Consider the following 49,647-nt stretch of genomic DNA (forward strand, 5'->3'; position numbering starts at 1 on the left):
AAAAGATTGGCTCTTTAAAAGATTGAGAAAAATTATTTTTATCCTGAATGAAATCAAATGTTTTTTTTAGGAGCCACTTTATGTTGCTCCACTTTTTGATTTGAAGAAATTATACTCATCTTTATATCGATATTTAATAGCATTGCCGTCTCACCAGCCAGTAGGTTAGCAGGTTAATATTCAGCCATTTCATCATCAACATAACAATACAACCACCTTTCACCCGGTTCAGAAGAAATAACAACCGGATGCATTTCGGCTTTGCAATGATGAGACATGTGCTGCTCCGGGGATGAATCGCAACACAAAGTATGCCCACAGGTTTGACAAGTTCGAAGATGAACCCATGTTGTGCCCTGCTTTATGCATTCCTCGCAAACTCGTTTTTTGGCTAATTTTAATTCTTTTATCGCTCCGATATGGATACAAACACTCTTGCTTTCCATAATTATAATTTTGATAAATATTGATGAACTTGTGTAACTGCCATTGCCCCCTCGCCTACTGCTGATGCTACTCTTTTAACGGAATTAAATCTTACATCACCCGCTGCAAAAGAACCCGGCACACTGGTTTCTAAATGATATGGAGGTCGGTCTACTTCCCAACACATTTTATATTGATCCAGGCTAACCAAATCATTCCCGGTATAAAGATAACCGTTTCTATCTCTGCAGATGGCAGTTTCTGAGGCCCAGTCGGTATTGGGTTTTCCACCAATGCAGATAAACAATTTCGAGGTTTCATGCCAGTTTTCAGTACCTGTTTCGCTGTTTACAATTTTGATCCGTTGTAAATAGTCATCGCCCTGAAGTGCGGTAACCTCCGAATAATACAACACATGAATATTTTTAATATTGGCAATCCTGGTAATCAGGTACTGTGAAAGTGTTTCAGAAAGATTTCCTTTTCTGATGACCATAAAAACCTGCTTGGCAAAGCCAGAAAAGTATGTAGCGGCTTGTCCTGCAGCATTACCGCCACCAACAATATACAAATCCTTATCCTGACAGAAAGCAGCCTCGCTTGCACCTGCGCCATAGTAAACGCCTTTATGAAAAAATTGGATTTCATCGGGAAGATTTAGTCTTGCATATTCTACCCCAGTGGCACAAATATTTGTTTTGGCCACTAGTTTTTCGCCAGATGCAAAATCAACATGAATTTTATTATCGTAAAAAGTTCCCTTAATCCCCTCTTTTAAAAGCAAAATCTCGACACCAAACTTTAAAGCCTGTTGCCTGGCTCTTTCGGCCAGATTAGCACCAGAAATACCTTCGGGAAAGCCCAAATAATTTTCAATTAAAGAACTGGTACCTGCTTGTCCGCCAATTGCCTCACGCTCAATTAAAATAGTTTTCAAACCCTCAGATGCGGCATAGACAGCAGCACTTAAACCCGCCGGACCAGCTCCATAGATTGAAAGATCATATTCGGTATACTTAGGTTGAGTAATCCACCCTAAATTACAGGCAATTTGCGCTAAACTTGGATTAATAATTACTTTTCCATCCGGAAACTCGACAACGGGATGTTTATCCTGATTGTTAAAAGATGTGATGCCCTGGCCCAAGCCAAGGTTATCAAAAGAAATATCAATCCACTCGAAATCGACAACGCTACGTTTTAAAAAATCTCTTATCGGATAAATTTCGGGTGAATCTGGTTTGCCGTAAAGTTTAAGCTTGTTCATATCTAATTTCTTAATCAATTATTACTCTTCGTAAAGTTAATGGCGACCATCCGTCATGATTAATTCAGCAACAATAGCACCTCGACACAACGCATTGTATTCCAATATATTAAACTAAAATTAAGAAAAATACAATTACTTTATTTCGCTAATTTACGAGCAGATAAACCCGAGGATTACTGCAGACTAAAATATGTGCCTTTTAGCCAAGCCTAATTTTTTAATTTTCGAATTAAGGGTTGTAGCCGGAACGCCCAGCAGCTTCGCGGCCCCATTCGGACCAGAAATTTTTCCATTGCATGACTCTAAAACTGAAAAAACATGGTCACGTTCATTTTCGAAAAGAGTTTTAACAGCCGCTATCGTTGTTGGAGCCGCCGCCTTTGAACTGCCCGGAATTTCAACTTCTTTGATGATGTTGCCAGTTGTGATTACGATTTGCCTTTCGATTAAATGTTCTAATTCTCTTACATTTCCTGGCCAACTGTAACCTAACATAGAGGCAATTGCTTTTTTAGAAAAACCTTGCAACTTTCGGTTTAATTTCTGAGCAAACTTGTTTAGAAAATGCTGTGCCAATACCGGGATATCGGTTTTTCTGCTTCTTAGCGGAGGCAATAATACCGGAAAAACATTCAATCTGTAAAATAGATCCTGCCTAAATCTTCCGGCATTTACTTCTTCTAAAAGGTTACGGTTTGTGGCAGAAATTATCCTGACATCAACCGGAATAGTTGTTTTTCCACCAACACGTTCCAATTCTTTTTCTTGTAAAACCCTTAATAATTTAACCTGTAAATCTAATGATAGCTCCCCTATCTCATCTAAAAAAATGGTGCCTTTATGGGCTTGTTCAAATTTACCAATACGCCTTTCTGTAGCTCCGGTAAAACTTCCTCTTTCGTGACCAAAAAGCTCAGATTCAATTAAATTTGGCGGAATAGCAGCGCAGTTAACTTTGATCATTGTTTTTTGCTTTCTGCCCGATGCATCATGAACTGCTTTAGCAATAAGTTCTTTTCCCGTTCCTGTTTCACCTAAAATTAACACGGTTGTTTCTGATGATGAAATCCGATCGAGCAATTTAAAAACCTGCTGCATTTCTGCACTGTTGCCAACAATAACGGGGTGCGTGTAAAGTTGATCTGTCTCCTCTATTTCGTGAATCGCATAGGCAGAAAGCTGTCCTGTTTGGATAGCCAGTTCCGTTTGCTGATGCCTGATTTTTTCTTCGGCAAGCAAATGTTCGATTGGCCAACTTATGATGTTTGATACGGCCTTTAAAACTTTTGCTTTTTCATTACTTATTTCTAAAGATTGTTTAAACCCAATTAAAACCTGACCTAAAAGCTTTTTCCGATTGGTTAAGGGAATGGCTAAAATGTATTTTATCCCAATTTCATTCCATAAATCAAGGTGCTCTTTTTTTGCTATCTGCTCCCCTATTACACTTAAATCCAAAAGCTGAAAACCATCTTTTACCGAAGTAAAATCGATTAAAAAATCCTGATGTGGTTTAATTAAAAGTTTGCAATAATCGGCATTAAAATCATCGCAAAAATAGCGCTCAATAAAATTTACGATTTCATCATGCGCTGTAATACCTGATAAATCATTCAAAAGCTGATAAAGTGAATTGGAAATTTCCGAATCACCACCCGATTTTACTTTAGATAATTTTTGCTGATTTCCTGGAGTTTCTCTTTCTTCCATTACCTGGAGTAAACCAGCAAGAAATTCGGCGATATTACAACAAAAGGTTAAACCATCTGCACTCAATTCGCGGTTGTGGTTATGGAGCTCAAAAGTTCCGAATGTCCGCCCGTTGCTCTCCAATGGAATATAACAGTGAAAATGATATTCTGTTGGATGATTAGTGAGGCAGTGATTTTCGCCAAAATCTTCTACCCAGTTTTGCCTGGATTTAAGGATGGGAAAATCAAATTCAGCAATTTCTTTGGTCATGAGCGAAAGACTTACCGGATCAGAAACGGTTTCTGTACAGGAAATCTCTCCTGAACTTACTTCAGCAAGATAAGCTCGTGTGATGTAGTTCATTTCTTCATTATAAAGAACTAGTGCGCCACAATCAATTGAAAATAATGGATGAAGTTTAGAAAATATGCCTTGAAATAATTCTGACAAACTAAAACATTTTTCATTTTCAGCATGTATGGAAGCTAAATCTTCAAAATAAGATCCAGGAATTTCTTTTTTATCAAGCGTTTCAAAACGTTTTATATTCGAATCTAAATCTGTCTGGTTTTCTCTCATCTTTGCTTAAATAGATTTTATTTCAATTGAAACAAATGGGTGATTAAATTTTAATTATTAACCCCAATCAATTATTTATTCTAAGCATCTTATTCAGATAATTTGAAACAACAAAAAGCAGATATTTTTGGGATAAATATTCTTAAGCGCTCTACCCGCGAATCCAAAGAACATGCCAGATTCAATAAAACGGCCTTAAAGCATTTAACAGCTATATTGAGCTTTTTTCCGTTAGCGATATTTCGCTAAATAGCGATTATTTAAAACGAAATACCGTAGCGATAACAAATAAATGAAGATCAACTTGCGAAATTCTTCTGCACACAGCCTTTTGAAATTTCGTAAGTTGATAAATTATTTTACACAAAAAAGCCCTGAGTCAGTTGTGCTAACCCAGGGCGAAATATTAATTAATCAAATTATTCTTTAGGATTTTCTTGCAACCACTTCAATAAAATTTTCACCGTATCAGTAAAGAAAAGACGGTAAGTATCTTCTGTTACAAAGCCGATATGTGGGGTAGCCAAAACATTTTTTAATGTTCTAAATGGATGATTTGCATGGAGTGGCTCCTTGTCGAAAACATCTAAAGCTGCGCCAGCAATTTTATGTTGTTGCAAAGCATTTATAAGTGCTTTTTCATCAACCAAAGGACCACGGGATGTATTAATCAAATAGGCTGTAGATTTCATTAACGCCAGATCTGCCTCATCCACTATTCCCTTACTCCTATCACTTAAAACCAAGTGAACGGTTAAATAATCAGCCTCCTGAAAAAGGGTTTTCTTATCTACATACCTGGCTCCACCGGCTAAGGCTTTTTCTGGTGTGAGGTTTTCACTCCAAGCAATCACATCCATATCAAATGCCTTGGCTACAGCTGCAACCTGCGACCCTAAATTCCCGAGGCCTAATATGCCGAGTGTTTTACCTTTTAAATCGTTCCCCACCATGTGCTGCCATCCGCCAGCTCGTAAAATGGCATTCTCTTGCGGAATGTGTTTAGCCAGCGCCATTAATAATGCCCAGGTAAGTTCTAAAGCACCGTGCCCCAGGTAACCCGTGTTTTGCACTTCTATTCCTAATTTTTGAGCGCCCTCTACATCGATAGATCGGTTTCTGGCTCCGGTAGAAACCACCAGCTTCAGGTGAGGGAGATTTTTTAATATACTGGCTGTTAGTGGCGTTCTTTCCCGCATCACACAAATAATATCAAAAGGCATTAAACGCGTGATGATTTCATTTTCCTCATGAAGATGATTATCGAAGATTTCGATATCGGCAAGTTCTTTTATTGCACTCCAATCTGCAAAAGATTTAGCTACATCCTGATAATCATCAAGTATGGCAATTTTATATCGTGACATATTTATAATTTTTTAAGACCTTCTTTCATCAAAAACCTGAAATTCTGCTATAGCGGGTATATCCTTTGAATGTTCGATTCGGATACGAACCTTACTCGTCCAAACGCGGTTAAACCTATGAATTTTTATTTTATCAGTGTTTGTGCCATTCACAATTTTCTTCCATTCTATGCCATTCCAATATTCGAGTACATAACCATCGATATTCGGTTTTTGTTCGGCAACAACAATCATGTTAATACCTTTTTCATTTTTAAAATCAATTTCGTACCAGGCTTTTTTAACCTCTTTATTAGAACGCCAGGAAGATTTGTAATTATCATCATTTGCAAAATCCATAATATCCATATCATCGCTCCAGGTCGAATTTGCTGCTTGTTTTAAACCCAGATTGCTGGAAATAATCGGAAGTTCGAGCGGTGGTAATGGAGTGGTAGCACCCTCATTCTTCCATAACCTGCCTACTTCTTTTAACGATTCGATAGCATTATCATCAATTAAACCATCCCTGTTTGGGGAAACATTTAAAATAAAGTTACAGCTTGCCGTATTTAACGGCTTAATTAAATTATATACAATTTCTTGTGGCTTTCTAACCGGAACGGTAGGAAAATCTGTTTTCCAAAACCACGAAGTGTTAATCGGCAAACAAGCTAAAGATGGCATTACTTTACTTTCCTTATCCATCCGTTGACCAGCACCCATTTCATAGGTTTTGATATCAGTGTAATAAAGTCCCTCTGCAGGATATTTAGCTCCATTTAAATCCATTACCAAACAATCGGGCTGTAAGGTTTTAATCAAGGTATAAATATCTTCGAATGGCACATCATCATAAGAAATCCTAGACCATGGCGCATCCCAGCCATCAATAATCAGCGCCTCAATTTTACCATATTTAGTTAACAGCTCTGTAATTTGCTGCTTAATCATATCAATGTGTTTTGGCGTAATCTGGTTTGGCCTAAGCTTGTGGTGCGTATCCAATATCGAATAATAAAGCATCACTTTTAATCCGTTTGCTCTAAAAGCATCTGTAAATTGCTTCACTACATCCTTGCCATAAGGACTATTCATGACGTTGTAATCTGTACTTTTTGTATCCCAGATACAAAAACCGCTATGGTGTTTTGTGGTTAAACAGCCATAACTCATATTAGCCGATTTTGCAGCTTTGGCCCATTGGTTTGCATCTAACTTTTTAGGATTAAATAATTTTGGAGAGGCATCAGGGTCGGGCCAGTCGGCATTGGCATAAGTTGGAATATTATAGTGGATAAACATTCCAAAACGCAAATCAACAAACTGTTGCTGAAGTACATTTAACTTTTTAGCTGCTTCTGAGTTTTTAAACTGTGCCATCGCCCCGATAGTAGAAAACAGCATTAAAATAGCTAATAAAACGTTTTTCTGTATAGATCTAAGTTTCATATTTGGTTGGTTGATTTATAGTTTTATGTAATTAGTGGTGCTGTAAAATTAATTTTCCTGGAAGAGATTGCCCAGTAAATCCAAAGTAAAACGCAGATTAAAAGTGCTGCATCCGGATAGAAAAAAGAACTGACAAAGGCAATAAGATAGGTTGGGAAACCATATAAATAATTATTCCGGAGTTGTTTAATAGCCTGTTCGCTGATTCCTGGCCGCAACAAACCTTTATCTTTCGTAGCTTGTTGCCATAATAAATTGAAGGCAATGTTAACCAAAACAAACATTCCCGTGTAAATGGTTACCGAAAATTGTTTAGCATCGCTGAGGTAAAATCTAGCCAGCAATGCACTCGGATAGGAAACAAGCGAAACCAGGAAAAGGATAAACCCGTTGGCAAACATTAATCCTGTGTTTCGCTTGTAAATTTGTTTAAATACTTTGTGGTGGTTAACCCAGATGATGAAAATGCTAAAAAATGAGATGATAAAGGCGATATATGCCGGCCATTGACTAATTAAAGCCTTAATAAGTGCGGCAGGGTTTGAGCCCGCATTAAATTCAGGTACATGAAGTTCGAGTACTAGTAAAGTAACAGCAATAGCAAAAACACCATCACTAAAAGCCTCAATCCTGGCTGTTTCCTTTTCCATTTCTAGTGTTTTTTATTAGAAGCTGTCTAAAATCAGAATTTATCAACTTACAAAATTTCAAAAGCCTGAGCGATGAAGAATTCGCAAGTTTTTATGACAGTACCATAAAACTTGCGAAGTATTTCCCCCCAGCAAAAGCCACCAAAACTTCGCAAGTTGATCATCATTTTTATGAAATTCAGACAGTTTCTTAATCGTTAAAAATTAATTTATTTACTTGTGCTATTTCTGCTCTGCTGATGGTATGGCCCATGTTTTCATAAATAATTTCTGTAACGTTTGCCCCCATTTCTTCCAGCAAAGCGGTACTTTCTTTAACACGGCTTACCGGCACATGAAAATCTGGGTTACTGCTCCCAATAAAAATCGGTGTCCCGTCAAAATTACCATGATAATTTCGATGATCTACGTGATCACCAATTACGCCTCCCGTAAAAGCCACCACACCGCCGTAGCGTGCAGCCTGCGATGCTGCAAATTCTAAGGCCAGGCAAGCGCCCTGAGAAAAGCCTAAAAAGTAAATTTGTTCTTTAGTAAAACCTTCCTTTTCCAAATCCAGAACCAAATCGTTTATCAATTTTAAAGCATTAGATAACGATGGTTCATTTTCTGTTCTTGGCGATAAAAAAGATTGTGGGTACCAGCTATTTCCTGGTGCTTGCGGTGCTACCAATGCGAACGAATCGACATTTAAATCGGCTGAAAGTGATAATATATCCTCTGCAGAACCACCACGACCATGAATCATGACCAGAACTTTTTCTGCAACAGCCAGGCTTTTGCCTGATTTTATTATTTCCTGCATTTTCTTATTTTTTAATTTTCGTTACTTTTATTCCAGATATCCTGGTAGAGCTCTTCGTGCCTTTTAAATTGCACATGTACATACGGGCACATTGGAATAACCATTAATTCATTTTTCCGGGTGTAGGCTACCATCGCATCTAACAGCATTTTAGCATAACCTTTACCTTCCTTTTCAGGTTCTATCTCGGTATGGTAAACTGTTAAATCTTTCCCCTGGATATCGAAAATCATTTCACCAACTTTTCCATCTTCGTCATAGAGATCAAATGAACTTGGTTCACCTTCCTGAATGTTTAATTTTACTTTTGCCATAATTGATTAGCTTAATTTTGGAAGTAATTTATGTAAATCTTCGCGTAAATGCTCATGTTGATGCGGCAACATTAAGTGCGTACCTAACTCATTTAAAGGTTCATCTACAGTAAAGCCCGGGTTTTCTGTAGCGATTTCGAAAAGTACGCCGCCTGGTTCGCGGAAATACAATGAATAGAAATAATCTCTGTCAATTTTAGGCGTAATGTTGAGGTTTTTACTTAAAATTTTCTCCCTGAATTCCATTTGAATGGCTTCATCTTTAACCCTGAAAGCCACATGGTGATTAGTTCCCGCAGCATTTCTACCACGAATACCAGCTGGGGTTTCCAACAAATCTACAATCGATGCATTTTCTACAGCATCGGTAATAAACCGGTAACGATTTCCTTCTTGCGCAAGTAAACGATAACCAAAAATATCGGTTAAAACTTTAGCCGTCTCATCTATTTTCTGAAGGGTTAAAGTGGTACTGTGGAAACCTTTTGTTGCCGTGTTGTTCTTAATTTCATCCGTTTCCCAAGGCTTGCGAAGATCTTCCTCTCTTGGTACAATTAAACTCAATGATAAGCCATCCGGATCTTTAAATGCCAGAAATTGCTCACCGAAACGTTCTGCTATATCTTTGGTTTTAATGTTGGCTTGCCCTAATCTATCGAGCCAGAAGTCTAAACTTCCCTGCGGAACGGCGTAGCCGATTTCAGTGGCCATTCCAACACCTTCCGTACCTTGCCCAATGCCATCCCAAGGGAAGAAAGTCAAAATCGTTCCAGCTGAGCCAGTTTCATCACCATAATATAAGTGATAGGTTTCCGGATCATCAAAGTTTACGGTTTTTTTAACCAGGCGTAAACCCATAGTTTTGGTATAAAAATCGAAATTTTGCTGCGCATTTCCTGCAATTGCGGTAATGTGGTGCAGACCTAAAATAGTATCGTTCATATCGTTTAAATTTTATTTGAGTTTATTTATTGTATTACTAACTTAATTTCTCAATAGATTTTTGTGCCAATTCATTGTGTTTTTTGAAACGAACGTGAAGTATAAGCCCGTTATCATTCCACATTTTTATCTGGCCGTTTAACTGCTCGGTTAAACCCGTCATTAAACTCATCCCCAATGATTCGGTGTTTTCAGGTTCGAAACCATCTGGCAAACCTATTCCATTATCTGCTATTTTTAGCTCACACATTTCATCTTCAGCCATTAAAAATGAAATATGAACGGTACCTTTTCTATCATGCGGGAATGCATATTTTATGGTATTACTTATCGCCTCGTTTAAAATTAAACCTAGCGGAACGGCCTGAGCAACATCAAGTTTAATGGATTCGGTTTCGAGTGTGAATTGTACTTTCCTATCGGCGCTAAAACACTCTATCATGTAATCTACCAGCTCTTTAATATACCATTTCATATCTATTTCTGCCAGATTATCCGATTGATAAAGCCGCTGATGAATGAGCGACATGGCGTGCATGCGGTTCTGACTATTCCTAATGGCTACCAATGCATCATCATTATCCAAATATGCCGATTGAGTGTTCAGCAAGCTGATTACGATTTGTAAATTATTTTTAACCCGATGATGTATTTCCCGAAGGAGCCACTCCTTTTCGCCTAAAATTTTCTTAAGTAAATCATTTTGGGCATTTATTTCCTTCTGCTTTTGCTCCAAAATTAAATTACTTTGTTTTTTTAAGCGGTATCGGTTATAAATCAAACCGGCAAAAATAATCGCGACCAAGAGTCCTGCGATAAAAATGTACAGAACATGCCCCTCACGCTCAATCCGAACCTTTTGCAACTGATTATTTTGGCTTAATAAAGCAATGTCTTTATCTTTTTTTTCGGTTTGATACTCGATTTCCAGACCCGAAATCTGTTTATTTTTATCGTTAAAGAAAATAGAATCTCCCAATCGCTTATATTCTTTATAATGCGCAATATCCGACCATGGTTTATTCAGTGCAGAATCTACCACAAACCACAACCTATGTACCTGGGAGAGTACAATGACATTGCTTTGGGTAGCGGCTTGCTTTTCATGTGCTTTTAAATACTCATCAGCCTCTCCAAACTTCTTCTCATAAATTAGCTTTCTGATGATACTTCTATAAAGCAAAGTTTGATTGGGATTATCTTCAGGCAGTTCTTTATGAAATTTTAACAGAACCTTAAAATATGGCTCCGCTTTCGCGTATTGATGGATATCATAGTAACTGTTAAACAAAATATATGGAATCCGAAGTTTCATAGATATATCCGTTGACGGGTATTTCTTCACCATTTCCTTAAGCGTTTCAATGCCCTCTTCAATTTTTTTCATCCTGATTAAAACAGTGGCAATGTTTGTAATAATCGTTTGCAAATAACCGGCATCATGATAAACTTCGGCAATTCGCCTCGCCTCTGTCCAATATTCCAGGGCTTTCTTATCATTTCGTAAATAGAAATAAATTAACCCGAGGTGATTACAGATCGAACTTTTTTGCAAACTCGTATCGCCCAGTTTATCTGCAGTTTTTTCTGCAAGCAAACCGTATTTTAATGCATTAGAAAAACTACCAGCATCCGTATTAGCGATACACATATTATTGTATATCCCCTGTAATTCTTTAAAATTGATGGATTTATATACAGAAAGTGATGAATCCATCAGCTTTAGTGCATCTTCAGATTGACCTTTTAAAGTGTAATAATCGCCAAGGTTTTTAAGCGAATTTCCCTCTTCCAATTTGTTGCCGGATTGACGATATAGTTTTAAAGATTTCCGGTTGAATGCTATCTTTTTATCTAAATCTTTCCCCTCGTTACCATAAAGTTGGCCCATCGCCGAAAATGCTTCTGCCAGTTGGTCTTTTAAATCTTTCTTCGTTGAGTATTGAATAGCCTGTTCATATGTTTTTTCTGCAGAAATTTTGTCTCCCGATTCCCGGGCAATATTTCCTTTTAACACCAAAACGCTGGCAACAGTTTTTGGATAATGTATTTGATTAGCCAAAGCCAGTGCTTTATTTTGGTATTGAGTTGCCTTTGCTAAATCAGCTTTTAATTCGCCGGGTAAATTGAGGTAATAAGTTCCAATGCTTACCAATAGATCAGCTTTATTTTCACCATCATCCAGCTGGGCCAGTCTGGTAAGTGCATTTTCAAATACTACTTTGGTTCTAATCTCCTGGCCTTTTAACAGGCCAGGGATGATTAAAATCAGCAGTACAAAAAACAGATATCTCATCGGCTTTACTACAGCAACAATATGGAAAACATTATTAGTCATCAGGCCACTTTAGTTTCACTTGTATTTGCACGGGTGGTGTAATAGCAGATCACCATGACAATACCTGGCAAAAAGATTCCTACTAAACCAAATAGTTTACCCACAAATGCCCCCAGCAAACAACCTACTAAAAATCCGCCCAGCGTAATTAAACCTCTGGATACGCCTGTAAGAAAATCGGCATTTCTAAACCCGGAGTTGCAATATGACCTGATATCCAACGCAAACTGAGTTACGTTACCGGTCATCATGGTTGTCGGGCCAAAAGTATCTTTAGCGAAGAGTTTGCCAAAAGCATTTTGTAAGCCCATTGCAACTACCACAATCATGGTAACTAAATACATGGGCCAGGTAACTTCTCCATTATCTATGTAGCCCAGCGAATAAGCGATAATACCACCGATGATGAGTATAATTCCTTCGCACAAAAGCAGCAGATGCCTGTTCGGAAATTTTGCAGCTATCCAGCCACCAAGCATTACAGCGACCATAAATATGGGGAAGGTGAGCAGCTTAATCCACGCATCACCATCAGCGCCTTTTATCATTTGATAGGCAAATACGATAAAGTTACCTGTTACGTGTGCCGAAAATATTTTATCGGCAGCAACGAAAGTAATGCTATCACAATAACCCGCTATAATGGTTAATACTAAGGTTACGAACCAGATATTATGCTGTTTTTCTTCCATTTTTTTATGCTTTAAGATAAGTGTGCTCTTAACATCCACGCCATGGTTTCATGCGTTTCCATTAAACCTGTAATGTAATCGCTTGTTCCGGCATCTTTCAGCGGACCTGCATAATTGTTTATGTTTTCCCTTAAGTGAATAAGTATGCTTTCGTGGTCTTCAAGCAACATTTTGATGTAAGTCGGTGCATCATTTTTACCACGGTCATCTTCAGTTAAGTGCGTTAACGCTAAAAACTGTTTAAGCGATGCAGGTGCATAATGCCCCAATTTCCGAATCCGTTCTGCAACCTCATCTACAATATTTTCTAACTGCGTATATTGTTCTTCGAAAAACTTGTGTTTGTTGTAAAAGTCTGGCCCCTCAACGTTCCAGTGTGCTTTACGTGTTTTGGTGTATAAAACGTATTCATCTGCAAGAATTTTGCTTAACGAATGTGCAACCGCTGCAAGGTTGTCTGGGCTGATTCCAATTTTTGCTTCCATGATTTTGGTATATAATTGATGTGATTAATTAAAAAGAGATTGTAATAAATAGTGGTCTATTGAAAAAGTACCTGGCCCTATTGCCCATAAAAAGAGCATGGCCAAAGTGTACATATAAGGCACATCTTTTACTTCGATAGCGTCTTTTCTGTGCACTACAAAGTATCCTATAGCGGTTACCCCAATAGATGGTAAAAGGAAAAGGCGGGTTCCAAAACCTATTGCAACCAGAAAAGGTACAACGGTATCAGAAAATGTCGCCACCAATCCATTCAGTTTATCGGGTAAACCTAACGGATTAGGTACATGTTCTTTCTCTCCATTTTGCACACGAAATTTTTTCATCCCGTGTACCCTGAAAAGTTCTAGCATGAGCAAAATCCTGAAGATTAAAACGGCTATGTTGTTAAATTCCGAACCTAAATCGGAATAAAGCAGGTATTTGATTAAATTTTCCATTATTAAAAAGCAAAACATGAACAGCCTAATGCCCCCCAAAAGGCAGTGTAATTATTTACCGGGAGATTACTTGTTCTCACTGCATCATGATTGTGCGCATGAACATCGCAACTACCTACACAAGCGTGAACCGTAGCAAGAACTGCACTGGAACCGTTTACGCCTTTGGCGTTTCCTTGCTGAATGGCCTTATGATGATCTGCAACATAATAGCCATTGTAACTATTGGTTGGTGACCAGTCTGGCAGAATCGGGATTTTTGGTGGTGAAAACGAAGAAAAATCGCCTTTGGCATAAACAATTTTGCCATCAACAATGGTCAAATCAGATTCGATTCCCTTTATATCTTCATCGGGTACTTCAAAGTAATCGCGGTTAAGTACCGCTAAATCGGCGAGCATACCCACTTCAATATCGCCTTTCTTTTGCTGTTCATTTGAAAACCAGGCACTGCCACGGGTATAAAGTTCCAACGCCGTTTCCCTGGTTAAAACGGTATCTTCATTGTATATTTTTAATCCGCCAACAGTTTTGCCTGCCGTTAACCAAAACATGGATACCCAGGGATTGTAACTGCTCACACGGGTGGCATCAGAACCGCCACCAACGGGAACTTCCATTTCCAGCATTTTCTTTACAGGAGGCGTTTGTAAAGCTGCTTTTTCGCCATAACGCGCTGTAAAATATTCACCCTGATAGGCCATTCTGCTTTGAATTGCTATTCCACCACCCAATGCTTTTACACGTTCTATGTTTCTCTCATCGATGGTTTCAGCGTGGTCGAAAATCCATGGTAAACCTGCAAAAGGGATCTCACGATTTACTTTTTCGAAAACATTTAAAAACCTGCTGATGCTTTCGTTATAAGTAGCATGCAATCTAAACGGCCATCTTTTCTCTACCAGTAAACGAACAACACGTTCTAATTCAGCTTCCATATTTTCGGGCAAATCTGGTCTTGGCTGAAGAAAATCTTCAAAGTCTGCTGCCGAGAAAACCAACATTTCACCTGCGCCATTGTGGCGATACATATCATCACCCTGATAAAGATTTACCGAATTTGTCCAGTTATCTAAATCTTCAAACTCTTGTTTTGGGCGCTGGGTAAATAAGTTATAGGCAATTCTAACGGTTAACTGTTTTTGCTCATTCAGTTCATTTACCACCTTATAATCATCGGGAAAATTTTGAAAGCCTCCACCTGCATCGATCACACTGGTGATGCCAAAACGGTTAAGTTCGGTCATAAAATGCCGGGTAGAATTTACCTGATGCTCGTAAGAAAGTTTTGGCCCTTTTGCCAGAGTGGAGTACAAAATCATGGCGTTCGGACTCGCAATAATTAACCCTGTAGGTTCGCCATTTGCATCTCTCTGTATTTCGCCACCCGGAGGCGCAGGTGTGTTTTTTGTATACCCAACTGCTCTTAAAGCCGCACGGTTCATAAAAGCACGATCGTACAAATGCAAAATAAAAACCGGTGTCTCTGGCGAAACGGCATTGATTTCATCCAAAGTTGGCATTCGTCTTTCGGCGAATTGAAATTCAGACCAGCCACCCACTACACGTACCCATTGTGGCGATGGTGTTTTGTCTACTTGCTCTTTGAGCATCCGCATGGCATCTGCAAGAGATGGAACTCCATCCCAGCGCAGCTCTAAATTAAAGTTTAAACCACCGCGAATTAAATGGATGTGAGAATCATTAATTCCGGGTACAACGCGTTTTTTATCAAGGTTAACCAACTTTGTAGATGAACCCGAAAAGTTCATTACATCGCTGTCATTACCCATGGCGATAAACTTCCCGTCTTTGATGGCAACAGCAGTTATTTCTGCTTTGTGTTTGGCAATGGTATGAATTTTACCATTGAATAAAATAATATCTGCAGTCATAATTTTTTCTTTTTTATTGAAATCTATAGGAGATATTAATTTTTAACCGCAGAAATTGCCTCTTGAATGCCTTCTCCTGCGGTTGTAAAAAATGCCGGGCCAGCCAACAGTATTACTTTAGAAACTGGCTTAAAAGTTGACATATTTTTATCCTTCAACCAGGTTTGAGCACGATAAGCCTCGAAAATTCCTTTTACCACATTACCGGCAACAAGCGCGGTTGGCGAATCAATTCCAGCATCTTTTAAATCGCTTGCAAAAGCGAAATTGCTTACGCCAAGTTTAAGTGCCTCTCTCATGGCTACGCTTCCTACCCCGGTCATTAAATCTGCGGTGAATTTATTTCTATCGCCTAAGCCAATTAAAAGTAATTTCTTGCCGCCAATAGTTCCTTTCGGTGGAGAAATTAAAATGGTTTCGTAAGTATGACCAAGAAATTTTCCGCTTTTGCGCATTTCAGTTACCAAACCTTTCATATCCTGATCTAAATGAACCAAGCCATTTAATGCTGGTGGAAGTGCTGGAGGAGAAACGAAGATATCGCCTTCGGTATATTCAAATACGCAGGCAACCTGTAAATCGCTCACTTGTGCCGATGGCCCCTGAACAACACCTTCGATGGCTACACCATCAACCGTTCCCCAAATTTTGGCTGTTCCAATTGCGGTAGTTTGTTGGGCGAGTGCAGGAGTTCCTGTAATCAATACAGAAAATATGATCATGGCTGCCCATACATTTCTGGTGGTTGATTTTGATGATTTAATGCTGCTATTTTTCATGTTTTTATGTTTAATTCGTTAAAATTTGAATGAAATTTGAGTGTTAAAAAACTTTGAGTTTGCGAATTCAGGAACCAGGTCTTTTATAAAACTTCCAACCCTGAAATACTGCCCGCCGCAACTAATTGATAGGCTATCATTAAACTGATAATCAGCACTTAACAGGTAAGTTGTTCCAATAAAACGATGGTTAGAAAAAGAACCAGCCGTGTTAAAGTTTCCGCTTGGGCGATAAATACCATCATTAAGTGAATACCTCCAGTTAAAAACCACATCGCCTTGAACCGTTAATTGATCTGTTATGGTTAAGGTTAAGTACGGATGTAAATCAATCAGATTTGACGGGCCAATGAGCGGATTAAATCCAAAGTATCCACCTTTAGGATATAATGGATTAAAGGTTTGTAGATTTCCATCGCCTGCTTTTTTATCGCCAGAAATGTAATCGTTACGCAGATTAATGGAAGGTTTAAACTTCGTTTGTTCAAACAGATACCCAAACTCTATTGCGGTTGTCCAGGCGTTGATATGACCATTTCCAAATTTTCCAAACTGATAAGCGGCTTCTAAATTGTAGATAAAACCGCCACCACTTTTCCAGTATCGGGTGGCTAGCGTATGTCTTATTTCCTTCGCTATCCCCTCTTCAAATTCGGCATTGTCTCGTCTGGTTCCTAAATAGTAAAAATCGAAGTTGCCGCCTTTTTCTATATTGAAATTGGAATATGCACCCCAGAGATTGGCCTGATGACTGGGTTTATTATCAAATACGCCAAAATTAACTTCATCTGCCTGAAGGGCAAAAGCATCAATAGTGAACTTAGGTGATGCGTACATCACTTTTGCCCCTGTAAAATACTGGCGAACCGTTGTCCCCTCTCTCACCGAAATTAATCTACCTGAGCCATAATTTATTTCCTGTCGGCCAACCAGAACAGCCAATTTGTTACCTGAACTATTGAGTATGCGGTATTCTGCAAATAAATTTTGTAAGGCCAACTGATCTTCATCCACTGGCGATGGCCCATACTTGCTGCCATTTTCCAGGGCACTGTTCATCTGCGCAAAAAACCTCAGGCGTTTGCTCACATTTAAATCGGCGTAGAGCGAATACCTTTGCAAAAAAGATGAATTAAAACCCTGATCTTTAATCCAGTCTTCATTAATTTTCCCTCCAAATTCTTCCCTGATTTCGCCGCCGAAAGTCACATAAACCTTCTTATCGGCAGAAAGAGGCAGGAATTTTAGACTGTTGTAAAAATTTCTGCTCGAATCTTTCAGGCTACTGTAATCCTCATCGTAACGCATTAACTTAATGCTTTGCCCAAATGCATCTGTACTTAAATTACAGATGCAAAAGGCAAATATTATGGTCCAACGGGGATAATTAATGCTCATTTTATTTAGCAATGAGGATTAATGTTTAATCATTTTATGTGCATATTGAATACCGATACCATAACCAGCGCCGTATTTTTTCATCAAATCAGTTACAGGAACATAAGTTTCTGTTCTTGCCCAATCTCTCTGAAGTTCTAAAATATATTGTACTGCAGTTACTGGCTTTACACCTGCATGAACCATCCGTTGCACTGCACGTTCATGTGCCTCATTGCTTACATCGCCGCAAGCATCGGTAATTACAAAAACATCATAACCTTCTGCCATTGCAGATAATGCCGGGCCAACTATACAAACACCTGTCCATAGGCCAGCAAGAACAATTTTCTTTTTTCCTGCACCAGTGATTGCCCGATAAGCAGGTTCATCTTCCCAGGTATTCATCGAAGTTCTATCAATATAATTTGAAGTGGCCTGCGGATAAAATTCTTCGATTTCGGGAAAAACCGGACCAGCGAAAGATTCTTCGGCAACAGTGGTTACGATTGTTGGAACATTAAAAATTTTAGATGCGCCAGAAACAATTGCTACATTAGTACGAAGTTCCGTAATAGAAATGCTTTTCGTGGCGAAAGCCATTTGACCTTCAAAATCGATCAATACTAATACATGGTTTTCCGGAGATAATAAATCTGGAGATGGTTTCATAATTATAATATTTTTGTTTCTATGCTTTATCCAACAAGCATACCACCACACAAAAACCTATAAATCAAACAATTAAATCAAAATCACAAAATCAGTTATCACCATATATCGTTGATTTACGAATTGGGTATAGCAAGAAATATGTCATATTAGAATTTAAGTCTATTTAAGTTTAGGTGATAAGGTTACTCAGGTGGTAAAAAATATCGAATTGATGTTTTTTAGATTATGCTTAAATAAATTCAGTAAAAATGATTTAATTTTAGCGAAATATACTCAACAATTTAAATACAAACTATAACATATAAATACCTAAATATCAATAAATAATAAAATTTACTAACGAAATTTCGTTACACATTTATATCATTTAAAATTATAAACGCTACTTTAGCTAAATGGAAAGCAGAGGCAGTACATTTGATGCAAATATTGAAGTTAATCCTACCAAAGAAATTGAGCTTGAAGAGAAAAATGCGTTCTTAAAAAAGAAAATAGCGCAAAAAGAAAGAGAAAATGCCGTACTTCTTTCGCTCAGCAATTCAATTGCCTCCATAAGAAACAAGCTTGATTTATTCGAGGTAATTGACCAGAAGCTTAAAAAGTTGTTCAATTTCGATGATTTCGTGATTTGTTTAATTAATGAGGATCAGCAAACCCATAGCGCTTTTATTTATAACCTGAAAGAAGATTTCCTGCAAACGGCTGGTATTGCACCAGAATCATCAAAAAAATATACATTGGATGATGGCATGTGCAAGGCGATGATTGCATCAGATAAACCAATCGTTTTTAATGTAGAAGAAGTTTTAGCCTGGGAAAATGCACCTGCATGGCTTGGCTTTTGGCATAACAAGGGCATAAAGGAAATGATTGGTTTAAAAATGATAGACAGAAATGGCTGCATTGGATTCTTTTATTTATACACTAAAATCACAAATTCTATTTCGAATATTTATTTTGATTTACTCTATGGAATTTCCTTGCAAATTTCCATTGCAATCTCCAATATTCTGGCTAATGAAAAAATTGAGCAGCAGCTTAAAGAAATTAACGAATACAAGGAAAAATTAGAGGGCGAAAAAATTTACCTCAAAGAAGAAATAGACAATAAATACAATCACGCTGAAATTATTGGTCAAAGTAATTCGTTAAAAGAAGTTTTTCATTTGATTAATCAGGTTGCAGCCACAGATAGTACCGTACTTATTTTAGGAGAAACCGGAACAGGCAAAGAACTTGTTGCCAGGGCAATACACAATGCCTCACCAAGATCTAAAGCCTTAATGGTAAAAATTAACTGTGCGGCTTTGCCTGCGAGTTTAGCCGAAAGCGAGCTATTTGGGCACGAAAAGGGAAGTTTTACAGGCGCAACTGAACGCCGCTTAGGTAAATTTGAACTTGCACATAACGGCACGCTTTTCCTCGATGAAATTGGTGAACTTTCTTTAGATATTCAGGTAAAGCTCCTTAGAGCCTTGCAGGAAAAAGAAATTGAGCGCATTGGCGGTAAGACAGTAATTAAAACGAACGTTAGAATTATAGCGGCTACTAACCGAAATCTGGCAAGCGAAGTAGAAAAAGGAAATTTTAGAAGTGATCTTTATTACAGGCTAAATGTATTCCCGATTTCCATTCCCCGTTTAAGAGATCGTTTGGAAGATATTCCTTATTTAGCCGCTCATTTTATAGAAAGAATTGCAAAAAAAACAGGCCGAAATGTAAACGCTATCTCTAAAAGTGCATTGAATAAATTAATGGCTTATCCATGGCCGGGAAATATCAGAGAACTGGAACATTTAATCGAACGGAGCATATTATTGGCTCAGGGCGATATTTTAAAAGAAATCCATCTTCCAAAAATTGATATAGCCGAGGTAACAAGCCACGGTACGGAGCAAAAAATCAAAACCATTTTTGAAAACGAACGCGATCATATTCTTTCGATATTAAAACGCTGCAATGGTAAAATATCAGGCCCTGGTGGAGCCGCAGAGATCTTAAATATCCCTGCAACCACGCTCAATTCGAAAATTAAAAAATTTAAAATCAAAAGAGCGCACGTGCTAAATAAGTGAGGCAAATTTAATATGATCTTAAACAGATTGCTTATAAAAACCTTCAGGATAAAAGAAATCAATCGGACACCGAATTGGCTTGTTTTGCTTTTAATTTTCAGTTTGATTCTCATCAATAGTGAAAGCAGTTCAGCTAATGATCAGCTGGAAGGCAGAGATTCCCTTCAAAAGCTAAATACGCTCCTGTTAAAATCAAAACCCGACACCAATCGGATTAAATATCTAATTAGTCTAGCCAGTCATTTTATCAACCAAAAAGAAAATAAATATGGTGATTTAGCCAAGGCATCTGGTTATTTAGAAAATGCTTTAACCTTAAGCAATCAGATTAATTCGGCAAACTGGCAATACCAAACACAGCTCATGTATGCCCGTTTTTACAACAAGCAACATTTAAGGATGAGGCAAAGTTACGCTTATGAAAAGGCGATTTCTATTGCTCAAAAAACAGGAAACAAACATTTAGAAGCCAATGCCTGGTATTTGTACTTTAGAAAAATCCCTGATACCGTATCTGATTACAGGAATAAAACCTTTTACATCAGGGCTGAAAAGGCACATGCATTATATAAAGAAGTTGGAAACTCTTTTGAAGAAAAATACAGAGAGGCCACTTTATTAAAAACCATGGCCGATTTCCATTTGGAAGAAGAGAAATTTGATCTGGCCATACAAGAACTTTTTGCGGTAATTGCACTTGATAAAAAGCATAAACTTCCGGATTTACCCATGGCTTATGATTTACTATCTGCCGTTTACGAACGAAAGGGCGAATTAAGTAAGGCTTTAAACTACGCACTACTCAGCGTAAAAACTTCTCAAATCAACCATGAAGAATTACTCGATACCTACTTAAATCGTGTTGGCGCTGCTTATGAAGCAATGGGTAAACCAAAACAAAGCATCGCCTGGTATAGTAAAACCCTTAATGGGATGGATAAAAAAAATCCATTTAGATTTATCACGGCGTATGATGTAACTAGCCAAATGATAAAATTGGGAGAGGCTAAAAAGGCACTTTCGGTACTCAATAAAATTTGGGCTGAAGTTCCAGATAAAAACAGTGAGCATGTATATTTTATCTTCTTAGGCTTTGGCGAATGCTACACTGCCTTAAAAAAATATGACTTAGCCAAAAAGAACTTCGACATTCTGCTTGCTGATTCCACACAGAAATCCATTTCTAATCCATTTCGAACCTCTATTTTTTTCTCCATCAGCGAGTTTTATTTTGCGCAGCATAAATATGCACTCGCATTAAAGTTCGCTAAAAAAGCAAAAGCAAACCAAATTAGCATGACTTTGCCCAGGCAAATTCGGCTAAATGAAATTCTTTACAAAATAGATCTGGCCACCAATCGTCCGGCAGAAGCAGTTATTCGTTTGCAAACTTTCCATAAGCTAAGGGACTCTATGCTTAGCCAAGAGAATTTGAATACCATTGAGCGACTGCAAATCGAGTTTCAGGCCGCCCAAAAGGAAAATGACAACGAAATTTTAAGGAAGAAATCACAGCTACAAAGCCAGGAACTTAATCGTATTCAATTAATTAAAAATGCAACTATTGGCGGATTAGCATTTTTAACCCTCATTATTATTTTAATTTATGGAAGATCGAGGTTAAAGAAAAAATTGCATGATACGCTGGTTAAGAAAAAAGCCGACATCGATCTCGCTTACGCTAAACTGGAAATCAATGTGCAACAGAAAAATAAATTAATCCAGGAAAAGGAAAGTTTAATCAAAGAAGTTCACCATCGGGTTAAAAACAATCTACAGTTAACCATGAGTTTGCTAAACAGCCAAAGTTATTATCTGGAAGATTTAGCAGCCATAGAGGCGATAAAAGAAAGTCAGCACAGGTTAAAAAGTATCGCTTTAATTCACCAAAAGCTTTACCAGACAGAAAATCTGGCCACAATTAATTTCCATCCATATATTTTCGAATTGATAGAATACTTAAAAGAAAGTCTCAATGATGATAAGAAGATAAATTTCGAACTGGATATTCTCAACTTAGAATTGGATATTGCTAAAGCGGTACCACTTGGCCTGATCATTAATGAGGCGATTACCAATATTTTTAAATATTCATTCCCGAATGCACAAAAGGGAAAGGTACAAATTAGCCTGAAAGAACAACAAGAGCAACAATATCTCTTACTCATAAAAGATAACGGTGTTGGGTTTCCGCCAGATTTCGATTATAAAATGAGCAATACCTTAGGGCTTACACTAATGAAAGGTTTAAGCTCGCAAATCGATGGTATTTTTTCAATGGAAAGCAATAATGGTGTTACCGTAAGTCTACTCTTTGCCAATACAGATGAAAACCCAACAACGCCCCATGAATAAGATGACGAAAGAAAGAATTCTAATCGTTGAAGATGAGTTTATAGTGGCTCATGATTTACAAATGATTTTAAAGCGGGCAGGTTATGATGTTGTAGGCATTGCCGATTCGGTAAAAAGTGCACAAGCGATACTCGAAAATAACACGGTCGATTTAGTGCTTTTAGATATTTATTTGAAAGGAAAACTCACCGGAATTGATTTGGCGCACCACTTAATGAAAAGTCAGATTCCATTTATTTACATTTCTGCAAATTCTAACGAAAAGGTATTGGAAGCTGCAAAATCTACCTGTCCGTATGGTTTTATCGTTAAACCTTACAGGGACAAAGATGTACTGATGAGTATTGATATTGCCAGGTATCGCAATGAAAACAGCAATAACATGAAAATGAGCAGCGAGCTGTTTATGCAAGATTTTATTGTAAATATTTCAATGAAATCTTTAACCTGGCAAAAGAAAATACTTTCCATTGCAAGTGCTTTTCAACCCTATATTCCATTTGATTTTATTGCACTCTCTGGTATTGATCAAGATAGAAAACGTTACAGTGAAATTGGCATTAACAGAAAAAACTTCGATAAATATGAATTACTTACCGTTAGTGAATTATTGGATATTTCCTCGTTGAGTAGAAAAGAATATAATGCCATTAACCAACTGGTGCCAGAAACTACAAATGATGCCATTTACACTGGCGATGCTTTTGACGCAGTAAAAAAAGCTGCACCATTGAAGGATTTGATCGCTAATACTTACCACCTTTATTCCAATTTAGTTAAAACATTTTTACTGGAAAACGGCGATCAGATTAGTTTTTCTTTTTATAGCAGAACTGAAAATATTTATCAAAAGCCACACATGGAGCTGCTTAATTTCTTATCTGGCACACTGGAAAAAAAGCTCGTGCACATTGTTGAGCTCGAAAAAGCCGGAACAGCGGTAGTAGCAGAAAAAACGGCTACACCGGATGCTCATCTGATAAACCAGAATGATTTTAAAAATATTATTGGTAAAAGCACATCGCTTTTAAGCGTTTTAGATAAGATAAAAATTGTTGCTCCAACAGATACTTCCGTTTTAATTACGGGAGAAAGCGGAACGGGAAAAGAAGAAATTGCAAAAAGCCTGCATCGTTTATCACACCGAAATTTAAAGCCAATTGTTGCTGTAAACTGTGCCGCTTTACCAGCTGATTTGATTGAATCTATTTTATTTGGTCATGAAAAAGGCGCTTTCACAGGTGCCATCAATACCCGGATCGGAAAATTTGAAGAAGCCAATGGCGGAACTATATTTCTTGATGAAATTGGCGAAATGCCATTCGATTTGCAATCAAAATTACTTAGGGTTTTACAGGAAAAAGAAATTGAACGGATAGGTGGCAAAAAACCAATTGCTATAGATTTGAGGATTATTGCAGCGACAAACCTCCATTTAGAAACAGAAATTGCCCGGGGCCGTTTCCGGTTAGATCTTTTTTATCGGCTAAATGTTTTTCCAATTCACGTTCCTCCACTATGGCAAAGAAAAGTAGATATACCACTTTTAGCAGAACATTTTGTTCGGAAACACGCAAGTGCAATAGGCAAAGAGATAACAGAAATACCAGAAGATTTTATTAATAAACTAATGCAGTACAATTGGCCAGGCAATATTCGAGAGCTTGAACATGTGATTTTAAGAAGTATCTTACTTTCATCAAACGAAAAACTTGATTCCAGCCATTTAGAATTCGGGGATAAAAATGAGGAAACAGCATCACCAATCGGCATCAAAACCATCGTCGACAATGAACGCGACCATATCATAAGGGTTTTGGAATTGTGCAAAGGCAAAGTTGCAGGTTTGGATGGCGCCGCCGAATTATTAGGAATACCAGCCACAACCTTGAATTCGAAAATTAAAAAATTAGGAATAAAAAGGCTGTAAAACAGCTAATCATATTTAGTAAATTAACGATATATCACCAATTGCGAAACAAGCCTAAATCGTAATAAACTGAAATACAAAAGTTTATGTTATGGTATTTTTATTGAGTTAATGGTAAAGAGTGATCTGGCTAAGCGCTATTAATTGATGCAAGAATAAAAAATGAAACAGAAAATTTTAATTGTTGAGGACGAGTTTATTGTAGCTAATGACCATAGAATTATGCTGGAAAAGGCTGGTTACAAAGTATGCGGAATTGCACCTTCAGTTGTAAAGGCTTTAGAACTAATTGAAACCAAAGGGCCAACATGGATTTTACTGGATATATTTTTGCAAGGCGATAAAACCGGGATAGATTTAGCAGGACAGCTTACCGAAATGGGAATTCCATTTATTTACATTTCTGCAAATACGAATCAAGGAATTTTGGAGGCAGCAAAAGCTACTTTACCCTACGGCTTTTTAGTTAAGCCTTTCAGGGAAAAAGATTTAATGGTAATGCTTGATATTGCCCGATACAGACATGAGCAAAACTTAAAATACAACCAACATGCTGAACCATCTCTACATAAACAGATTGAGCATATTGTAGAGAAAAATGAATCAAATACAGAAAAATTTAAGCAAATAAGTGCTGCATTTCATCCCGTTGTTCCCTTTGATTTCTTGTGGATAACCAAATCAAATCCACGTACAAGCATTAAGGATATTCAGATCAATAGATTACCAGATGGAAATTTTAGTATTTTAAACCATGATGCCCTACTGAAAGAAACCGGAATTTCGCCCCGGGATTTTAAGTCATGGAATACCACTGCTATATTACATAATGGTAAATTTATTTTTAATAGTTACGATTTCCGCAAATTAAGGATGGAAAACCTGTGGATTCAGTCAATTTCCAATTATTACAAATTAGAATCGGCTATAGTAACTGAAATAGAGCGGGATGGAGAAACATTTCAAATTGTATTTTTCAATCATTTATCAGACTTATATACCAAAGTTCATACTGGAATTCTGAATCAGTTTAAGAAAAGTTTCGAACTGATTTTAGATAAAGTATTGTATATTAAAGATTTGTATATAGAAAAACCAGCTCCAATTGCCATAGAAAAATCCATTATAAATCAACCCGGGCAAGAAATTAAACAAGATTTTAATGGAATAATTGGAGACAGCTCGTTGTTACATGCAGCGTTTAAAAAACTTCAGCTAGTTGCACCTGATGATACATCGGTACTTATTTTAGGGGAAAGTGGAACCGGAAAAGAAAAAATTGCGCATACCATTCATAACTTATCACCACGAAAAAACAAGCCATTAGTTACTGTAAATTGTGCGGCCTTACCGCTAACCTTAATCGAATCTGAACTATTCGGGCATGAGAAAGGATCTTTTACCGGAGCCAATGAAAAGCGCATCGGAAAATTTGAGCAGGCAGATGGTGGCTCTATATTTTTAGATGAAATTGGCGAACTTCCGTTAGAGGCACAAGTTAAATTACTTCGCGTACTGCAAGAGAAAGAAATTGAACGTTTGGGTGGAAATTATACAAAGAAAATAAACGTTAGAATTATCACTGCAACCAACAGAAACCTGGAAAAAGAAGTTGCCGAAGGTAGATTCCGTTTAGATTTATACTATCGGTTAAATGTTTTTCCAATAGAATTACCCGCGCTAAGGCAACGAAAAGAAGACATTCCACTTTTGGCAGAACATTTTATTCATAAATATGGTAAAAAATCTTCGTCTACCGTTACTGAAATTTCTGCCGGTGCTTTAGCCGAGTTGCAACAATACGATTGGCCCGGAAATATCAGAGAACTTGAGCATTTAATTGAAAGAACAATGTTATTAACAGAAGGCGATACGATAACGGAAATTAGTTTACCAAATTCATCAGTTAAGACTGCGCTATCGGCTGATGATTCTCTTCAAATCAAAACGATGGAAGAAATGGAACGAGCGCATATTTTAAGTATTTTAAAAATCTGCAAAGGTAAAATTTTTGGCCCGGGAGGTGCTGCCGAAATTCTGAATATCCCATCAACGACGTTAAATTCAAAAATCAAAAAACTAGGTATAAAGTTTGAATTTGTTAAGTAGCAGCGAATAATTCCTCAAATAATACGCCTGTTATCCTATTTACGCATCGGCAGATAAAAGGAAGATGTAAAATGGAGCACGCAATCATAAATAAGCGTTGATATGTAAAATGGAATGAAAACCATCAAGTTGCCTCTCATCCTGTCGGATGATGTCATCACCAAACGAAATACATATTAGCAATAAATTAAAACTGGCGATATAGCGTAACCATACGTTATCAGCGATAGACCATTCCTCCTATCGGTTGCTGTCATCACCAAACGAAGTACAACAATAAACCAACTTGTGAAACCTATTGGTAAATTAACGAAATACAGAGAAAAAACACAAAGCCAAATCAAACATAAAAGACTAATTATCAGTAATTTAAATAATAGGCACGTAAATTGAATTTTATTTAAACGATTGCTGAACTGCTTACTGTGCGTTTATCAAATAAGATTTATAATAAATTATTTAATCAAAAATTAAAATTATGGCAACTATTAAAGTAAAAGACGGAACTGAAATTTATTACAAAGATTGGGGAACCGGACAACCAATTGTTTTTCATCATGGTTGGCCATTATCTAGCGATGATTGGGATACTCAAATGATGTTTTTCTTAAAACAAGGTTACAGAGTTATTGCACACGATCGCCGTGGTCATGGAAGATCAAGCCAGGCCTCTGAAGGACATAATATGGATACTTATGTAGCTGATGTGGCTGAACTAACGGAAGCGTTAGACCTTAAAAACGCTATACACATTGGTCACTCAACCGGTGGTGGTGAAGTGATTCGATATGTTGCAAAACATGGTGAACGTGTGGCTAAAGCCGTTTTAATCAGTGCTGTTACGCCTATCATGATTCAAAATGAAAACAATCCAGAGGGTGTTCCATTATCAGTATTTGATGAAATTCGTCAGGGAACCGGATTTACCAGAGCACAATATTTCTATGATTTTCCAGTAGCTTTTTATGGATGGAACCGTGAAGGCAAAACAGTTCAGGAAGGCATTAAGCACAATTGGTGGCGTCAAGGCATGATGGGTTCTGTATTGGCACATTATGAAGGCATTAAAGCTTTTTCTGAAACCGATTTAACAGAAGACCTTAAAAGCGTAACCGTTCCGGTATTGGTTTTACATGGCGAAGACGATCAAATTGTTCCATTTCAGCAAGCACCAAAAGCCGCTGCACTTTTGAAAAATGGAAAATTAATTTCTTATCCAGGTTTTCCGCACGGAATGCCTACTACTGAAGCTGAAACGATTAACAAAGATTTGTTAGACTTTATAAAAGCCTAAATCACAAAATTTACTAAAGAGGCTGTATCATAATTAATAATTTATACTAAGATCTGTTATATTAAGCTTGTCGAAACACCATTAAGAACATTTTTTAAAAGTCCTTCGACAGGCTCAGGATGACATTTCGAATTTTATGATACAGCCTCTTTTTTCGATATTGATATTTAATATCTGTATTTATCTTTTAGTTAAAATAAGGCTACAGATTTCTTTATAGACATTCTACTTCTTTCCAATAGACTAACCAGTAAAAGATCATTAACTATTTTAATACCAAGACCGATCGCCCTTGTGATAAGGCACACACCCATCATAACGCGTAGGCACCGAAACAAATCTAAGCGCTTCAGTAGCCCCAATTTCTGAATTAAAATAAGCCCAGATAATGAGCTGTTTTAAACCTGTAAAATAATGATTTGGCAATGGAACATAATCTTTATTGCTTTTTCTTCCATCATTATCTTTTACATGCTTCTCCTGCTGATAATGGTAAGCCTCCTGATCTAAAACCGTTAAAAATTTATCCCGTTCCGTTTTAGTAGCACTTTGAAATGGCTTTTTCAGGCTTTTCAACACCTCCGCATTGATCTGCTTTAAGCTCTCCATAAATGTGATTTGCTCTTCCTTCCTGTAACAATCAGAAGTGATCACATTTATTAATGCACCAACATTTGCAGCCCGAGCACCTTTAGATTTTGCAGTTGTAGGTAAAATTGTTTCGCCAAGCTCATTAAGGAATTTTATCTGATCAAGCGATAATATTCCAACCGCTTTAGGATCTGGATTGGTAAAGCTACTCAATAACAAATCTCCCCCTACCAGTGTTCCGCCAGTTAATATGGCAATTGATTTTAATAAATCTCTTCTATCCATTGGATTTTAATTACAGATTTCCATTTTTCAGTTCACGAACAGCAAAATCGGCAGCTCTGGCGGTAAGCGCCATGTAGGTTAATGATGGATTCTGGCAGGCAGAAGAGGTCATACAGGCACCATCGGTTACAAATACGTTTTTGCAATCCCAAACCTGGTTATTGCCATTTAGTACCGAAGTTTTTTCTGACCGCCCCATTCTCGCCGTACCCATTTCGTGTATACCGTGCCCCATGGCATGGCCACTATCCCAACTGCTGATGTTCTTTATACCAGCAGCTTCGAACATTGCTTTTATTTCTATTAAAATATCTTTACGCATTTTGATCTCGTTCTCCTGCAGTTCTGCATCCATATTTAAAACTGGTAAACCCCACTTATCCTTTGCGTTAAGATCTAATGATATTTTATTCCGGTGATCTGGTAAAATCTCTCCGAAACCGGTAGCGCCGATAGACCAGCCGCCGGGTTCAGTCATTGCTTCTTTAAAAGCTCCGCCAATTCCTAACTCTGGTATATTACTACTCCATCCAGACCTGCTTGCACTTCCCTGAAAGCCAAAACCTCTGAGATAATCACGCTTATCATTACCTAAATTAACAAAGCGTGGTATATAAAAACCATTAGCCCGGTTTCCATAGTAATATTGATCTTCATAACCCTCAATAGTTCCAGAACAGCCCAGATTGTAATGATGATCCATTACATTATGACCAAGTTCACCACTACTACTACCCAAGCCTCCAGGCCAGATATCTTTCGCAGAATTAAGCAATACCCAGGCACTGTTCAATGCTGAAGCACAGAGAAACACTATTTTAGCGTTAAACTCATAAGTTTGATTGGTTTCTGCATCCAGAACCTCCACGCCTTTTGCTTTCCTGGTATCTTTATCGTATAGAATTTGAGTAACGATGGAAAACGGCCTTACGGTTAAATTGCCAGTTTGCAAAGCAGCAGGCAGCGTTGAAGATTGCGTACTAAAATAGCCACCAAAAATACAACCTTCCCAACAACGATTTCTAAACTGGCATTTTGTTCTGCCTGGAATGGCTGCAGTAAGGTTTGCGGTGCGACCGATAATTAAATGCCTTTCATTCTTATAATGTGCTTTTATTCTGGCTGCTACATCTTTTTCTACACAGTTCAAATCCATTGGAGGCAAAAATATGCCATCGGGTAAATGAGCGATACCATCTTTAGAACCGCTAATTCCGGCAAATTTTTCAACATAATCATACCATGGAGAAATATCCTGATAACGAATAGGCCAATCAACGGCTATCCCATCTTTTTCATTTGCTGCAAAATCTAGATCACTTAAGCGATAACTCTGGCGGCCCCATAAGATTGAACGCCCACCCATTTGGTAACTACGCCACCAGGTAAAGGGCTTGGTTTCTACATAAGGACTGTCTTTTTCATTCGCCCAATAATCCATCACAGGCTCGTGGGCAGCCCATCCCCGATGAATTACCGGATAGTTTTTACGTTGTTCCTGGGTTGTTTTCCCGCGATGTGGAAATAAAAAAGGATCACCTTGAGCAGACTTATAGTCTTTGATATGTTCGAAATTTCTGCCGCGTTCCAAAAGCAACACTTTCAGGCCCTTTTCCGTCAGCTCCTTTGCAGCCCAACCACCACTAATTCCGGAGCCGACAACTATAGCATCATAAACAGTTTTGTTAGTCATGTAGATATTTGGTTATCTAACAAATATAATAGTGTTCCATGAGAAAACAGCTGAAATTTAAAAAACTTCCAATCGCTTATAATTGTAGCAAGGCCACCTCAACTTCGTAAGTCGACTAACTTGCGAAATCTCAAAGGCCGGAGCGTAGAAAGACTTCGACAGTTTTAATATGCTTCTAAATTCGTTATTAGACTAACGAAGTTTCCCTATCGCACAGGCCGCATAAACTTCGTAAGTCGACTAACTTGCGAAGTCTCAAAGGCCGGAGCGTAGAAAGACTTCGACAGTTTTAATACGCATCTAAATTTGTTATTAGACTGACGAAGTTTCCCTATCGCACAGGCCGCATAAACTTCGTAAGTCGACTAACTTGCGAAGTCTCAAAGGCTAAAGCGCAGAAAGAATTCGACAGTTTTAATACGCATCTAAATGTTATTAGACTGACGAAGTTTCCCTATCGCACAGGCCGCATAAACTTCGTAAGTCGACTAACTTGCGAAGTCTCAAAAGCCGAAGCGTAGAAAGAATTCGACAGTTTTAATACGCATCTAAATTCGTTATTAGACTTACGAAGTTTCCCTATCGCACAGGCCGCATAAACTTCGTAAGTCGACTAACTTGCGAAGTCTCAAAGGCTAAAGCGCAGAAAGACTTCGACAGTTTTAATAAGCATCTAAATTCGTTATTAGACTGACGAAGTTTCCCTATCGCACAGGCCGCATAAACTTCGTAAGTCGACTAACTTGCGAAGTCTCAAAGGCCGGAGCGTAGAAAGACTTCGACAGTTTTAATACGCATCTAAATTCGTTATTAGACTTACGAAGTTTCCCTATCGCACAGGCCGCATAAACTTCGTAAGTCGACCAGCAAAATCTAGTCGTAGTGTCTCGCTGCAAATCAACGCCTATAGCGATCGCATTATGATTGCTTCATACCTTGCAAAGACGCAGATAGTGCGTAAATTAATAAATTATAGGATATAGGAATGGCGATCGCTGTGGCCCATACACAAGGCCAAACCACTGTTTCTTCGTTCAGCTCTTAGACCGGCATGGTCAATTTTTCGGGATGGCACTGTCCAAGCCTGCCAACTGACTTTAACAGAAAAACGGCGCAGCCCTCATGAATGCAGATAAAAACATAAAAAATATATGAATAATTGCGAGCCGGCACTTTTGTGTTTTCACTTGTATTTATTGTTTTTGGTGTTCAAGCTAGCTTCGCTGGTCTTTTGGTGCCAAAAGAAAATAGGCCCGGCCGGCCAGGACGAGATAATTCTTTTAATTATGAAGAGTAAAAAACATCGTAATCGTAGCGCCTCACTACCACTCAATGAATATGGCGATCGCTTTAAGATTGCTTCTTGGCTCGCAAAGATTATAGGATATAGGAATGACGATCGCTGTGGCCCCCATACAAGGCCAAACCACTGTTTCTTCGTTCAGCTCTAAGACCGGCATGGTCAATTTTTCGGGATGGCACTGTCCAAGCCTGCCTACTGACTTTAACAGAAAAATTGCGAGCCGGCACTTTTGTTTCTTTTGGTGCCAAAAGAAAATAAGCCCGTCCGGCCAGGACGAGATAATATAAACATAGATAGCCATTGCTTTAAGATTGCTTTGTACCTCGCAAAGACGAATACATAAAAGCCCCCCATTCCATAAAAATTTAAAGAGATTTAACATTTTGATCATATTAGTTCTTCAGATAACTTATATATTCACAAATATGTATTGGTATGAAGATGAGATTAAGCGTTTAGAACAAATCCCCCTCTGGAAGAGAAATAAGTATGTCACCATATTTTATGGAAGTTCATCCATTCGGCTATGGCAAAGTCTTGAGGAAGATTTCCCTAACCGCAATACGGTGAATCTTGGTTTCGGCGGATCAACCCTGGCAGCATGTGTCTGGTTTTTTGAAAGAATAATGATAGATTACGATCCCAAGGTACTTATTTTTTACGCTGGCGACAATGACCTAGGCGATGGTCGAAATCCAGAGGAGGTTTTTCTTTTTTTTCTTCAATTGATGGTCAAAGTGGAAGAACGTTTCGGTAATATCCCTTGCTATTTCATATCCCTCAAACCCAGCCCTTCCAGATGGCAAATGGCCGAGCAATTTAAGTACACGAATAATCTCATTAAAAGTGAAATAATCAGAAAAAGTGAAAATTGGAAGTTTATTGATGTTTTTGAACCAATGCTCAATAAATCCGGAACTCCGGATCCCATTTTCTACGACAAAGATGGGCTCCATTTAAGTAAAACCGGATATCGTTTATGGACAGAAATTATCAAACAAAATTTAGGATAATCATTACTTCCACTTAACTGTGTGGTAACGTCACAATTATATCTTTATATAAAACTTAAGATGAAAAGAGAATACCATAAATGGTTTAGTAATCATCTCGGCAGGGATATGGAACTGCTAGTCTTTGGACACCAGGGTAGAGCAGTATTGCTGTTCCCAACCCGCATGGCTCGCTTTTATGATTACGAGAACTGGGGAATTGTTAATGCCTTATCACCACAGATAGAACAGGGAGAAATTCAACTTTTTTGTTTAGACAGCATAGATCAAGAAAGTTTCTACAATGATAGCGTTTTCCCATCTGTTCGAATAGCAAGACATTTACAATATGAAAGATATATTATTAACGAGGTCTTGCCACTTGTGAATCTTAAAAACAGTAATGATTATATAGAGACAGCTGGATTTAGCATGGGCGCATTCCATGCCATAAATCTTGCCATGAGACATCCACAGTTTTTTAAGAAAACGGTTGGGATAAGCGGTAGATATGACCTTACCCAATGCCAACCTCCATTTCATGATCTGCTGAATGGTTTTAGAGATGATCTCGTTTATTATAACATGCCTGAACAATACCTCACCAACCTTAATGATGCCAACGTGATCAACCAAATTAAAAATATGGAGATTATTATTGCGGTAGGCGAAACAGATCCCTTTTTAGAAAGCAACAAATACATCAGCAAGGTGTTATCAGAAAAAGGCATTGCAAATAACTTTTATACCTGGGATAGCGATGCTCATCGACCACATTATTGGCGTAAAATGGCTCCACTATACATCTAATTCATTTTTTTGAATCTTCCGATTGTTTGTTAAAAAAACAAATAAAATGGCAGCTGAACCACTAATGATCCAGGCAGGGGTTTTGAAAGGTGATAACATTTATAGAAAAGCCTGGCAACAGTTGCTAAAATTAGGCGCCTTTAAATAAAGTTAACATATAGTTTATAGTGCCCTTGTAACTTTGGCGTAGTTATGAAGTTGTCGTCAGATAAAAGTTTAATGGAGTTGGTTAAAGCTGGTAATCATATGGCATACACCAAAATAGTTAACCATTATTGGGAAGATCTTTACCGACATATCTGGATCAGGATAAAAGATGATGAAATAGCGAAGGATTTTGTTCAGGATATATTTCTTGGTCTGTGGAAAAATAAAGAAACCATTACAACAGATCGCGAGCAAAGCCTCGCTCCCTACCTCTTCACCGCCGCGAAATACCTCATCATCAATCATTTTTCCAGACCAGGTATTGCTATTGCAAGCGAAGAGGCGCTCACCTATGCCTTGAATGTCCCTTCAGGTATAAGTACAGATAGCAATTTGATGACTAATGAGCTTCAACAACTCTTGGATAAAGAAGTAAACAGCCTTCCTGAGCGGTTGCAGGTTCCTTACCGCTTAAGTAGAGAGCAGGAACTCTCCATTAGAGAAATTGCACAAAAATTATCGATCTCGGAGCAGACGGTAAAAAACAATATCAGCTCGGCCTTGATTACCATCAGATTCAAACTCGGTAAATACCATACCGATCATACAGTTCCGTTTATTATTGCTGTAGCTACTATTTTGCACAACAAATAAATTGATGTTTCGATAACATTAACTTAAAGTACCTACTCCCTATTACTGTGATATCTATAGTAACGATGTCACAAACGAGCAAACAAAAAGCACTTAAAAAAATCCTAAAAGCGTCCTTACAGGGCAAGCTAAACGAGGCTGAACAAAAAGCAGTTGATTCGTGGTACGATCAACTTGATAAAAATACATCATCCATCCCCTTGCTTGATGATCCGGATCAGCGAGCGTTTCTCGAAAAAAGCATCAAAAATCATCTTAACGAGGAAGTTATTGATAAACTGGGAAAAAGAAAAACAAATCTTCAGGACAATTACATTAAATACGCCGCAATATTTTTCTTTTGCCTGAGCATAGGAATGCTTGGTTATCCTTATCTGAATAAAGACAAAAAAAAGTCAACATCGGCCATAATCTTCACCTCTGCTCCTCTGGCTGCAAAACTGGTGACATTAAAAGATGGATCAAAGATTTTGCTCAATGTAAGTAGCCAACTAACTATTGAAAAAGATTTTGGGGCAAAAGATCGCCGTGTCAGCTTAATTGGCGAAGCTTTTTTTGAGATCGCAAAAGATAAAAAAAGACCATTTATTATCCGCTCGGGCCAGGTTAATACCAGCGTACTTGGCACTTCCTTTAACATCAATGCTTATCCAGACCGAGACAAGATCAAAATTGGGGTGGTTTCGGGTAAGGTTAGTGTATCAAGCGTCATAAACGGATCTACACTTGCCAGGGAAATGACCAGGGGCACCACATTAAGTTATTATACCAAAACCAAAGAAACAGTACTCAAAACGGAGGCTATGCCGTTGATTTCTGCATGGAAAGACAACAGACTTTATATAGATAACGCCACGATAATTGAAATCAGCAATCAGCTGGAGCGATATTATCACATTAAAGTTGTAATGCATAACCAAGTGCATAATGGGAAACGCTATACCATACGTTTTGACAAAGACCCTGCGAACAGGGTAATGGAAATACTATCTATGTTAACGAAGAGAAAATTTATTTACCAAACCAATCAAATCACAATTAAATAAATGATGATGTAGACTGATCAAAACAAAAAAAGCCGAAAATGCGCTAACATTTACGGCCAATTTGAGCATTGCAGCAATGCTCATGATTTCCAATGAAATGCTTAATAACATTAAAAACTTATTCAAATATGCAAAAATATTATCCGGGTTCCAAAAACCCGACATGGTCACTTTTTTCCCTAAAAATGAAGCTAACAATCGTATTGCTTTTTCTTTCTAATGCATTGCTATACGCGAACACCACCGCAGGGCAATCCATGAACGAGGTCAAAATTGATCTCTCTGCGAAAGACATCTCCTTTAGAAAAGTGCTCGATCTGATTGAGCAAAAATCGAAATTCGTTATTGGTTATGAAATCTCCAGTGCGCTAAATGCCAAAACTTTTACTATCGATGTAAAAGGTCAAAGTGTTTCACAGGTGCTTACATCGCTGATGAAAAACAGCAATGTAGAAATCCGCCAGATCAGTGATAAATATATCCTGATCAATACCAGAAAAGTATCGCCGCCAATGATCGTTTCAGGACAAATTACGGATAAGCGTACGGGCGAAACCTTACCAGGCATCAGCATCCGGGTACAAGGCAGCAATACAGCCACCCAAACTGACAGTAAGGGAAGTTACCGCCTTTCTATCCCGACAGACCAGCAAGATGTTGTGATCGAAGTAAGATCAATTGGTTATAAAACCAAAACATTTGCTGTGGCAAAAAACACCACAAACTTAACGGTAAATGTACAGCTGGAAGAAGATCTTTTAGGCCTGGATGAGGTAGTGGTTACCGGCCAGGGGATTGATGTGAGTAAAAGAAGATTATCATCCAATGTGGTGAGTATTTCTGAAAAAGATATCCGTGATATACCTGCTTCCAGAATAGATCAGTTATTACAATCAAAACTCCCGAATGCACAGATCCGGTTAACAGGCGGACAGGCGGGCGCAACCTCGATCATTAGATCAAGGGGCGTTAATTCTGCATTCATCAGCTCTACGCCAATTATCTATGTAGATGGAGTTCGGATGGATAACCTGAACACCAGGGCAGCTTTGGGAGGCGGAAGTGCTCAAGGTGCGGCCATTAGTTCCATTTCAGATATTCCAATGGATAATATCGAAAAAATAGAATTTGTAAATGGTGGTGCGGCAACAACGTTATATGGTTCTGATGCCGCTAATGGCGTTATTCAGATCATCACTAAAAAAGGTGGTGCAGATAAAACAGATATCACTTTGGAAACTCAAATTGGTGTGGAAACGCCAACAAGTGATTACCTGCACTTTAAGCGAAGCAAAGATCTTTTGTTTCAGAATGGGCTTTATCAAAAACATAATCTGGCGCTGAATGGTGGCAATGGTAAATTTGGCTATAGCTTCTCCGGAGGTTATCAAAATAGCACGGGAACACAAATCTATGATCAGAATAGTAATCAGCGTATTGATTTAAGAACCGGACTCAGGGCCTCATTGGGTGAAAAAGTAAGCTATGAAAGTTCTTTCAGTTTCATCAATAATAAATACAAAAGAAGCCGAAACGGTAATCAGGGTGGTTATACCGGCCTTTGGTTTGCCGAGAGTGGTGCATCCTCCATTACCGGGCCAAGGTTCAAAAGTGATTTGGATGCCATGACAGATACCGAATATGCAGCTATTAAGGCATTTGTAGATCAGGCAGAAGCACTTCAGGACAACGGGATTACGATCAACAGATTCCAAACCTCACAAGTATTTAAATATCAGCCTTTAAAAAACCTGACTTTAAAAGCTACAGGTGGAGTTGATTACAGGGCGCAAAGACAGCAGATCATCACCACGAATAAATATTTATCACACACCACCAATACCGCCATCACCGACCAGGGAAGCATTGATAACTTCGACCGTAATTATTTCGGCTTAACCTTCGAACTCAATGGTCAGTATGAGGCTAAAGTGGGTGATTTCTCCTTTATTACTACCGCCGGCGGACAGTTTTTCAGAAATGAAGATCACCAGATACAATATACCGGAACCAACATCAGGGATGGCGCACAAACCATTAGTATTGCCGCTACCAGAACCGGTGATGAATATTACTCTGCAGTAACCAGCTACGGTATTTATTTACAGGAAAATGCAGGATACAAAAATAAATTATTCCTGGATTTAGGCCTTCGTGGAGATGGGAACTCTGCATTTGGTAAAAATATTGGCATACAATATTATCCAAAAGTGGGATTATCTTATATTCCAAGTGCAGAACCCTTTTTCCAATCAGTTTCAAAGGTTATTTCTTCCGCAAAAATCCGTGGTAATTATGGTATAGCAGGAAATTTCCCTACTCCATTTGCAAACGAGCGTACAATTGCCTTTGTAGGTTTTAATGGTGCGCAGGCAGCTTCTTTTGGTCAGCCTGGAAATGCAGACTTAAAGCCTGAAAAAACAACTACTATCGAGGCTGGTGCCGATCTTGGATTCTTAAACGACAGAATTATTATCTCGGCAGGTTTCTATCACTCCATTACCAACGATGCCCTCTTTGTTGTACCACCGGCACCTTCAACAGGCGAAACCAGTCAGTTGCAAAATGTTGGAAAGATTTTAAACCGTGGCTTAGAATTTAACATGGTACTTACTCCGATCAAAACGACTAATACCAGTTTAAGATTTAATCTGTCGGTAAACACATTATACAACAAAGTACTTAGCGCTGGCGGTGCCGCACCATTTAACATTAATGGATTTAGCGCCCGAACCGTTCAAACGGTTGTTCAGGAAGGATTGCCTATCGGATTTATCAGAGGTAATTATGGTGTATTTAATGAGCAAGGACTTTTGGTAAGCACTACCGCACAGGAAAACCTGGGTACTACTGTTCCCAATCTATTTGGAAGCATGGGAATGAACTTTCAATATAAAGCCTTTAACTTTTTCGCAAATGCCGACTATCAAAAAGGTGCAAATGCAGTATCGTTCGATAGACAGTTCAGGTTCAATTACGGCGCTTCAACTGAGGGAATACCACAGGCAGAAATTGATAAGAGTGGCAGAACAAGGTGGTTAGATGTGACCAATATGTTCGTAGAAAAAACAGATTTTATCAAAATCAGAACCATTGGGGTAGGTTATAACTTTAAACCTACAATATGGAAAGGGGCTGTAAAAACCATTAACGTTGGTTTCTCTGTAGTTAATCCATTTAATTTTGCCACCTCTAGTTTCGATCCTGAAGCAACCATCAGCGGAAGTTCTCAGGGACAAAATGGCGCTACCACTGGTGGGATCTCCTACTCCACCTATTCGGCACCAAGACAATTTGTTGGCTCACTTAGAATAAACTTTTAATGTTAAGAGATATGAAAACCTATATTAAAAATATTTTTATTGCTTTAATGCTATCCATCGCCTTATTGGGATGTGAGAAGGATAACCCAAATATTACAGACGAAGTCTATTTAACCACAACTAATGTAACTACAACCTGGCTTACCGGACTTAGAAGACAAATGGCATTGGTGATGAACCAGACAATTACCAATACAGAATTAGTCTCTGATAATTATTTTAACAACAGAACTTTAAGCAACAAGGTTTTTGATATTCCACAAATCGATAATTTTGATCTTGATGTAAACACCATTCAATCATCAATACAAAGATTACGTGAGCTTTCAGAATACGGCCTTTCAACAGTTGTTGCTGCTGATGCTACGACCACTAATAATCAAAAAGCAGAAATGCACTTTATAAATGCTTATGCGCATATCCTTAGCGGTGAACTTTTTGTCGGCCTTCCCGGAGCTGCAAAAGGTGTAGTACTTTCCCCGGCTCAGCATTATGCCATTGCATTAACGGAATTAGATCTGGCGCTTTCAATGCAAGCCGATGTAAATGAAAAACTGGCTTACACTTTATTAAAAGCACGAATTTATTACAATTTAGGAGATGCTACCCAGGCAAGAACATTTGCAACGGCCGCAATGGCAAATCCAATGCTTTTAAAACAACAAGCATTCGATGGTCAGAACGGAGCGGCTAATACCTTCCAAACCTATCTCTTCTCTTCTACCACCAATGAGTTTGCTCCACTTCCTCGCCTGGATTTTCTCGACCCCAAGTATTATAACACGGGTACAATTGCGCTGGATCAAAAACCGATCAGTTATATTAAATCAGAAGAAGCTTACCTGATTGTTGCTGAGGTTCAGGCCTCTCAAAATGATTTCACAGGTGCACAAACTACCTTGAAAAATCTATTAACTGATGTGATTGCAAAACGCCCCATAGTATCGTTAAACGATTCAAAGGAAACCCGAAACGGAGGTAATCGAAATGATTATCCTTTAACCGCTGCTAAGGTAAAGTTTGATGAAAGTGATACGGAGCGCACAGGATATGTTTTAAATAGAAAAACCGGGAACATTAATGTTTCAACCATTTCCGGCACATTGGTAAACATCAACGATATTAATAATGCCACTACTCAAAATGCCTTATTATACTTGATTTACAGACTTAGACAGGAAATTTTTGTTGCCGAAGGCCGAAGAATGACCGACCTGGGCATTAAATATCCGGTATCTCAAACCGAGCAGTTGAATAATTCAAATGTTAAACCGACAGATTTGATTGCACAAATCCCTTCATTTATCCCATTAAATAGAGGAATGGATGACTTCAGTAACAATTTGGCAACTGGCGTTGTGACAATGAAGTATGATATGAACAAGGTACTTGTTGCCAACAAAACAGCTAAAGAAATTTTTCCATTTATTAACTAATGATCAAGATGAAATTCAATTTTTTAAAAAGATATATCGGGCTGGCCATAATCGCGACAGCAACTATCCAGGCAAATGCCCAAACAACTAAACACGTGATACTAGTGAGTATAGATGGTTTTCGCCCAGATTTTTACATGGATAAAAGCTGGCCTGCTCCTAACCTTCAACAATTGATGGAGAAGGGATCATACGCAAAAGGTGTACGTTGCATTTTTCCAAGTGTAACTTATCCATCGCATACTACATTGATTACCGGTACGTTTCCGGCAAAACACGGCATCACCTACAACACCATGCCGGATGAAAATAACAAGTATGTATGGACAACCGACAGCAAAAAAATAAAAGCAGAAACCTTATGGCAGGCCGCCAGAAAAAAGGGACTAAAATCAGCCTCTATCTCCTGGCCAATTTCAGTAGGTGCAGAAATTGACTATAATTTACCAGAAATATGGTCTGCCACTAATATGGCCGACCGTAAAAGTGCAATATCAGAATTTGCCACGCCAAAGGGATTATTAGAAGAAATGGAGAAGTTTGCGATTGGCGATGTTGAAATGGAAGCACTAAACCTCAGCTCATTAGCAATGGATGAGAACAATAGCCGAATGGCCGCCTATATATTCCGCAAATACAAACCCGCTTTACTGAGTATTCATATTGCTGGTGTAGATGGTGCTGAGCACAAAGAAGGCAGATCAGGAGCGGGCGTAAATAAAGCAGTAGCCGCAGCAGATCATGCAGTAATGAATATTTTGGATGCTGTAGAAAGATCAGGTTTAAAAGATAGTACAACAATCATTATCACAGGAGACCACGGCTTTGTTGACTTAGAAAAAACACTATCACCTAATATCTGGCTTACCGAAATTGGTATTGATAGTAAAGTTGGAAAAGATGAGCCGGTGGCCAAATTTCAAACTGCAGGAGGTTCAGCGTTTTTTCATCTTAAAGATTTAAATGATCAATCAACACTAGCCAAAGTTCGCAAGAAACTGGCATCGCTACCCGATCAATATAAAAAAATGTTCAGGATAGTGGAGCGTGATGAACTGGATAAAATTGGTGCCGATCCTCACGCCAGCTTTGCATTAGCCGCAACTAAGGGCGTATACATACAAGATGGAGCAACAGGAGCTATCAGTACACCTAGAAAAGGTGGCGCTCACGGATATTTTCCAGATAGCCCAGAAATACGTACGGGTTTTATCATCATTGGTGCAGGTGTAAAAAATGGGATCGTGTTGGAATCCATTGGCCTTGAAGATGTAGCACCAACAGTAGCTAAACTTCTTGGTTTTTCCCTCACCAATCCTGATGGGAAAGCGGTATCTGAAATTCTAAAATAGTAAAGCCTTTGCAAGTATCAAAAGCCCCGGTTATAATGATTGGGGCTTTTGATTTTTCAAAATAAGTTCGCCAGAATATTACTCCATAGCATAACATTGTATTAATACGGTATTAACATTTTCTTCCATACTTTGAGCAGATAATAACCAGTTGGAAACGCTTACCAAAATTGAACAGGAAAAAGATTTGGAGCAAGGCTACACTAATGTAGAATTGCTTTATAAAAGATGGGCTTCTATATTAAAAAACTATGCAAATTATCTCCTCAATGATGATGAAACCTCATCCAGCATCGTAAATGACGTATTTATAAAAATTTGGAACACCAGTCATGAAATTGATAATGATAAAGCTTATCTTTTCAAATCAGTTAAAAATGCCGCCCTTAATTACTTAGGTAGCCAGCGTAAAAAAACAGTAAGTTACTTTGATACGCATGAACTCACCACAATTTCTGATACTTCTCAACCACATGATTTTTTAGCGGAAGAATCAGATCAATTGATTTATCTGCAAAAATTAATTTCAAAACTCCCTCAAAAAAGGCAGCTTGTTTTTAGAATGCATCGCATAGAAGGGTTCAACTACAGCGAAATAGCAGAGCTGCTGCAAATTTCACCTCGAACGGTAGAAGATCATCTGGCTAAAAGCATGAAATTCATTCACGAAAACTGTGCGCAATTTTTTAATCAACACTTAACAGAAGCTTAACTTCGGCAGCCCGTATTTTCTGCTTTCAGATCTGTCTTTACCCATGAAGACTACATCTACATGAAAGACGAAATTTGGAACCATATTGTTAAACGGCTTAGCCATACAGAAACCAGCACATCGAAAAAAGAATTGGATTTATGGCTTGCTGAGGATAGTGACAATAAAAGAAAGTATCAGGAAAGTGCCATGCTTTGGCATCTTACCGGAAAGTTGAAATCAGAAGAAACTTTTGAAATCCCTGACCTGAAGGCTGATTCAATATCGGCCAATTCCCGGCCAAAACAACAGTACTACTGGGCTTATGGAATGGCCGCAGCCTGCATAGCTGCACTGTTTATTTTTGGGCTCAACTTTATCAACAATAATAAGCAAAAACGCGTAACCGAGTGGACCATACAAACTGCCTCGCCCGGCAAAATATTATCTGTAACCCTTCCAGACCGCTCAACAGTAATGCTCAATTCAGGTAGCAGCATTCGATACCAAAAAGATTTTCTAAAAAACAATAATCGCCTGGTTCAACTTTCTGGCGAAGCTTTTTTTGATGTTAGGCATCAGCGTAAACAACCGTTTGTGGTAGAAAGTGGCAAGATAAAAACAGTAGTTTATGGTACCAGCTTTAACATAAGGGCTTACAAAAGCGAAAGCCATATTCAGGTTTCAGTAACATCAGGTAAAGTTGGCGTTTTAAAAAATGAGGATAAATCTAAGCCCATTTTCTTATTGCCTCACAACAGTTTAACTTTTGATACGCTTGCCAAAACTTTTTCTAAAGTGCTTACCAGCATGGCTACTGCCGAAGATTGGCGAAACGGTTCATTAATTTTTGAGCAAACCCCAATTATGGAAGTACTGGCCACTTTATCAAGACGGTTTAATGTGGAGTTCGATACCACAGCCTACAAACATCCTTCCTGTAAACTTACTGCCAGATTTGAGCACAAAGATTTGGCAGCAATATTAAAAACAATACAAACCGTGATGAACATAGAGATAAAAAAAATCGATCAAACTATTTATTTAAAAGGAGGAAACGCATGTAAGGAAAACTAAAAAGCCGATCCCAAATCGGAAACGGCCTTAATAGGATTAATCGTTAGCTGCGAACTTTCGATTGATCTGTAAATATGAATAAACACGAACATTTAAACACACCCAAATTTATGAAAAATTTTAATGGGGCTAACCGCCTTGTGAAAATAATTATGCGAGTAAGCCTGATTTATGCCATCACCTCTATCCTGTTTATCAACCTCTTGCAAGCAACTGAGGCAAGCGGACAAACCGGTTTAGACACCAAAATTAGTTTAAACCTTAAAAACGTTCCACTAAAGGAGGTATTGAAACAAATTGAACAAAAAACCGGAGTTGGTTTCGTTTACACCAACATCGAAAACACCAGCAAAAAAGTTTCTGTCAGCGATTTTGCTAAAACCGCAAGAACAATTTTAATACCTCTTTTGCATCAAAATCAACTGATGATAATTGAGCAAAACGGAATGATTATCATCAAAAACAAACCCATACCAGTTAAACAAGCCAAACCAGGATCGATTATTGGTTACGTTAAAGACAAGGAAAACAACAAAACACTGCCTTATGCAACCGTAATTTTAAAAGGCGCCAACCGTAAATTTATTACAGATGTAAATGGTTATTTCATTATTGATAATGTTCCGGTAGGTAAAGTTGTACTTGTGGTTAACTACATTGGTTACAACAGCAGCGAGTACACCGTTAATATTGAAGATGGTAAAACTACCAATGTAGATTTTAAAATTTCGGGCCTAAATAACGATATGAAAGGCATTACCGTTAACGGCATCAGACGTGGTGAGGCGGTGGCATTAAGCAATATGCGCAATGCGGATAATATCAAATATGTACTTTCAGAAGAGCAGATTGAACGTTTTCCTGATGCTACCGTTGGCGAGGCCATGCAACGTGTACCGGGTATTGCCATGGATTACAGCTACGGACTTCCAAGAAACATCATCATCAGAGGTTTAGATCAATCTATGGGTTCGGTTACTTTAAATGGAAACAGGCTTCCATCTACTTCTACCAGTTCCAGAGAAATTGATTTGAATGGGATTTTATCATCTACTGTAGAAGCCATTGAGGTAAACAAAACCTTAACGCCAGATATGGATGCCGATGGAACAGCTGGCTCGGTTAATATCATCTCTAAAACCCCAAAACCTGGTCAGCAACAACTTCAGGTAAAAGGATCTTTTGGCCATAACTTTCTGGTTGATAAACAAAATATTGATGGATCGATTACCTACGGAAAGCGCCAGAACAAATGGGCCTATTTATTCGGCATAAACTATAGCAAAAGTTTTAGAGGCGAAGATCGCGTTCAGAAAGATTATGGTACTTATAAAATTAATGGTGTAGATAGGATATTGCTTTCCAACCTGGAGCTGGAGGGAACAGATTTGAGACGTGAAAATTTAGGCTTGCAAGGTGAGCTTGATTTCTTTCCGACAGAGAAAAGCCAGATTTATTTAAGAGGCTCTTTTAATAAATTTTATGAACTTCAAACCAGGGGAACAAAAAGTTACAGCATTGGTAATTATACAGATATTAACACCGTAACCGGAGTAAGCATTGGTTCAAGCGGAACACCAAGAAACTATAATCGCGATTTAGCAACCGTTTCATTGGGTTATAAAACAGAATTTAACAACTGGAAAGCCAATGTAGATTTTACTTATTCAACCGGATTATATGATCAACCGCTGTACTTTGACGGTTACTTCACCAACACAGGGTTAGCTGCAACAATAGATGTTTCGAACCCAAGAGCACCACAATTCAACTTTGGTAACGTAGATCCGGATAATGCAGCTAACTACACTACAAATTACTACACCAATCGCCATCAAATTGCGCATGATAAAGATGGACAAGCCTCTGCAAACATCGAGCGTAATTTTGATTTAAGTGAAAAAAACAAATTGCTAATCAAATTTGGTGGTCGCTATAAGTATAAAGAAGATGATCATACCCGTAGTTATTATCAATACACATTGAAAACAGGTAGATTATTGTTAACAAACTTTTTGGGCGATTACGAGCGTAAAGAATATTTCGACGGAAACTACAATTTATCGGGTGCCATTTCTGATGGTTATTTAATGGAAGAATATTATCAAAACAACAAATCGCTTTTTGTTGATAATACCACCTACATCCGTCAAAATACCGATCCGGATTCTTACAACGGAAACGAATCATTAACAGCAGCTTATGGAATGGGTAAACTTACTTTAAACAAGCTTGATATTATTACAGGTTTAAGATACGAACGTACTGGATTCAACTATAACGGAAATATTGTAAATTTTGATAATACCGGCAATTATGTAAGCACCAATAAGGTGAATACCAAATCTTCATTTGAGGGATTTTTCCCAAGTTTAAATTTAAAATATGCACTGAATACACACACCAACTTCAGGGCCGCGGTAACCAGATCACTATCCCGTCCGGGTTATTATAGCTTGGTGCCGTGGCAGGAAGTAGAACCAAGACGTAAGCGTATGAAAATTGGTAATCCTTTCCTTGATCAGGCTACTTCTACCAATGTTGATTTATTATTTGAGCACTATCTAAAATCTTTAGGACTCATTTCTGGCGGAGTATTCTACAAAAACATAGAAAATTACATCTACGAAAGTATTTATACACAAGTTGGCGGCAATTTTAATGGCTACCAGGTTACACAAACTGTAAATGGTGCAAATGCACATGTTTATGGTTACGAACTTGCCTGGCAACAACAACTTACCTTTTTACCTGGTTTCTTAAACGGATTCGGTATTTACGGTAACTTTACCCAAATTCAATCGAAATTTAAAGTACCGGGTTTGGTTAGCGAACGTACAGTAAGGTTACCATCTATGCGGCCGAAAGTTGGAAATGCCTCACTTTCATATGAAAAATACGGGTTTTCGGGTCGTATCTCATTGAATTTTTACGACACATTTATTTCTGAACTGGCAGATGTGGAGGCAAACGATTTAATGGAAAAAGGCCGTACGCAACTGGATTTTTCTGCATCGCAAAAAATCAGTAAAAGCTTCTCTATTTTCATGGGCATTAGTAATATCAACAATGCGCAAATTATTCTGGATTATGGTGATGGAAGACCAAACGACCACAAATATTATTCATCATGGGCCAATCTAGGTTTTAAATACACCCCTTTTCACTAAAAAAAATGAAAAAAATCATCTTAAAAATAAGTATTGCGGTGCTACTTTGCATCACTTATAAAAATAGCGCTGCACAATCTTTTAAAGCTACAGCAATTCCCGATCGGATTATTTTAACCTGGTCGGCAGATCCAACCACCACGCAATCAGTTACCTGGAGAACAGATTCTACCGTAAGCCAAAGTTTCGGACAGGTTTTGATAGAAAGTAGCTCTCCGAAGTTGGAGAAACCAGAATCGAGCGAGATTAAGGCTACTACTACGGCATTAAAGGGTAAGGAGTACGAAACTGCAAACTACCATAGCGTAACTTTTACAGGTTTACAGCCTGATAAGGTTTATACTTACCGCGTTGGCGATGGCAAAAACTGGAGCGAATGGTTCCAGTTTAAAACCGCACCAGCTCAGGATAAGCCTTTTTCTTTCATTTACCTCGGCGATGCACAAAACGACATCAGATCGAAATGGTCGCGGGTAATTAGAAGAGCCTTTGCCACACATGGTGATGCCCGTTTTATTATACATGCGGGCGATTTAATCAACCGTTCTAATAACGATAACGAATGGGGAGAATGGCATTTTGGCGGCGGTTTCATCAATGGAATGATTCCCAGTATTCCATCATCTGGAAACCACGAGTATTTTCGCGATGAACAGAAGGCATTAACACTAGATCCGCACTGGAAAGCACAATATACCTTACCAGAAAATGGACCAGAAGGATTAAAAGAATCGGTTTATTATATAGATTATGCTAATGTAAGAATCATTTCCCTAAACTCTCAAATGATTGTTCTGGATTCTAATTCTCTAAAAATTCAGGCGAAATGGCTGGAAGACGTATTAAAAAACAATCCAAAAAAATGGACCATGATTACCTATCACCACCCCATTTACTCAACAGCTAAAGGACGTGATAATAAAGAATTTAGAGAAATTTTCAAACCTTTATTTGATAAATACCACGTCGATTTATTAATGCAAGGCCATGATCATACCTACAGCCGTGGGCAAAATTTACCTACTGGTACATCGGGCAAAGTTGGTGGACCTATGTATGTGGTATCGGTAGCCGGACCAAAGATGTACAAAGTTGACGTTGATCCAAAATGGATGGATGTATTTGCAGAAGATACCCAGTTATTTCAAATTATTTCAATCAATGGCGAAGAACTACAATACACGGCTTACAAAGCATCAGGCGAGGTGTTCGACAGTTTCAAATTAGTAAAAAAATCTAAAAACAAAGCCGCAGCTTTTACAGATACACGAGCGAAAAAATAATTTTAAAGAATCATTTAGGTTTTTATTCAACTTAAAATCAACTGGATTTGTATTGATGCAGTTCATTACCAATTATAACCCCATTCATATCAATCGTTTGTGAATGGGGTTTTCTTTTTGGGTAATTATAATATCCGTAAGTGAGTTGAAATATAAATACCACCAAATAGCAGAATATTTAAAGATTTATAATTTGAAACCATTCACATAGAACGTTGTCTGGCGCTTTGACCACCATGGTTCTTTCCAACGGAAAAGAAAGCCCCTATCCGCCTGGCGGCACCTTTCCCCAGATGGGAAAGGGCGTAGAAAAAAACATTCTTCGCAACCAGCGATTTAAAAAAATCTGTAATATTAAAACATAGGTCTTGAATCAAGTTCAGGATGACGACCGCTTTAACCCTCCGTTCATGCGATACCCTAAAAACCTATATTCAAATTAAGAAACCTAGTAGATCTAATGAAGCACCATGCTATTTCCACCTCGCTATCCGGCATAGGAGATGATGGAAGGAGAAGCCGTTGAAATTTTTACACCAACGTTCAAAGACCTCAAACCCAAGGTAGCGCGAACGGCTCCTAAAATAAATCCTTTATTATAACCAAATCGAGCCCTTGCGCTACCGCCATTTAAATTTCGACGCGCTAATCCGACATCAGATCCAAGCCTTGATTTTTTTGTTACTTTTTTGATCAAGCAAAAAAGTAAGAGCCCTTCGGCGGCCAGCCGAGGCAAGCCAGCGCAGCGGAAAAAAAAGCCCCTATCCGCCTGGCGGCACCTTTCCCCAGATGGGAAAGGGCGTAGAAAAAAAACATTCTTCACAGCTAGCGATTGAAAAAAATCAGTAATATTAAAACATAGGTCCTGAATCAAGTTCAGGATGACGATCGCTTTAACCCACCGTTCATGCGATGTCACAAAAACCAATTTACATTAAGAAACCTCATAGATTTAATGAAGCACTACGCTATTTCCACCTCGCTATCCGGCCTAGGAGATGATGGAAGGAGAAAAAGCCCTATCCGCCTAGCGGCACCTTTCCCCAGATGGGAAAGGGCGTAGAAAAAACATTCTTCGCACCTAGCGATTGAGAAAAAACTGTAATATTAAAACATAGGTCCTGAATCAAGTTCAGGATGACGACCGCTTTAAACCCTCCGTTCATGCGATACCCAAAAAACCTATATTCAAATTAAGAAACCTCGTAGATCTAATGAAGCACCATGCTATTTCCACCTCGCTATCCGGCATAGGAGATGATGGAAGGAGAAAAAGCCCCTATCCGCCTAGCGGCACCTTTCCCCAGATGGGAAAGGGCGTAGAAAAAACATTCTTCGCAGCTAGCGATTGCAAAAAATCAATAATATTAAAACATAGGTCCTGAATCAAATTCAGGATGACGACCGCTTTAACACACCATTCATGCGATGCCCTAAACCTATATTCGTATTAAGAAACATCACAGATCTAATGAAGCACCACGCTATTTCCATCCTGCTATCCGGCATAGGAGATGATGGAAGGAGAAAACTTTAAAGCTTCTGCAAAAACTTTCAAACCACCACTACCCAAGGCAGCGCGTATTCCGCGATTTTTCATCGCGGCTTGTGCTGCCGAAATAAAGCTTTAACGAATTTATCCGACATCAGATCCAAGCCTTGACTTTTGCTTCTTTTTGTCAAGAAAAAGAAGATAGCCCTTCGGCGGCTAGCCGAGGCAAGCCTGCACAGCGGAAAAAGATGGCCCCTATCCGCCTGTCGGCACCTTTCCCCGGGAGGGAAAGGGCGCAGAAAAAAGCATTCTTCGCAGCTAGCGTTTAAAAAAAATCAATAATATTAAAACATAGGTCCTGAA

The 49,647-nt window shown here is 38.3% G+C and carries 37 protein-coding genes; 16 read left to right on the forward strand and 21 right to left on the reverse strand.

Translation table 11 applies throughout. The features are described from left to right. Positions 1–173: 173 nt before the first annotated feature. From ACN1CD_RS22935 to ACN1CD_RS23015, 17 genes are all read right to left on the reverse strand, one after another. Entirely contained in the window at positions 174–446 is a 273-nt protein-coding gene (locus ACN1CD_RS22935; RefSeq protein WP_419132756.1) for a UBP-type zinc finger domain-containing protein, read from the reverse strand. 2 nt (positions 447–448) lie between these two features. Then, a complete protein-coding gene (locus ACN1CD_RS22940; RefSeq protein ID WP_419132757.1) occupies positions 449–1,693 on the reverse strand; it encodes an FAD-dependent oxidoreductase in 1,245 nt (414 codons plus the stop codon). A gap of 186 nt (positions 1,694–1,879) precedes the next feature. Continuing rightward, positions 1,880–3,967: a sigma 54-interacting transcriptional regulator gene (locus ACN1CD_RS22945; protein WP_419132758.1), complete on the reverse strand. Its 2,088-nt coding sequence runs from the start codon at positions 3,965–3,967 to the stop codon at positions 1,880–1,882. A gap of 419 nt (positions 3,968–4,386) precedes the next feature. Next, entirely contained in the window at positions 4,387–5,334 is a 948-nt protein-coding gene (locus ACN1CD_RS22950; RefSeq protein ID WP_419132759.1) for a D-2-hydroxyacid dehydrogenase family protein, read from the reverse strand. A gap of 12 nt (positions 5,335–5,346) precedes the next feature. Beyond that, the gene (locus ACN1CD_RS22955) at positions 5,347–6,765 is read right to left on the reverse strand and encodes an alpha-L-fucosidase (RefSeq protein ID WP_419132760.1); all 1,419 of its coding nucleotides are present in this window, start codon (positions 6,763–6,765) and stop codon (positions 5,347–5,349) included. A 23-nt stretch (positions 6,766–6,788) separates the two neighbouring features. Further along, a complete protein-coding gene (locus ACN1CD_RS22960) occupies positions 6,789–7,415 on the reverse strand; it encodes a TMEM175 family protein (protein WP_419132761.1) in 627 nt (208 codons plus the stop codon). Positions 7,416–7,605: 190 nt separating this feature from the next. Then, positions 7,606–8,220 (reverse strand): alpha/beta hydrolase, encoded by a 615-nt coding sequence (locus ACN1CD_RS22965; RefSeq protein ID WP_419132762.1) that lies wholly within the window; start codon positions 8,218–8,220, stop codon positions 7,606–7,608. An 11-nt stretch (positions 8,221–8,231) separates the two neighbouring features. After that, positions 8,232–8,534, reverse strand: coding sequence for a GNAT family N-acetyltransferase (locus ACN1CD_RS22970; RefSeq protein WP_419132763.1), 303 nt, complete (start codon positions 8,532–8,534; stop codon positions 8,232–8,234). A 6-nt stretch (positions 8,535–8,540) separates the two neighbouring features. Next, on the reverse strand, positions 8,541–9,476 hold the full coding sequence (locus ACN1CD_RS22975; RefSeq protein WP_419132764.1) for a ring-cleaving dioxygenase: 936 nt from the start codon (positions 9,474–9,476) through the stop codon (positions 8,541–8,543). Between the two features lie 37 nt (positions 9,477–9,513). Next, a complete protein-coding gene (locus tag ACN1CD_RS22980) occupies positions 9,514–11,814 on the reverse strand; it encodes a histidine kinase dimerization/phosphoacceptor domain -containing protein (RefSeq protein WP_419132765.1) in 2,301 nt (766 codons plus the stop codon). Further along, positions 11,814–12,506, reverse strand: a complete 693-nt coding sequence (locus ACN1CD_RS22985; RefSeq protein ID WP_419132766.1) for a YoaK family protein — start codon at positions 12,504–12,506, stop codon at positions 11,814–11,816. The genes ACN1CD_RS22980 and ACN1CD_RS22985 overlap by 1 nt, the downstream gene beginning before the upstream one ends. 11 nt (positions 12,507–12,517) lie before the next feature. Beyond that, the gene (locus tag ACN1CD_RS22990) at positions 12,518–12,991 is read right to left on the reverse strand and encodes a Dps family protein (protein ID WP_419132767.1); all 474 of its coding nucleotides are present in this window, start codon (positions 12,989–12,991) and stop codon (positions 12,518–12,520) included. A 24-nt stretch (positions 12,992–13,015) separates the two neighbouring features. Continuing rightward, the gene (locus ACN1CD_RS22995; RefSeq protein WP_419132768.1) at positions 13,016–13,450 is read right to left on the reverse strand and encodes a DoxX family protein; all 435 of its coding nucleotides are present in this window, start codon (positions 13,448–13,450) and stop codon (positions 13,016–13,018) included. Between the two features lie 2 nt (positions 13,451–13,452). Continuing rightward, positions 13,453–15,345 carry an amidohydrolase gene (locus tag ACN1CD_RS23000; protein WP_419132769.1) on the reverse strand — a complete coding sequence of 631 codons (1,893 nt, stop codon included), beginning with the start codon at positions 15,343–15,345 and terminating at the stop codon, positions 13,453–13,455. A 35-nt stretch (positions 15,346–15,380) separates the two neighbouring features. Beyond that, a complete protein-coding gene (locus ACN1CD_RS23005; RefSeq protein ID WP_419132770.1) occupies positions 15,381–16,124 on the reverse strand; it encodes a M17 family peptidase N-terminal domain-containing protein in 744 nt (247 codons plus the stop codon). A gap of 18 nt (positions 16,125–16,142) precedes the next feature. Continuing rightward, positions 16,143–17,522, reverse strand: coding sequence for an alginate export family protein (locus tag ACN1CD_RS23010; RefSeq protein WP_419132771.1), 1,380 nt, complete (start codon positions 17,520–17,522; stop codon positions 16,143–16,145). Positions 17,523–17,540: 18 nt separating this feature from the next. After that, a complete protein-coding gene (locus ACN1CD_RS23015; protein ID WP_419132772.1) occupies positions 17,541–18,173 on the reverse strand; it encodes a hydrolase in 633 nt (210 codons plus the stop codon). Between the two features lie 398 nt (positions 18,174–18,571). Between ACN1CD_RS23015 and ACN1CD_RS23020 the strand changes: the two genes are divergently transcribed. The 5 genes from ACN1CD_RS23020 to ACN1CD_RS23040 all read left to right on the forward strand — a co-directional run bounded on the left by ACN1CD_RS23020 (position 18,572) and on the right by ACN1CD_RS23040 (position 27,939). Then, positions 18,572–20,251 (forward strand): sigma 54-interacting transcriptional regulator, encoded by a 1,680-nt coding sequence (locus ACN1CD_RS23020; RefSeq protein ID WP_419132773.1) that lies wholly within the window; start codon positions 18,572–18,574, stop codon positions 20,249–20,251. Between the two features lie 84 nt (positions 20,252–20,335). Continuing rightward, positions 20,336–22,606, forward strand: coding sequence for a histidine kinase dimerization/phosphoacceptor domain -containing protein (locus ACN1CD_RS23025; protein WP_419132774.1), 2,271 nt, complete (start codon positions 20,336–20,338; stop codon positions 22,604–22,606). Next, on the forward strand, positions 22,578–24,536 hold the full coding sequence (locus ACN1CD_RS23030) for a sigma 54-interacting transcriptional regulator (protein ID WP_419132775.1): 1,959 nt from the start codon (positions 22,578–22,580) through the stop codon (positions 24,534–24,536). The genes ACN1CD_RS23025 and ACN1CD_RS23030 overlap by 29 nt, the downstream gene beginning before the upstream one ends. 162 nt (positions 24,537–24,698) lie before the next feature. Continuing rightward, entirely contained in the window at positions 24,699–26,645 is a 1,947-nt protein-coding gene (locus tag ACN1CD_RS23035) for a sigma 54-interacting transcriptional regulator (RefSeq protein ID WP_419132776.1), read from the forward strand. Positions 26,646–27,123: 478 nt separating this feature from the next. Next, the gene (locus tag ACN1CD_RS23040; protein WP_419132777.1) at positions 27,124–27,939 is read left to right on the forward strand and encodes an alpha/beta fold hydrolase; all 816 of its coding nucleotides are present in this window, start codon (positions 27,124–27,126) and stop codon (positions 27,937–27,939) included. Between the two features lie 270 nt (positions 27,940–28,209). Here the strand turns inward: ACN1CD_RS23040 and ACN1CD_RS23045 are convergent, their stop codons facing one another. The 3 genes from ACN1CD_RS23045 to ACN1CD_RS23055 form a co-directional block, all read right to left on the reverse strand. After that, positions 28,210–28,815 carry a gluconate 2-dehydrogenase subunit 3 family protein gene (locus ACN1CD_RS23045; RefSeq protein WP_419132778.1) on the reverse strand — a complete coding sequence of 202 codons (606 nt, stop codon included), beginning with the start codon at positions 28,813–28,815 and terminating at the stop codon, positions 28,210–28,212. A gap of 10 nt (positions 28,816–28,825) precedes the next feature. Next, the gene (locus ACN1CD_RS23050; protein WP_419132779.1) at positions 28,826–30,508 is read right to left on the reverse strand and encodes a GMC oxidoreductase; all 1,683 of its coding nucleotides are present in this window, start codon (positions 30,506–30,508) and stop codon (positions 28,826–28,828) included. A 1,322-nt stretch (positions 30,509–31,830) separates the two neighbouring features. Then, positions 31,831–32,193, reverse strand: coding sequence for a hypothetical protein (locus tag ACN1CD_RS23055; RefSeq protein ID WP_419132780.1), 363 nt, complete (start codon positions 32,191–32,193; stop codon positions 31,831–31,833). 43 nt (positions 32,194–32,236) lie between these two features. Here ACN1CD_RS23055 and ACN1CD_RS23060 point away from each other — a divergent pair, with 43 nt between their 5' ends. The 11 genes from ACN1CD_RS23060 (at position 32,237) to ACN1CD_RS23110 (ending at position 47,792) form a co-directional block, all read left to right on the forward strand. Next, a complete protein-coding gene (locus ACN1CD_RS23060) occupies positions 32,237–32,824 on the forward strand; it encodes a GDSL-type esterase/lipase family protein (protein ID WP_419132781.1) in 588 nt (195 codons plus the stop codon). Positions 32,825–32,884: 60 nt separating this feature from the next. Further along, positions 32,885–33,613 (forward strand): esterase family protein, encoded by a 729-nt coding sequence (locus ACN1CD_RS23065; protein WP_419132782.1) that lies wholly within the window; start codon positions 32,885–32,887, stop codon positions 33,611–33,613. Positions 33,614–33,805: 192 nt separating this feature from the next. Continuing rightward, entirely contained in the window at positions 33,806–34,414 is a 609-nt protein-coding gene (locus ACN1CD_RS23070; RefSeq protein WP_419132783.1) for an RNA polymerase sigma factor, read from the forward strand. Between the two features lie 65 nt (positions 34,415–34,479). After that, positions 34,480–35,460: a FecR family protein gene (locus tag ACN1CD_RS23075; protein WP_419132784.1), complete on the forward strand. Its 981-nt coding sequence runs from the start codon at positions 34,480–34,482 to the stop codon at positions 35,458–35,460. A gap of 185 nt (positions 35,461–35,645) precedes the next feature. Beyond that, positions 35,646–38,783: a TonB-dependent receptor domain-containing protein gene (locus tag ACN1CD_RS23080; protein ID WP_419132785.1), complete on the forward strand. Its 3,138-nt coding sequence runs from the start codon at positions 35,646–35,648 to the stop codon at positions 38,781–38,783. An 11-nt stretch (positions 38,784–38,794) separates the two neighbouring features. Then, a complete protein-coding gene (locus tag ACN1CD_RS23085) occupies positions 38,795–40,219 on the forward strand; it encodes a hypothetical protein (protein WP_419132786.1) in 1,425 nt (474 codons plus the stop codon). A gap of 8 nt (positions 40,220–40,227) precedes the next feature. After that, the gene (locus ACN1CD_RS23090; protein WP_419132787.1) at positions 40,228–41,571 is read left to right on the forward strand and encodes an alkaline phosphatase family protein; all 1,344 of its coding nucleotides are present in this window, start codon (positions 40,228–40,230) and stop codon (positions 41,569–41,571) included. A gap of 151 nt (positions 41,572–41,722) precedes the next feature. Next, positions 41,723–42,283 (forward strand): sigma-70 family RNA polymerase sigma factor, encoded by a 561-nt coding sequence (locus tag ACN1CD_RS23095; protein ID WP_419132788.1) that lies wholly within the window; start codon positions 41,723–41,725, stop codon positions 42,281–42,283. Positions 42,284–42,343: 60 nt separating this feature from the next. Further along, complete coding sequence (locus tag ACN1CD_RS23100; RefSeq protein ID WP_419132789.1) at positions 42,344–43,339, forward strand: FecR family protein; 996 nt, start codon at positions 42,344–42,346, stop codon at positions 43,337–43,339. A 110-nt stretch (positions 43,340–43,449) separates the two neighbouring features. Continuing rightward, the gene (locus tag ACN1CD_RS23105) at positions 43,450–46,509 is read left to right on the forward strand and encodes a TonB-dependent receptor (RefSeq protein WP_419132790.1); all 3,060 of its coding nucleotides are present in this window, start codon (positions 43,450–43,452) and stop codon (positions 46,507–46,509) included. A 5-nt stretch (positions 46,510–46,514) separates the two neighbouring features. Continuing rightward, positions 46,515–47,792, forward strand: a complete 1,278-nt coding sequence (locus tag ACN1CD_RS23110) for a fibronectin type III domain-containing protein (RefSeq protein WP_419132791.1) — start codon at positions 46,515–46,517, stop codon at positions 47,790–47,792. A gap of 487 nt (positions 47,793–48,279) precedes the next feature. On the opposite strand, the gene ACN1CD_RS23115 is transcribed toward ACN1CD_RS23110, so the two are convergent. Next, a complete protein-coding gene (locus ACN1CD_RS23115) occupies positions 48,280–48,489 on the reverse strand; it encodes a hypothetical protein (RefSeq protein ID WP_419132792.1) in 210 nt (69 codons plus the stop codon). Positions 48,490–49,647: the final 1,158 nt, after the last annotated feature.

The sequence above is a fragment of the Pedobacter sp. N23S346 genome (genome assembly GCF_048515415.1).
GTDB lineage: Bacteria > Bacteroidota > Bacteroidia > Sphingobacteriales > Sphingobacteriaceae > Pedobacter.

Coding starts and splice junctions, on each gene's coding strand:
- ACN1CD_RS22950 (WP_419132759.1), bottom strand. CDS start 5,334: ATGTCACGATATAAAATTGCCATACTTGATGATTATCAGGATGTAGCT.
- ACN1CD_RS23080 (WP_419132785.1), top strand. CDS start 35,646: ATGAAGCTAACAATCGTATTGCTTTTTCTTTCTAATGCATTGCTATAC.
- ACN1CD_RS23085 (WP_419132786.1), top strand. CDS start 38,795: ATGAAAACCTATATTAAAAATATTTTTATTGCTTTAATGCTATCCATC.
- ACN1CD_RS23015 (WP_419132772.1), bottom strand. CDS start 18,173: ATGAAACCATCTCCAGATTTATTATCTCCGGAAAACCATGTATTAGTA.
- ACN1CD_RS23040 (WP_419132777.1), top strand. CDS start 27,124: ATGGCAACTATTAAAGTAAAAGACGGAACTGAAATTTATTACAAAGAT.
- ACN1CD_RS23055 (WP_419132780.1), bottom strand. CDS start 32,193: ATGTTAAATCTCTTTAAATTTTTATGGAATGGGGGGCTTTTATGTATT.
- ACN1CD_RS23050 (WP_419132779.1), bottom strand. CDS start 30,508: ATGACTAACAAAACTGTTTATGATGCTATAGTTGTCGGCTCCGGAATT.
- ACN1CD_RS22980 (WP_419132765.1), bottom strand. CDS start 11,814: ATGACTAATAATGTTTTCCATATTGTTGCTGTAGTAAAGCCGATGAGA.
- ACN1CD_RS23105 (WP_419132790.1), top strand. CDS start 43,450: ATGAAAAATTTTAATGGGGCTAACCGCCTTGTGAAAATAATTATGCGA.
- ACN1CD_RS22935 (WP_419132756.1), bottom strand. CDS start 446: ATGGAAAGCAAGAGTGTTTGTATCCATATCGGAGCGATAAAAGAATTA.
- ACN1CD_RS23110 (WP_419132791.1), top strand. CDS start 46,515: ATGAAAAAAATCATCTTAAAAATAAGTATTGCGGTGCTACTTTGCATC.
- ACN1CD_RS23065 (WP_419132782.1), top strand. CDS start 32,885: ATGAAAAGAGAATACCATAAATGGTTTAGTAATCATCTCGGCAGGGAT.
- ACN1CD_RS22955 (WP_419132760.1), bottom strand. CDS start 6,765: ATGAAACTTAGATCTATACAGAAAAACGTTTTATTAGCTATTTTAATG.
- ACN1CD_RS23000 (WP_419132769.1), bottom strand. CDS start 15,345: ATGACTGCAGATATTATTTTATTCAATGGTAAAATTCATACCATTGCC.
- ACN1CD_RS22945 (WP_419132758.1), bottom strand. CDS start 3,967: ATGAGAGAAAACCAGACAGATTTAGATTCGAATATAAAACGTTTTGAA.
- ACN1CD_RS23100 (WP_419132789.1), top strand. CDS start 42,344: ATGAAAGACGAAATTTGGAACCATATTGTTAAACGGCTTAGCCATACA.
- ACN1CD_RS23045 (WP_419132778.1), bottom strand. CDS start 28,815: ATGGATAGAAGAGATTTATTAAAATCAATTGCCATATTAACTGGCGGA.
- ACN1CD_RS22985 (WP_419132766.1), bottom strand. CDS start 12,506: ATGGAAGAAAAACAGCATAATATCTGGTTCGTAACCTTAGTATTAACC.
- ACN1CD_RS23060 (WP_419132781.1), top strand. CDS start 32,237: ATGTATTGGTATGAAGATGAGATTAAGCGTTTAGAACAAATCCCCCTC.
- ACN1CD_RS23070 (WP_419132783.1), top strand. CDS start 33,806: ATGAAGTTGTCGTCAGATAAAAGTTTAATGGAGTTGGTTAAAGCTGGT.
- ACN1CD_RS23035 (WP_419132776.1), top strand. CDS start 24,699: ATGAAACAGAAAATTTTAATTGTTGAGGACGAGTTTATTGTAGCTAAT.
- ACN1CD_RS23030 (WP_419132775.1), top strand. CDS start 22,578: ATGAAAACCCAACAACGCCCCATGAATAAGATGACGAAAGAAAGAATT.
- ACN1CD_RS22990 (WP_419132767.1), bottom strand. CDS start 12,991: ATGGAAGCAAAAATTGGAATCAGCCCAGACAACCTTGCAGCGGTTGCA.
- ACN1CD_RS22940 (WP_419132757.1), bottom strand. CDS start 1,693: ATGAACAAGCTTAAACTTTACGGCAAACCAGATTCACCCGAAATTTAT.
- ACN1CD_RS22995 (WP_419132768.1), bottom strand. CDS start 13,450: ATGGAAAATTTAATCAAATACCTGCTTTATTCCGATTTAGGTTCGGAA.
- ACN1CD_RS22975 (WP_419132764.1), bottom strand. CDS start 9,476: ATGAACGATACTATTTTAGGTCTGCACCACATTACCGCAATTGCAGGA.
- ACN1CD_RS22970 (WP_419132763.1), bottom strand. CDS start 8,534: ATGGCAAAAGTAAAATTAAACATTCAGGAAGGTGAACCAAGTTCATTT.
- ACN1CD_RS23010 (WP_419132771.1), bottom strand. CDS start 17,522: ATGAGCATTAATTATCCCCGTTGGACCATAATATTTGCCTTTTGCATC.
- ACN1CD_RS23005 (WP_419132770.1), bottom strand. CDS start 16,124: ATGAAAAATAGCAGCATTAAATCATCAAAATCAACCACCAGAAATGTA.
- ACN1CD_RS23020 (WP_419132773.1), top strand. CDS start 18,572: ATGGAAAGCAGAGGCAGTACATTTGATGCAAATATTGAAGTTAATCCT.
- ACN1CD_RS23075 (WP_419132784.1), top strand. CDS start 34,480: ATGTCACAAACGAGCAAACAAAAAGCACTTAAAAAAATCCTAAAAGCG.
- ACN1CD_RS22960 (WP_419132761.1), bottom strand. CDS start 7,415: ATGGAAAAGGAAACAGCCAGGATTGAGGCTTTTAGTGATGGTGTTTTT.
- ACN1CD_RS23090 (WP_419132787.1), top strand. CDS start 40,228: ATGAAATTCAATTTTTTAAAAAGATATATCGGGCTGGCCATAATCGCG.
- ACN1CD_RS22965 (WP_419132762.1), bottom strand. CDS start 8,220: ATGCAGGAAATAATAAAATCAGGCAAAAGCCTGGCTGTTGCAGAAAAA.